At 59.6% G+C, this 57671-nt stretch carries 45 protein-coding genes and 8 pseudogenes (1 of these 53 running past the window's edge); 24 read left to right on the forward strand and 29 right to left on the reverse strand.

What is annotated here, in order from left to right; all coding sequences use genetic code 11:
• From LB547_RS24750 to LB547_RS24810, 12 genes are all read left to right on the forward strand, one after another.
• Positions 1-429 (forward strand): CoA transferase (locus tag LB547_RS24750; RefSeq protein WP_140763619.1); only part of this gene is annotated, 429 nt, incomplete at its 5' end.
• A 118-nt stretch (positions 430-547) separates the two neighbouring features.
• A complete protein-coding gene (locus LB547_RS24755) occupies positions 548-1462 on the forward strand; it encodes an HpcH/HpaI aldolase/citrate lyase family protein (RefSeq protein ID WP_086081362.1) in 915 nt (304 codons plus the stop codon).
• Positions 1463-1578: 116 nt separating this feature from the next.
• Positions 1579-2505: a LysR family transcriptional regulator gene (locus tag LB547_RS24760; protein WP_064994229.1), complete on the forward strand. Its 927-nt coding sequence runs from the start codon at positions 1579-1581 to the stop codon at positions 2503-2505.
• A gap of 200 nt (positions 2506-2705) precedes the next feature.
• Positions 2706-4139 (forward strand): NAD-dependent succinate-semialdehyde dehydrogenase, encoded by a 1434-nt coding sequence (locus LB547_RS24765; RefSeq protein WP_064994228.1) that lies wholly within the window; start codon positions 2706-2708, stop codon positions 4137-4139.
• Positions 4136-5689, forward strand: coding sequence for a fumarate hydratase (locus tag LB547_RS24770; RefSeq protein ID WP_064994210.1), 1554 nt, complete (start codon positions 4136-4138; stop codon positions 5687-5689). Before LB547_RS24765 ends, LB547_RS24770 begins: the two co-directional genes overlap by 4 nt.
• 70 nt (positions 5690-5759) lie before the next feature.
• Positions 5760-6257 (forward strand): Lrp/AsnC family transcriptional regulator, encoded by a 498-nt coding sequence (locus tag LB547_RS24775; RefSeq protein ID WP_064994209.1) that lies wholly within the window; start codon positions 5760-5762, stop codon positions 6255-6257.
• Positions 6258-6452: 195 nt separating this feature from the next.
• A complete protein-coding gene (locus LB547_RS24780) occupies positions 6453-6698 on the forward strand; it encodes a multiubiquitin domain-containing protein (protein ID WP_064994208.1) in 246 nt (81 codons plus the stop codon).
• The gene (locus LB547_RS24785; RefSeq protein WP_064994207.1) at positions 6698-7120 is read left to right on the forward strand and encodes an E2/UBC family protein; all 423 of its coding nucleotides are present in this window, start codon (positions 6698-6700) and stop codon (positions 7118-7120) included. Before LB547_RS24780 ends, LB547_RS24785 begins: the two co-directional genes overlap by 1 nt.
• Positions 7117-8571, forward strand: coding sequence for a HesA/MoeB/ThiF family protein (locus LB547_RS24790; protein ID WP_064994206.1), 1455 nt, complete (start codon positions 7117-7119; stop codon positions 8569-8571). Before LB547_RS24785 ends, LB547_RS24790 begins: the two co-directional genes overlap by 4 nt.
• Positions 8572-8576: 5 nt before the next feature.
• Positions 8577-9032: a DUF6527 family protein gene (locus LB547_RS32720; RefSeq protein WP_224655967.1), complete on the forward strand. Its 456-nt coding sequence runs from the start codon at positions 8577-8579 to the stop codon at positions 9030-9032.
• Positions 9033-9603: 571 nt separating this feature from the next.
• Entirely contained in the window at positions 9604-11010 is a 1407-nt protein-coding gene (locus LB547_RS24805; protein WP_064994227.1) for an aminotransferase, read from the forward strand.
• A 668-nt stretch (positions 11011-11678) separates the two neighbouring features.
• Positions 11679-12404: a LuxR family transcriptional regulator gene (locus tag LB547_RS24810; protein WP_411908933.1), complete on the forward strand. Its 726-nt coding sequence runs from the start codon at positions 11679-11681 to the stop codon at positions 12402-12404.
• A gap of 503 nt (positions 12405-12907) precedes the next feature.
• Here LB547_RS24810 and LB547_RS24815 read toward each other — a convergent pair.
• Positions 12908-13174: a DNA -binding domain-containing protein gene (locus LB547_RS24815; protein WP_064994205.1), complete on the reverse strand. Its 267-nt coding sequence runs from the start codon at positions 13172-13174 to the stop codon at positions 12908-12910.
• Positions 13175-13283: 109 nt separating this feature from the next.
• On the opposite strand from LB547_RS24815, the gene LB547_RS24820 reads away from it, so the two are divergent.
• Positions 13284-13502, forward strand: a complete 219-nt coding sequence (locus LB547_RS24820; protein WP_013533400.1) for a helix-turn-helix transcriptional regulator — start codon at positions 13284-13286, stop codon at positions 13500-13502.
• A 359-nt stretch (positions 13503-13861) separates the two neighbouring features.
• Here LB547_RS24820 and LB547_RS24825 read toward each other — a convergent pair.
• The 3 genes and pseudogenes from LB547_RS24825 to LB547_RS24835 form a co-directional block, all read right to left on the reverse strand.
• Positions 13862-14477 (reverse strand): annotated as a pseudogene (locus LB547_RS24825) (OmpW/AlkL family protein).
• 727 nt (positions 14478-15204) lie between these two features.
• On the reverse strand, positions 15205-17334 hold the full coding sequence (locus tag LB547_RS24830; RefSeq protein WP_064994204.1) for a prolyl oligopeptidase family serine peptidase: 2130 nt from the start codon (positions 17332-17334) through the stop codon (positions 15205-15207).
• 1165 nt (positions 17335-18499) lie between these two features.
• Positions 18500-19171, reverse strand: a complete 672-nt coding sequence (locus LB547_RS24835) for a GNAT family N-acetyltransferase (protein ID WP_084015908.1) — start codon at positions 19169-19171, stop codon at positions 18500-18502.
• Between the two features lie 975 nt (positions 19172-20146).
• Here LB547_RS24835 and LB547_RS32725 point away from each other — a divergent pair.
• Both LB547_RS32725 and LB547_RS32730 read left to right on the forward strand, forming a co-directional pair.
• Positions 20147-20674: a transcriptional regulator domain-containing protein gene (locus LB547_RS32725; protein ID WP_224655966.1), complete on the forward strand. Its 528-nt coding sequence runs from the start codon at positions 20147-20149 to the stop codon at positions 20672-20674.
• Between the two features lie 28 nt (positions 20675-20702).
• Positions 20703-20954, forward strand: coding sequence for a DUF2285 domain-containing protein (locus LB547_RS32730; RefSeq protein ID WP_411908926.1), 252 nt, complete (start codon positions 20703-20705; stop codon positions 20952-20954).
• A 401-nt stretch (positions 20955-21355) separates the two neighbouring features.
• On the opposite strand, the gene LB547_RS24850 is transcribed toward LB547_RS32730, so the two are convergent.
• Complete coding sequence (locus LB547_RS24850) at positions 21356-22120, reverse strand: HAD-IIA family hydrolase (protein WP_064994202.1); 765 nt, start codon at positions 22118-22120, stop codon at positions 21356-21358.
• 501 nt (positions 22121-22621) lie between these two features.
• Positions 22622-24097: an NAD-dependent succinate-semialdehyde dehydrogenase gene (locus LB547_RS24855; protein ID WP_064994201.1), complete on the reverse strand. Its 1476-nt coding sequence runs from the start codon at positions 24095-24097 to the stop codon at positions 22622-22624.
• A gap of 392 nt (positions 24098-24489) precedes the next feature.
• Here LB547_RS24855 and LB547_RS24860 point away from each other — a divergent pair, with 392 nt between their 5' ends.
• Complete coding sequence (locus LB547_RS24860) at positions 24490-24774, forward strand: hypothetical protein (RefSeq protein WP_064994200.1); 285 nt, start codon at positions 24490-24492, stop codon at positions 24772-24774.
• 171 nt (positions 24775-24945) lie between these two features.
• On the opposite strand, the gene LB547_RS24865 is transcribed toward LB547_RS24860, so the two are convergent.
• Complete coding sequence (locus LB547_RS24865; RefSeq protein WP_064994199.1) at positions 24946-25164, reverse strand: hypothetical protein; 219 nt, start codon at positions 25162-25164, stop codon at positions 24946-24948.
• 1915 nt (positions 25165-27079) lie between these two features.
• Positions 27080-27256: a hypothetical protein gene (locus LB547_RS24870; protein ID WP_224655962.1), complete on the reverse strand. Its 177-nt coding sequence runs from the start codon at positions 27254-27256 to the stop codon at positions 27080-27082.
• A gap of 781 nt (positions 27257-28037) precedes the next feature.
• On the opposite strand from LB547_RS24870, the gene LB547_RS24875 reads away from it, so the two are divergent.
• Both LB547_RS24875 and LB547_RS24880 read left to right on the forward strand, forming a co-directional pair.
• Positions 28038-28742: a DsbA family protein gene (locus LB547_RS24875; RefSeq protein ID WP_064994196.1), complete on the forward strand. Its 705-nt coding sequence runs from the start codon at positions 28038-28040 to the stop codon at positions 28740-28742.
• Positions 28743-29084: 342 nt separating this feature from the next.
• Positions 29085-29330, forward strand: a complete 246-nt coding sequence (locus tag LB547_RS24880) for a hypothetical protein (protein ID WP_064994195.1) — start codon at positions 29085-29087, stop codon at positions 29328-29330.
• Positions 29331-29557: 227 nt separating this feature from the next.
• On the opposite strand, the gene LB547_RS32545 is transcribed toward LB547_RS24880, so the two are convergent.
• A complete protein-coding gene (locus LB547_RS32545; protein ID WP_064994194.1) occupies positions 29558-30673 on the reverse strand; it encodes a response regulator in 1116 nt (371 codons plus the stop codon).
• 155 nt (positions 30674-30828) lie between these two features.
• Between LB547_RS32545 and LB547_RS24890 the strand changes: the two genes are divergently transcribed.
• Positions 30829-31137 (forward strand): hypothetical protein, encoded by a 309-nt coding sequence (locus LB547_RS24890; RefSeq protein WP_064994193.1) that lies wholly within the window; start codon positions 30829-30831, stop codon positions 31135-31137.
• A 936-nt stretch (positions 31138-32073) separates the two neighbouring features.
• Here LB547_RS24890 and LB547_RS24895 read toward each other — a convergent pair.
• The 9 genes and pseudogenes from LB547_RS24895 to LB547_RS24930 form a co-directional block, all read right to left on the reverse strand.
• A pseudogene (locus tag LB547_RS24895) lies at positions 32074-32688 on the reverse strand (alpha-hydroxy-acid oxidizing protein); the annotation flags it as partial.
• Positions 32682-32891, reverse strand: a pseudogene (locus LB547_RS24900) (hypothetical protein); the annotation flags it as partial. The pseudogenes LB547_RS24900 and LB547_RS24895, both read right to left, overlap by 7 nt.
• The gene (locus tag LB547_RS24905) at positions 32888-34438 is read right to left on the reverse strand and encodes a hypothetical protein (protein ID WP_064994192.1); all 1551 of its coding nucleotides are present in this window, start codon (positions 34436-34438) and stop codon (positions 32888-32890) included. The pseudogene LB547_RS24900 and the gene LB547_RS24905, both read right to left, overlap by 4 nt.
• Positions 34439-34735: 297 nt before the next feature.
• Positions 34736-35734 carry a polyprenyl synthetase family protein gene (locus tag LB547_RS24910; protein ID WP_064994191.1) on the reverse strand — a complete coding sequence of 333 codons (999 nt, stop codon included), beginning with the start codon at positions 35732-35734 and terminating at the stop codon, positions 34736-34738.
• A 151-nt stretch (positions 35735-35885) separates the two neighbouring features.
• Positions 35886-37229 (reverse strand): cytochrome P450, encoded by a 1344-nt coding sequence (locus LB547_RS24915; RefSeq protein ID WP_064994225.1) that lies wholly within the window; start codon positions 37227-37229, stop codon positions 35886-35888.
• 8 nt (positions 37230-37237) lie between these two features.
• The gene (locus tag LB547_RS32410; RefSeq protein WP_263483495.1) at positions 37238-37363 is read right to left on the reverse strand and encodes a hypothetical protein; all 126 of its coding nucleotides are present in this window, start codon (positions 37361-37363) and stop codon (positions 37238-37240) included.
• Positions 37360-37749, reverse strand: a complete 390-nt coding sequence (locus tag LB547_RS24920) for an SDR family NAD(P)-dependent oxidoreductase (RefSeq protein ID WP_176479560.1) — start codon at positions 37747-37749, stop codon at positions 37360-37362. Before LB547_RS24920 ends, LB547_RS32410 begins: the two co-directional genes overlap by 4 nt.
• A gap of 87 nt (positions 37750-37836) precedes the next feature.
• Positions 37837-38142, reverse strand: a complete 306-nt coding sequence (locus tag LB547_RS24925; protein ID WP_411908925.1) for a ferredoxin — start codon at positions 38140-38142, stop codon at positions 37837-37839.
• 1 nt (position 38143) lies between these two features.
• A pseudogene (locus tag LB547_RS24930) lies at positions 38144-39436 on the reverse strand (cytochrome P450).
• A gap of 80 nt (positions 39437-39516) precedes the next feature.
• On the opposite strand from LB547_RS24930, the gene LB547_RS24935 reads away from it, so the two are divergent.
• The 3 genes from LB547_RS24935 (at position 39517) to LB547_RS24945 (ending at position 41341) form a co-directional block, all read left to right on the forward strand.
• Positions 39517-39705 carry a hypothetical protein gene (locus tag LB547_RS24935; protein WP_176479561.1) on the forward strand — a complete coding sequence of 63 codons (189 nt, stop codon included), beginning with the start codon at positions 39517-39519 and terminating at the stop codon, positions 39703-39705.
• Between the two features lie 708 nt (positions 39706-40413).
• A complete protein-coding gene (locus LB547_RS24940; protein ID WP_008874821.1) occupies positions 40414-40626 on the forward strand; it encodes a cold-shock protein in 213 nt (70 codons plus the stop codon).
• Positions 40627-40891: 265 nt separating this feature from the next.
• A complete protein-coding gene (locus tag LB547_RS24945) occupies positions 40892-41341 on the forward strand; it encodes a prephenate dehydratase domain-containing protein (RefSeq protein WP_140698304.1) in 450 nt (149 codons plus the stop codon).
• An 831-nt stretch (positions 41342-42172) separates the two neighbouring features.
• On the opposite strand, the gene hemN is transcribed toward LB547_RS24945, so the two are convergent.
• Positions 42173-43528 carry an oxygen-independent coproporphyrinogen III oxidase gene (hemN, locus tag LB547_RS24950; protein ID WP_064994188.1) on the reverse strand — a complete coding sequence of 452 codons (1356 nt, stop codon included), beginning with the start codon at positions 43526-43528 and terminating at the stop codon, positions 42173-42175.
• Between the two features lie 200 nt (positions 43529-43728).
• Positions 43729-44196 carry a MucR family transcriptional regulator gene (locus tag LB547_RS24955; protein WP_064994187.1) on the reverse strand — a complete coding sequence of 156 codons (468 nt, stop codon included), beginning with the start codon at positions 44194-44196 and terminating at the stop codon, positions 43729-43731.
• 529 nt (positions 44197-44725) lie between these two features.
• On the opposite strand from LB547_RS24955, the pseudogene LB547_RS24960 reads away from it, so the two are divergent.
• Positions 44726-45435, forward strand: a pseudogene (locus LB547_RS24960) (cytochrome-c peroxidase).
• A gap of 538 nt (positions 45436-45973) precedes the next feature.
• Here the strand turns inward: LB547_RS24960 and tdh are convergent.
• The 6 genes and pseudogenes from tdh to LB547_RS24990 form a co-directional block, all read right to left on the reverse strand.
• Complete coding sequence (tdh, locus tag LB547_RS24965) at positions 45974-47008, reverse strand: L-threonine 3-dehydrogenase (RefSeq protein ID WP_086081359.1); 1035 nt, start codon at positions 47006-47008, stop codon at positions 45974-45976.
• A gap of 651 nt (positions 47009-47659) precedes the next feature.
• Positions 47660-48175, reverse strand: a pseudogene (locus LB547_RS24970) (hypothetical protein).
• Positions 48176-48180: 5 nt separating this feature from the next.
• Positions 48181-49173 carry an adenosine kinase gene (locus LB547_RS24975; RefSeq protein WP_086081358.1) on the reverse strand — a complete coding sequence of 331 codons (993 nt, stop codon included), beginning with the start codon at positions 49171-49173 and terminating at the stop codon, positions 48181-48183.
• Between the two features lie 109 nt (positions 49174-49282).
• Positions 49283-50459, reverse strand: a pseudogene (gene metK, locus LB547_RS24980) (methionine adenosyltransferase).
• Between the two features lie 54 nt (positions 50460-50513).
• Positions 50514-51176, reverse strand: a pseudogene (gene glyA / locus LB547_RS24985) (serine hydroxymethyltransferase); the annotation flags it as partial.
• Positions 51177-51260: 84 nt separating this feature from the next.
• Positions 51261-52091 (reverse strand): hypothetical protein, encoded by an 831-nt coding sequence (locus LB547_RS24990; RefSeq protein WP_198327536.1) that lies wholly within the window; start codon positions 52089-52091, stop codon positions 51261-51263.
• Between the two features lie 117 nt (positions 52092-52208).
• Here LB547_RS24990 and LB547_RS24995 point away from each other — a divergent pair, with 117 nt between their 5' ends.
• The gene (locus LB547_RS24995) at positions 52209-54038 is read left to right on the forward strand and encodes a phospholipase D-like domain-containing protein (protein WP_176479562.1); all 1830 of its coding nucleotides are present in this window, start codon (positions 52209-52211) and stop codon (positions 54036-54038) included.
• A 123-nt stretch (positions 54039-54161) separates the two neighbouring features.
• Here LB547_RS24995 and LB547_RS25000 read toward each other — a convergent pair whose 3' ends face one another.
• From LB547_RS25000 to LB547_RS25010, 3 genes are all read right to left on the reverse strand, one after another.
• Positions 54162-54620, reverse strand: coding sequence for a MucR family transcriptional regulator (locus tag LB547_RS25000; RefSeq protein WP_064993350.1), 459 nt, complete (start codon positions 54618-54620; stop codon positions 54162-54164).
• A gap of 731 nt (positions 54621-55351) precedes the next feature.
• The gene (locus LB547_RS25005) at positions 55352-56398 is read right to left on the reverse strand and encodes a hypothetical protein (RefSeq protein ID WP_064993349.1); all 1047 of its coding nucleotides are present in this window, start codon (positions 56396-56398) and stop codon (positions 55352-55354) included.
• Positions 56399-56513: 115 nt separating this feature from the next.
• Positions 56514-57671 carry the 3' portion of a caspase family protein gene (locus LB547_RS25010; RefSeq protein ID WP_140698301.1) on the reverse strand. Its footprint extends 1617 nt past the window's final position, so 1158 of the gene's 2775 nt are visible here — the last part of the coding sequence; the start codon falls outside the window, past its right edge — the gene reads right to left on this strand; it ends in the stop codon at positions 56514-56516.

Genomic DNA, 57671 nt, shown 5'->3' on the forward strand with positions numbered 1-57671 from the left:
GAAGTCATTTTTTCGGTTCAGAACGACCGCGAGTGGGTGAATTTCTGCGAGAAATTCCTGAAGCAGCCGTCGCTTACACGCGCACCTACTTTTGCAGACAATATGGAGCGGCTCGGACACCGTGCCCAACTTGACGAGATTATTGAAAGGCGGTTTTCCGAATTGTCCTGCCACGAAGCGATGCAGGAGCTTGAAGCGGCCGGTTTGGCATATGGGCGACTGAATGAAGTCGCGGATATTTCAAAACATCCCCATGTTCGCAGGGTTGGAATTGGCACACCTGAAGGAACTGTGGAGACGATAGCGCCGGCCGCAATCTTCAACTCTGAGCACCCGTCGCTGCGTCCAGTTCCAGCTCTTGGCGCCCACACGGAGAGCGTCCGCAAGGAGGTTTCAGCGCGTTTGCACGAAAGAGCTGTGTCAGCATGACCGCGCCGCTTGTCGGGAGCGACGCACTCGGGAGTCCGTGCTTGCTCCGGGCAAAGCACCGGCAGCCGGCCGGCAACCTCACTGGCATCGCTCTCGCTAATATCCGCGAGGCGAGTCCATGATCAAGGACAACCGTCCAGCCGCCGAAAGCTCGCTTCCCGTACCGCGCTGGAGATCCCTACTCTTTGTTCCCGCTCACGTTGCGCGTTTTGTGGCAACGGCCCATCAGCGGGGTGCTGATGGCCTCATTCTCGATCTCGAGGATTCCGTTCCGCAGGAGCAAAAAGGCGAGGCACGGCGGCAGCTTCCTGAATCTGTGGCAAAGGTGGGCAGTAAGGGCGCATCGGTTTTGGTCCGCGTGAACCGAGGTTTGCGCGTCTTGGCGGCCGATCTCGATGCAGCTGTGGTGGCCGGTGTCGATGCATTGGTTCTCCCCAAGACGGATTCGGCAGAGTGGGTTTTAGAGATCGCCAATGCGGTTTCGGAACTTGAACGGGAAAGAAATCTTCCCGTGGGACGCATACGTTTCCTCGCCCAGATCGAGACGCCTGGCGCTTTGCGAAAGCTCGCGACCATTGCGTCGGCGCATCCAAGGATGGTCGCAATGGCGCTTGGTCCTGAAGACTTCAGTGCCGCTGTTGGCGGCGTCCCGGGATTTGATCTGCTCCTGGCCCCGAGCCTTGCCGTGCTGTTCGCTGCCCGTGCGGCCGGATTGCTCCCTTTGGGCTTTATTGGAAGCATGGGCGAGTTCTCGGACACCTATAAACTTCGTGAAGCCGCGGCGCATGCGCGGCGGCTTGGCTTTGCCGGAGCTTTGGCGATCCATCCGGCACAAGTGGCCATTTTCAATGAGGCCTTTTCGCCGAGCGCACAGGAGCTCGAGTGGGCCCGTCGTGTTCTCGCGGCGCAAAAAGATGCGGCAGGGCAGGGTCGAGGCGCTTTCGCCTTCGAGGGAAAGATGGTCGATCCGCCGGTGATTCGAAGGGCCCAAGAAATTGCCGCCGCGGGTCCGGACACCGACTTGGACGTTTGAGTCTTGTGCGGCTGATTTAGAGCCGACTGGGTGCGCCGTGGCACAATTATTGCTGTCGCGCCATCGCATTTCGAGATAGATTGCCGAAATTGGAGTTCGCCCTCGGAAGAGTACCCGTGGAAATCAGACAATTAAGATACTTCGTCGGCGTGGTCGAAGCAGGCAGTTTCACGAAAGCCGCGGGCTTCCTTAATGTCGCCCAAAGCGCGCTAAGCCTGCATGTGCGTCAACTGGAGGAAGGCTTCGGGACTCAGCTGCTGATACGTGACAGGACTGGCGTGAGCGTCACAGCGTCAGGAGCCAAATTGCTCGAGCGGGCACGGGCGATCCTCAAAGAAATTCGACTTACTGAGGTGGAATTGACCAACACAGCTTCTTCCCCTGCCGGGGAGGTAACTATGGGCATTCCATCTGGAGCGGCTCGCGTTCTGAGCGGGCCGCTGCTTGAGGCAGTGAGGAACGAATTGCCCAAGGTGTCCCTCAAAATGGTGGAGGGTATGACTGGACCGCTAGAGGAGTGGATGGCTGCTGGACGCTTCAATCTGGCGGTTCTCTACCGCACCGCGGACAGTGTAGGGCGGATGACGGTGCTAGCGCGCGAAAACCTTTGTCTGGTGGTTCCGTCCGGTGAGCCACCCTTCGAAGATGCTATATCTCTTGCTGACCTGCATGCATTCCCGCTCGCGGTCCCCATGCGCAGCAATAACGTCAGACGTTCAGTCGCTGACGTCGTCGCACAACACGGTTGCGCGCTGGACGTCAAGTTTGAAGTGGACTCGCTCTCAACGATCATCAACATGGTTATAGACGGAAAGGCTTATTCTATTCTCGCTCCGTCCGCGGTTCAGAAAGAAGCCTCTCAAGGGCTGGTCCGGACCGTCAAGATCGTTGATCCGGCGATTACCCGATCCGTCGTGCTTGCTGTGAATCCGAAAGATGAGCGTTCTGCATCCGTTTGCGCGGTACGTAAGCTCATCACCAATGTGGCCAGAGAACTGATTGAGAGCCGCGGCTGGGCTGCAGTGGCTGCTGAGCCGACCTGATAACCGTTCAACTACGAAGCTGGGACATGACCGCTTCCCGCCATCAACATCAGATCGATCTGGATTCCAGATGGATTTCGGCACTAATCGATATTTGACCCTCCGCGACCATCGCGATGAAACTGGCTCAAGCGAGTTCAGTGTTTTTGACATCGAACGGCGCTTGTATGGCATGAATATTTCACTAAGTGGAGCGCGCGATGTCCGACGCTAGGAGCCACCACCTCTTTATCAACGGCAAATGGCGAGCCGGCGGTAGCAGAGCCACATTGCCGGTGGTTAATCCGGCGACGGAGAAGGTATTTGCTTCGGTGGCCTCGGCGACCGTGTCGGATTTGGATGAGGCTCTCGCTTCGACAGAACGGAGCCGCAAGGCGTGGTCCTCGCGGCCAGCCAAACATCGTGGCGAGATCCTCGTAGCAGCCGCCAGGATTCTAGCAGAGAGGGCTGGAGCCGCGGCCAGGGACCTGTCGGCCGAACAGGGAAAGACGATTGCCGAAGCGACAGGTGAGTATGTGCGCGCTGTCGAAACGCTGGAATGGAACGGCAGACATGCCGAGGAGCTGTCGACCCCGATTCCGATGGGTCCGAACCGGATGGTCGTCCCGGAGCCCCTTGGCGTCGTTGCTGCCTTTACCCCTTGGAACTATCCGGCCGTTCTCATCGCCCGCAAGCTCGCCCCTGCGCTTGCGGCAGGCTGCCCGGTGATCCTCAAAGGGGCTGAAGAGACACCGAGCGTGGCAGTCCATATTGTTGAATCGTTGCGCCAAGCAGGCGTTCCGGACGGCGTGGTCAATCTGGTCTTCGGTGTGCCGGTGCATATATCGCGGCATTTGCTCAGTTCGCCAATCGTGAAGGTTTTAACTTTCACCGGTTCAACCGCTGTTGGAAAACAGCTGGCCATGCTCGCGGCGAATAATTTGCAGCGCTGCATCCTCGAACTCGGTGGGCACTCCCCGGTTATTGTGTGCGAGGATGCCGACCTGGCAAAGGCCGTACCGGCTATTTCGGAATACAAGTTCGAGTGCGCGGGCCAGAGCTGCAATGCGCCCAGCAGGATTCTTGTCGCGCGGTCCCTCTATGAGGAATTTCTGTCCCGGATGACGGAGGCGGTCCGCAAGATCAGGATCGGCCTACCAGACGACGCTGCAACGGACATGGGTCCGATGGCGAACGCCCGGCGAATAGAAGCAATGCAGCGCCTGACCAAGGATGCGGTCGAACGAGGCGCCCGCATCCAAACCGGTGGCGCCCGCCTTGACCGACCGGGCTTTTACTGGCCGCCAACCATCCTGACGGCCGTACCGAAGGAAGCGAGAGTGCTTCATGAAGAGCCGTTCGGACCGATCCTCACTGTGGCGCCGTTCGATGCGCTCGAGGAGGCGATTGAGGAGGCCAACGCCACCGATTATGGCTTGGCCGCTTATTTCTTCACGGACGCTGCCAATACGCAGCGAAAGCTGATTAATGGCCTTTCGGCAGGCGCTGTCAGTGTGAATTACCTGAAAGGGGTCTCGGCAGACGCGCCCTATGGGGGAGTCAAGCAGAGTGGCTACGGATATGAAGGCGGCGAACAGGGGGTGCGAAGCTTCCAAATCCTCAAAATGGTCAACGGTCTCAGCTCATTTGGATGAAATCGGTGGGAAGTAGAACACGGACCATCGCCGGCAAGGATATCACAAGGAGCGTTGCCGACGCCCTTCAGTACATCTCGTATTACCATCCTCCAGATTACATCCGGTCTCTTTCGCAGGCCTACGTGAGTGAACAGAGTCGAGCGGCGAAGAATGCCATCGGACAGATCCTGGCTAATTCCCGCATGGCGGCCTTCGGACGGCGGCCGATGTGCCAGGACACCGGTCTTGTGGTGTGCTTCGCCAAGGTCGGTATGGACGTCCGCATCAACTCAGCAGCCAGTTTCGCAGACCTCGTGAATGACGGTGTCCGTCAGGCATATCTCGACCCGGACAATCCGCTTCGGGCATCAATTGTTGCCGATCCGCTTGCCCGACGGATGAACACCCGTGACAACACGCCGGCAGTCGTCCACGTTGACCTTGTGCAAGGTAACAAGATTGAGATCACCATTGCGGCAAAAGGCGGCGGTTCGGAGAACAAGGCCCGTTTCACCACTCTGAACCCAAGCGCATCCGTTGCCGATTGGGTGGTCGACACGGTGGCGACCCTCGGCAGCGGATGGTGCCCCCCCGGCCTGATCTCTGTTGGCGTCGGTGGTAGCGCTGAAAAGGCGATGCTGCTGGCCAAAGAGGCCATGAACGAGCCCATCGATATGGTGGAACTGATTGCCAGGGGAGCGTCCAGCCCAGAGGAGGGGCTGCGGATTGAGCTTTATGAGCGGATCAACGCGCTTGGTATTGGGGCCCAAGGCCTTGGTGGTCTGACGACAGTCGTTGACGTCAAGGTTGCGACCTATCCTACTCATGCGGCGTCCAAGCCCGTTGCCCTCATCCCGCAATGTGCCGCCAACCGGCACCTGAAGTTTACTTTGGACGGCTATGGACCCATCCGACTCCAGCCGCCCGATCTGAGCGAATGGCCCGAAATTGGAACGGACGAATTGAGGCCAGCCGGCGTACGCAGGATCAATCTTGATACGCTGGCGAAGGAAGAGACAGCATCGTGGCGCTGCGGGGAAACCCTCCTTTTATCCGGAACGATGCTGACGGGCCGTGACGCAGCCCACAAGCGGATCGTCGAGTTGATCGACGCCGGCAAGCCGCTTCCGTTCGATCTGCAGGGACGCGTTATCTACTACGTTGGACCCGTCCGCGCGGTGGGAGATGAAGTCGTCGGACCGGCTGGGCCAACGACCTCCAGCCGAATGGACGATTTTACGGAAAAGGTACTAGCCGAAACCGGGCTTTTCGCGATGGTGGGCAAAGCGGAGAGAGGGCGGGCGGCAATACAGTCGATTGCAAGATACAAAACGCCGTATCTCATCGCGGTGGGAGGGGCTGCCTACCTGATCTCAAAATCAATTAAGTCAGCGCGGCTTGTGGCCTTCGAAGACCTTGGCATGGAAGCTGTCTATGAATTCGAGGTGAAGGACATGCCTGTCATCGCAGCTGTCGATGTCGAGGGAAACTCCATTCATGATTCCGGACCTCTTGAGTGGCGAAAGCGCATGGCTGCGGACAGCATCGCACGCAACATCGGCGTTTGAACCCTTCGTGACCAAGAGCCGGTCGTTCCAACCCAATTCCAGTGTCGGCAACGGCATAAGAGCTGAAGTCATGAAGGCAAAACCCAATCCTCTGCGCCTGGACGCCTGGGATATCCGCATTCTTTCAGCGATTCAGTCAGACGGTAGGATTTCAAAAAGCGAGCTTGCGAAGCGCGTCCATCTTTCGGCGTCGGCTTGCTCGGAACGTCTCCGTGCACTCGAGGCCGAAGGAATTATTGAGGGATTCTACGCACGGCTCAGTCCAGCCCTCATTGGCGGCATGGTCTTTGTAATGGTGGAGGTCGTGCTGGACCGTCATCGCCTTGAGGACCAAAGACACTTCGAGGTCGCGATCCAAGATTTTCCCGAAATCTTGGATTGCTGGGCAATTGGGGGAAGGATCGATTATCTGATGCGCGTCGCAACACTTTCCATGGCTACCTATCAAGATTTTATGGAGGGGCTGCTGCAGGCAGGGCTGGGGATTGATCAATATTACAGCCTTGTGGTGACCAAACCTGTGAAATCGAATGCACCGATCCCCTTGTCCTCACTAAGACAGCGGTAGACGCCCAGGCCTGATTCCGCGGGTTTGGACCTCCATTCCGCGAATTCCGTGGCGAAACACGCGCATTCCCGTGAAACCCGAAGGAGCGCTTCCCGTATAAGAGGCAACTGGTCGAGCCTGCCCGTAATCAACGGGAGAAGAGGGATGTGCGCGCCTGAGATATCTTGAAACCAAGCAACTGCGAGAGACGGATCCATGGCTGCCAAAGAGAAGTTCAAGTTCAAAATCGAAAACGAAAATTACGATTGGGACAACCGGTTCATAACCGGCGCCGAGGTGCGAGGCGTAGGCCCTGGCATACCGGATAGCATGGACCTTTATGTGAAAAGGCCAGGCCAGCCTGGCCAGTTAGTTGGGCACGAGGACCCGATCGACTTGCTGCCACCGGGGATCGAAAAGTTCTACGCGCAGGATGCAAGTTCCGAAGCCGGAATTGAATAATGCCCCTGTTGTTCGATTCTGATTACGAGACACTCCACAAAGCCGGCGTCAATTTTGAAGAAGAGGAGGGCGCCCGTTTCCTAATATTCAAAAGATTTCCGCTGCCGAAAGGGGTTTACCTGGCAGATGCAAAATCTGCAAACGCTGTCGATGTGTTGTATGAGATTCCGCAGAATTACAATAGCTCGGGTGGGGACATGTTCTGGGTTCACCCACGACTTCACCGGGCTGACGGCAAGCCAATACCAAATACTGGCGGACCTGGTTCCAATGAGGATTCGCGTACGCACAAGGCGACAGTGTTTTGCCGGTGGTCCAGACACTGGCATAAAAATGCCTGGAAGCCAAAGGTCGACGACGTCCAGACAATTATGGACCGGATCTCATGGGCGTTTAAGTACCCGGACGCGAGGCGTTCATGAACGGATATCGGATTTCGATTATCGGTTCCCTCGACGATAGGCTCAAGAGCTGGTTGACCGGGCACCCCGACCGTGACGAGCGGGGCGCGCTCGTCCTCTTCCGCAAAATTGAGAGAACCGTACTGGGTCTGCCGCCGTCAACGCGTTTTGTGGCCGTTGACGCGATTGAGATGGATGGCGACTGGGTGCTGGACAGCTCCCCGGTGCACTTGCGCATCAATCTCCGCAAGTTCCAAGATATCTACTTTCGCTGCGAGCAGGAGCGGCTTGAGCTGGGGTTTGTCCACAGTCACCCAAGGGGCGCTCTGGATTTCTCGACGAAGGATGATCAGAACGAACAAAGCATTCTGAGGGGATACGCTGGCTGCAATGGCCCTGAGGTATCACTTGTCGCGATGATTTTGGCCGACGGACATTGGCGTGCCAGAGTTCGGACGGGTGCGGCCCCTCACGGAGTGGCTGACGTCCGGCATGTGTGTGTGCTCGGGACGCAGCTGTCAGTTCACATCGGCAAGAAGGTCGATGCTGCACCATCGGAAGTGCTAAAGCGACAAGAAGCTGCATTTGGCGAACCATTCAACGAGAAGCTCAGATCGTTGCGCGTAGCAATCGTCGGAGGAGGGGGAACAGGGTCTTCAGTCGCCACACTTATCGCTCGCGCGGGTGTAGGCGAACTCATCATTGTAGACGGCGATTTGCTCGAAGCTAGCAATCTCAACCGCGTTCGCGGATATCGCCGCTGCGATGTAGGCGAGAGCAAAGCTGCTACGTTAGCCCGATATGTTCGGGATCTGGGCCTGAGAGTGACTGTCGTTGCCATTGAGGGGTATGTGAACGAGTCTCCAGAAGCGGTCGATGCCATTTCCAGCGCCGACTTGGTGTTCGGTTGTACTGATGATGTCGCTGGGAGAGAAATTCTCAATCAGGCGGTTTACTATTACTGCCAAGGACTCATCGACTGCGGGCTCACAGGCAATATTGGTCTTGACCAGGACCGTCAGCCGTACCTACGTGATCATAGAGGGCGGGTTAGCACAGTTCTTCCCGAATCTGGTGGGTGCTTAAGATGCCAAGGCGTCGTCACCGAGGAAAAGCTCGATTACGAGAGTGCACTGAAGGCGCGTCCGGAGCTGGCGGAGCTGGATCCAGAGACGCTCCGGGAAGAGTATTATCTGATCGGGGGCGGGGAGCGGGCGCCCGGAGTAGGTCCCTTCACCAGTGCGACCGCCGACATGGCCGTAGCGACCTTGTTTGATCTGGTGCGCCCCTATCGGCGGCTTGCGAGCGACATTCGCCGCGACAATATATGGTACGATTTCGTGCACATGGTAATTTACAGCAATATGCCAAAAGACAACGCTGGTTGTTTTTGCTGCGGTCCAGACGGTTTATTGCTCGCACGCGAGAATGGCTACCGGCTCGGTATGCCGTCACTCGGCAAGCTGTGTTGATTCGCATGTGGTCTTGGTTGTTAAGTTTCCTACGGTGGGCAGAGGAAATCATTCTCGGTCCACGTGGTCCAAAAACACCGGCGGACCGAGTTCCTTCTGAGGCATCGCTCGCGGACGTATCTTTCGCTCGCAATGATGTGGTTGAAAAAACGCCGCCGAATGACGCGGTTCGGCCGGGACAGTTCATAAGCGTCGTGCATAAAGGCCGACCATACTGGGCACTCTTTAGGTGTCCCTGTGGGTGTGGCGATGTGGTTTCATTGCCAACCCACGCGCCACATAACCCCAGGTGGCGCATTGAGGTGAGCGTGGAGGGCCGGCCAACGTTGCATCCCTCCGTTTGGAGAACCAAAGGATGCCTAAGCCATTTCTGGCTCAGCGACGGGAAAGTCTATTGGTGTGAAGACACCGGTGTCGAGCCTTGGCGAGCCCGACCAGACATATACGCAAGAAATCTCTAGAGTGGGTCCTGGAGCCGCGGACGCGTTTGCGGTAAGGCCCGCGCGGCTTCACCGGGCGACGCACCCTTGTCATGGAGATGGGCCGCGCCACCGCGGGTCTCGGCAACGGCCTTCATCGGGAACTGTCCCTCGGCTGCAACAAGCGCCGCAAGTCGGTTTATTTTGAGTCCGACCCGGCCAGCGCGTCCTTGAGGATCTCCACTTGCATGGTCTTGCGGCCGGGAAGCCGCTCGAGGTCGCGAACGTGCTCTTCAAGCCCCGCACTTCTGAACTCCAAAGATTCGTCAGATCCCACCGCAGCCGCTGCAATTCAATCCGTCGATATTCGTCAGCCGCCTGTGCTTGAGTATATCTAAGCCTCCCACATTAGCCGACTGTCCGGTCCAAACGGGCCCAGTCCAGGCAAAGGTACACCAGCTCAGTTGATTTCCACGGCATCTGATCCCGATTCCGCGAATTCGTCTGCAAAAAACATCCATTCCCGCGAAATTCCAGCGGTGTTTCCGGTATACTGCTTGCCAATGAGCTGGCCGGCCAAATGCCCCCGCCATTGTATCGCGAGGAGAGGGACATGCGCTTGAGCAATCTGGGAACCGAGCAACTCCGGGAGAAGGATAGAAGCTTCGTCTTTCATCCTTCTACGCATCTGGCCAAGCACAGCCGAGGCGAAACGCCAAATAGGATCATGGCCGGTGCGGAAGGCGTTTATATCTGGGACACCGAAGGCCGAAGGAGCCTCGACGGTTTCGGAGGCCTCTACTGCGTGAATATGGGTTATGGATGCACGGAGATCGCCGAGGCTATTGCCAGGCAAGCGCACGAATTGCCGTTCGCACACGTCTATGCCAGCCAAGGTACGGAGCCGGTCGCCCTTTTGGCAGAGGCCGTGGTCGAGTATTTCGGTCAGAACATGCGAAGGGTCTATTTTGGCCTCTCTGGTTCCGACGCTAACGAAACCAACATCAAGCTGGTCTGGTACTATAATAATATCCTCGCCCGGCCCGAAAAGAAAAAGATCATCTCGCGAAATCGCGGCTATCACGGATCTGGGCTGGTCACCGGTAGCCTGACCGGCCTTCCGTTTTTTCACAATTTCTTCGACCTGCCTCTGGATTTGGTGCGCCATACCACCACGCCACACTACTACCGCCAGGCGCGCATCGAGGAGAGCGAGGAAGCTTTCTCCCGGCGCTGTGCCGATGAGCTTGAAGCCTTGATCCTGGCTGAAGGACCAGAAACGGTTGCAGCCTTTATCGGAGAGCCGGTACTTGGGACAGGAGGTATTGTGCCGCCCCCCACAGGGTACTGGACGGCCATTCAAGCGGTGCTCGATAAGTACGATATCCTTCTGATCGCTGATGAAGTGGTCTGCGGCTTCGGGCGGACCGGCGAGAAGTTCGGTTCTCACCTGTATAACATGCGTCCGGATTTCGTGACCATCGCCAAGGGGCTGAGTTCCGCCTACCTCCCCATCTCCGGGTCGATCATTGGCGACCGAGTCTGGTCGGTTTTGGAACAAGGAACTGAGAAGCACGGCGCACTTGGCCATGGATGGACATATTCCGGTCACACGCTTTGTGCTGCGGCCGCGCTTGCCAATATTCGACTGCTAAAAGAAAGAAACATCCTGGAACATGTGAAGGATGTCGGACCGTACTGGCAGGCCCGCATGAAAGCCGAACTGGCGGGACATCCCATCGTCGGCGAAGTTCGCGGAGTGGGTATCCTATCCGCGGTAGAGATGATGCGGGACCCGAAACAAAGGATACCATTCGATCCTGACCTTCAGGTCGGGGTGCGCACTGCAGCTGCTCTGTTTGAAAATGGTGTGATCGGACGGGCCATGCCGCATGGCGACATCCTCGGCTATGCGCCACCTCTGATCATTACCCGAAAAGAGATCGACATCATCGTCGGTGCGACCGCGAAATCAGTCGATGCCACATATCGCGCGCTGAAGGCTGAGGGTGCCGTATGATCTTCCAAAGGCGACGGGATTGAGCACTGGCGTGACCATGTGCCAGAATGCTGTCATATCATCCCATGAAAACTCTGCACGGACCAGTCGTAAAGATCCGGCTGCGTCAGGGGCCGTCCTTGGGTGATGCTGGCTTGACTGCATTCTGTTGCGCCGAGCAAACCAAATAGTTGAATTCAAGACATCTGATCCTGAGCATGCTCCGGACCACTTTACTCGCAAGTTGTAACCGACCAGTTCTGCCGCCACTGTCCTGTCCCCCAACAACCAGGGCCTTTGTGCGGCGCGCCCTGCCGGTGTACCTCCCCGCCGGCAGGGCGCCCTTTTTGATTCACCCCATCACCATCATTAAGGGCGGCCGGAAATCAGGCGTTCAAAGATGATTTGCGTATTAGGATGCAGATCGAAACTTAGACGCGACTTTACACCATTGCAGCGCGCCATCCCCACCATTCAACGGAGCGGCCACGCCGAAGATATCGTCCTCAATCATCGATTGCAGCAGAACAATCGCGGCGGTGAATTCTCACACCTCAAACCCAGTGTGGCCATATCTGCTGATCAGCTCCGAGACGCCTGCGAAGTCAATGACAGTTGTCCGGCCATGCACGCGGCGGCCGGGAGGCGTGCAGAAAGAGGAAGAAGCGAGCGCGACTATGACGAGGGACATGCCACTTGTTTTCGAGACATTCCTTGAAAGACTGTCACAGAGTGTCGATGAAGCAGATTTCCGGGAAGCCTTGGCTGAGGCGGCGGCAAGATTTGACCTACTCTCTTTTGCGTACCTGTCTTTGCCATCACTGCCTTCCGGCAAGCCAAGGCTAATTTCGAATTACCCACCTCGCTGGGCCATGCAGTATCTGGAAAATCAGTATGAGAAGCTCGATCCTGTCATCTTGCGTGCTCGAAATGGCGGCCGCCCGTTTCAATGGGGATCGGATTTGTGGGGCGGTAAGATGTCGCCGGCTCAACAGCAGCTATTTGATGAGGCGGCCCGATTCAGCATCCGCTGCGGATTGACGATCCCAATCGTCGATCTACGAGGCCGCACTGCCGCGGTTACGTTCGCCGCCGATGAGCCTCGTCCAGTATTTCTTCGGGTCATCGAGCGGTACGAACAAGCTCTTCAGCTGATGGCCACCTGCTTTCATCGCTGCGTTCGCCGCAAACTGCCGGGCGATCGAACCGTGGATGGGATCTTGCTGACATCGCGCGAATATATGTGCCTGCGGTCGGCAGCGCGCGGCAATTCGGCCTGGGTAACCGGCCGCATCTTGGGCATTAAGCCGCGCACCATCGCATTCCATTTGGAGAATGCCAAGAAGAAGCTGGGCGTGCGCACGCAAAATCAAGCCATAGCCCTTTTGGGGTCCCAAGGGAGCTCGATCCTCTGAGTAGCTCTTTGGTCCGCTGTGCTCGGGTCATCGGTCGCAGCATTTTAACAGCGGCGAAGGGATGCTGAGTCCCTTTGCCGCCCGGCGCAGTCAGGCGCGATGCAGTCGTATATTCCCGTCACACTTTGCACTCAAAGGGCTCAGTCGGCGTCTCGTTCCGACGCTAGTCCGCGTTGCATGGCTATGAGAATAGCTCGCCCCATACTGCTGACGTCAAGCGTCAACCGTGGCGGGCGCCCGGTATTTGAACATCCAGCTTCGCCGAAAACCTACACAGTTGTTACTCGTGGGAGGAGCGGCACTCGATGACGTGCTGCTGTGGCTACTGCCCATCCAAACGGAACGCGATTCCTTTTGTCGCATCAGACCCCCAACCGGCCAAAACCGATGCCCATGAACCGAATTGAGGCTGCCGTTGGCCGTTCCTGGATGCCTCATCAGGCGCCGAGGAGGGGGCTGTAGCCGAAGCAGTGGCGGCCACTGGGCGAGCACTGCGCAATTTCTCAGCTGTCGAACAATTCCTTGTACCCGCTTGTCATCACCCAGTTTGCACGGTCGAGATGACTGCGAACAGCCTTCCTCGCACGCTCCGGTTCTCGTCTCGGATCAATGCCGAGGATCAGATGTGCCATTTCCTCTTCGCTAGCATCGTCGCCGGATGCATCGAGGAGCCTCATGTAGGTTGTAAAGTGCTCCTTGTCGTAGGCTGTGATGCCGTCTGACCAGGGCACTTCGTCGGTAATCGCCATGTCCGATTTAGGCTGTAACATTGCTGATCCTAGCTCCAGATGATCGCCTCGGCGACTTCTCTCCCGGCAAAATGTGAATTACATATTATAGTTGATAAACTCAAGTCGCCTGATCCGGTGGCTTGCGTGCATGGATATGCGCAAGTTGATCGGACGGAATGTGCAGCGGATCAGGCAAAGGAAGCGTCTGACCCAGGAGCAGCTTGCCGACATTTCCGGCTTCAGCCAGCAGTACATCAGCGGTTTGGAGAAGGGCCGAAGAAATCCGACGATCATCACGATCTATGAACTGGCGTTGGCGCTCGGCGTCAGCCACATGGATCTGGTACGGCCCGACAAACAGGCCTGAAGTGGCGGTTCATGTAATTACTAGGAGCCAGCGCCTGACGGCGCTCACTGGCTCTCACTGGAGGTCCGATCTCCCCCGGGGCGACCAGCTATCGCCGCCAGCCCTTTGCCGATGAGTGTTCGGCGGGGCTCGCGGGCAAGGTGACTGAGAGAACCAGCGCTACGACGTTACAGTCGAGGTTACGACGTTCTGATCAAAGGTGGGCGCGACGCATGCTGATCGCGTACCTCGACAGGCGTCCTTGTGCTGGGCGTTCTGCAGAAGTCGTCACGGGAAACTGAAACTAACCCGAGGAAGGGGGAACGCTAACGGGCGCCTGAGGGGGCCCGTTGGCTCAAAGCGCTCACGAGGCCGCGGTATCATCGGTACGTGACACCTGCGCCGATCAGCCAGGGATCGAGCTCCGCCTTGCCCGTCTGGCTGTTACCGGCCACGGTGACTTCGAAGTCCGGCTTCAGGAAAAGCTTCTTCACGTCGAAGTTGACGCCCCAGTGCTGGTCGAGCTTGTAGTCGAACCCGACCTGCAGCGCGGTGCCGAAGGTGTTCTTGACCTTGAGATCATCGGCGCTGCCGGCCTTGATAAAGGATCGTATAGTTCACGCCGGCGCCGACATAGGGCTTGAAGGCGCCGAAATCGGTAAAATGATACTGGAATGTGAGCGTGGGCGGCAGCAGCCAAACCTTACCAACCTTGCCTAGCCCCATCGAGCCTTGGCCATTGATGTTGGCAAAGGTGGCGCCGAGTATGGGTTCGGCGGCGACGTTGTCCGAGAATATCGAGTTCAGGCGTCACCGTGTTCGAATAGGAAAGACCGGAGCCAGACACCCCATTGACGTAGCCCGAATCCCCAGTGATGACCCCCAAAGCGCGCAGGCGGATCTGCCAGGGCTTGGCCATTCCGCGACCGAAGGACCCTCGTCGGGGCCGCACGGTTCTGGAAGGTCTGACGCGACCGCCTGCTGTCCGATCAGCATCAGGACGACAGCCGCTGTTGCTGCCCGCGCAGGTTCATTCGCTTTGTTGACTGATATCTCTTGCTCTTCAGAACTAACGAATTATCATGCAACTAGTCTATTTGATTAAGATAGATGGAGCTGTGCGCGCATTCTGACCAACTGTGATCGCGTTATTGCTTTTGTCGCAGTCCTCGACCTGTGCTCCTTCGTTCGTGCTTGCTTTCGTCGTGCTCCCGGTCGTCCATACACGTTACCGGCGTGCCAGCCGATCGCGCCGCCAAGCAAAATGTCGCCTAAGCCAATGAACGCGCCCGGGTCGGATTCCTGCCGTAGCTGTGCCCGCCCGGGCTGGTCCCGCAGAAGCAACCGGATAGGCACCGTATTAACCTAGCCGAATGTGGTCCCCCGAGGAGCGCAGGCGGATATGCCAAGAGCTTGACTCCTAGATTGGTGTCGTAGACGGGCACGGGTAAGCGCAACGGGACGGGGGAGGCGGGGAGGCGCAGGTACTTGTGGATGACTCGTCGCGACAACCTGCTGTGCCAGCAGCATCAGGACAACGGCCGTTACTACTCCCTGCGCCAGTTTCATTTATTTGATCCCATGATATTGCTCCTTGCTCTTCAGAAAATGGTAGACTGCGATAGTCCTGCAGTATTGATTGAGGTCGACAGCGTACGGGGGCGCATTTGCGCAAACCGTGCTCGCATTATTTTGCACCTTTGCCGCACCCCTCGACCTGTACTCAGTCATCCGAAGTTCGCTCTCCCCGAGCTCCCGATCCTTTGTGAAAGCTATCGGCGTGCCAGCCGATCGCGCTGCGAAGGAAATTGATGCCAAGACTAATGAATCCAGCGCGCTCCCGATTGTCTTTACCGTGCCCGTGCCCGCCTGCGACGGGCTCGTAGAAATAAGCCGGATAGCCGAGGGCCTGCAGCTTTGCGGCCATCTTGCGCGCGTGGCCCGGGTGAACGCGGTCGTCACGCTTCGTGGTGGCGAGCAGGATCGGCGGATAGGGCTGTCCCGGCGTGGCGGCGTGATAGGCGGAGATTTCCTTCAGGAAAGCCCAATCCTCAGCCTTGTCCGGATCGCCATATTCGTCGATCCAGCTCGCGCCGGCCAGGAGCTTGGTGTAGCGGCGCATGTCGATAAGCGGAACCGTGCAGAACAGCGCGCCGAAATGCTCGGGATAGCGAGTAAGCATGTTGGCGATCAGCAGGCCGCCATTCGAGCCGCCCTCAGCGGCAATCCGCCTCGGTAGTGTGATGCCCCTTCGTACGAGGTCGGCTGCTACGGCAGCGAAATCGTCATGGGCGAGACGCTTGCCCTCCCTCCGTCCGGCATCGTGCCAGCGGGTGCCGAACTCGCCGCCCCCGCGGATATTTGCCACCACACACGTGCCGCCGCGTTCGAGCCACAGCTTGCCGAGCGAGGAGTTGTAGTGGGGCAGGAGCGATATGCCGAACCCGCCATACGCGGAAAGGTGAACCGGGGCATCTCCGTTCCCGTTCGCCGGACCGACCTGCATATAGGGAATCAATTCATCATCGATCGAGACTGCCTCGTGGCGCGTGACCACCAGTCCGGATGCGTCGAAATTCTCCGGGCTGCGCTTCAGGACCACTGGAGCGCCAAGAGGCGGCGCATCATTGAGATCGAGTAGGAGCAGTTGCGACGGTGTGATCGGGTCCTGAGCCGAAACGAGGACCTCTCCATTGGTCTCGTGATCTGCCGCATCGAGGGACCAGAGGTGGACGGTCCCTTGCGCGGGCACCGTGTCCAGGGCTCGGCGCGTCCATTCCTGGCGACCCGGGGTGAACACCTCGAAACGCGGAGCGAGGTTCTCGAGGTAGGCGACAATGAGCTTCCCGTCATTCCAGAAGAATGACTGCAGACAGCGCCTCTCGCCCGGTTCAAACAGGGTGCTGAAACGGCGTTCGCCACCGATGAAAGAAGAAAGCGAGATGCCGATCAGCGCGTCCGCGGGATGGGTGGTCCCTCTCACTGTCCAGGGCTTGCGCGGCTTTACCGCCAGCCAATCACCGAAGCTGGCCCACCAGGCATCCCGAGGAAGGTTGATCTCAAGCTTCGGCCCGCTCCTGTCGCCGATTTGGACTATCTGCTTGAAGAAGCCAGTATTCTCGATGAACCAAAGGCGCTCGTTCTCGACCGTGCGGTCCAGATGACCAGACACGCTTAGGGATTCGGAACCCGTCTTGAAGATTACCGGCGCGGTGAGGGGATCGGCGCCACGCTTCCACAACCGCACGGCCCGCGCGAAGCCGGAACGGGTGGCCATGTCATGACCAAGCGCACTGAAAAGCAGAAGCGTGTCAGGGTCGAGCCAATTTATCCCGCCCTTGGCCTCTGGGAGATTGAACCCGTCGGCGACAATGCTCAAAGAGCTAAGGTCGAATTCGCGATGCACGACCGCGTCGCTGCCCCCGCGCGACAGGCGCAAGACGGCTCTTTCGCGCGTCTCAGGCTCGATCGACGCGCCGCCCCAGACCCAGTCTTCTCCGTCGCTAGCGGCCAGGGCGTCCAGATCGACCAGTAGCTCCCACTGGGGATCCGCATTCATGTAAGCGGCAAGGGTGGTCCGGCGCCACAACCCGCGCGGGTTTCCGGCATCTTGCCAGAAATTATAGAGGTACTGACCGCGGCGCGTGACGAGCGGAATCCTGTCGAAACGGTCGAACATCACTCTAAGCGCCGCCCGGTCGCGCTCGAACTGCGTTCCCGCGAAGTGCTTCAGGGTCTTTGCCGACTGGCTGGCGGTCCACGCAAGTGCCCGTTCGCCTTCTACATCTTCGAGCCAAAGATGGGGGTCATCGTCGGGCGCATTCAGCGTTGGGCGAAAATCGAATTCGCTCATGACCGAAAGACCTGAGAAATGAAAGCGGAAGGGCTCTCGTCCGCTCGAGACGGCCCAATGTTTGCGGCGGTGTCCGCATGTTCGAAAAGCGTGATCATGGATGAGTTCTTCCCAACCGGTGGCGTCGCAGTGCTCCTGCACATAGGACCGCAGCTCTCGTGCCAACTCGGAAGCCCTTACGGAACAATGCGATCGCTCTGACAGCGCCGTGTCAGATGTCAGACATCGTCGCGAATGCGACAACGAGTGCACCGCGTAATCACCGGATCAACTCAGGCCCGATAGCTGACACCGTGCAGCTCACAAGGAATTTGGTTGGCCGCCGACATCTTCGCTCCGGAAGGCTTCGCGTATGCGAGTCAATGGCGGCCACCATGATGCGATGGACGAGTGAGCGACGAAGACCGGCTGCCACCTGTGGGTTTAGACCCCGCCGGCGGCAAAAACCGGAGCCAGGCAAGGAATTGGACGCCGCTTGGGCGATCTGAGGGTTGCCCAAGCTCTACCGCAATCTCGGCCTGCACCGTCCCCTTGATTGGATTCTTGAAGTCTGTCGATCAAGCCAGCAAGCTGTTCGGGCGAATGCAGTGGACTGGTCGCCAAGGCAGGTTGGGGTGATGTCGGGCCGCCGTCCGATATGCGATACGCGGGTTCAGGAGGGGCGGTAGAGTCCATGAGAGAAAATTCCCCCAGGAGACCTCCCGATCACTGACCTTATAGCGCTAGCGCTATGACAACTTGCCCATAACCAGCGTGCAATCCACCGCGGCGCCCACTGCCCCTCAAGGAAAATCTGGCACGGGTCTCACGAGCCGATCACGGACTTGAAATCAATTGCGTTGGCCTGCACAGGCCGGGGTGGCTGCCGCTATGCGGATGCGACGGCCTGGATGCGTGGTGCGCGCGCCTTCTACTCTCGACAGTGCCGATGGCACACGGTTCGACGAAATGCCTCTATCGAGGTCTGGTGCGCTCAGCGCCGGCATTGGCTGAAAAGGTCCAGAGGCCGGCCCAGGCTGCACGGGAGCACTCAATCCCATTCAACCCGTTCTTCGCAACGGCTTGCCCGCGGACACGTCGGTATGAAGCACGTTCCCAAGTCCTTCGAGGTTAAGCGAACACCGAAATGCCGACTCGGTCGCAGCGCTACTGTTCGGCATAAAGTCTATTTTGCGTCATCGAAAAAAAGTAATTGATCAGCTTTTACGGCTGTTTCTGGGTAAACCTCTAAATATCTCATTGTATTGTTGTCATGTATACGGTCGCGAACATAGAAAAATCCTATCTTAATGTTCTTACGAAGCGAACGTATGTTCGTTGGTCGAACGAATGAAGTCACTTTCTCCAGTTTTAAATATTCAAAAGCAAATTGGACAACCGCCCTGCCGGCCTCGACTGCTATCCCCTTTCCCGAAGCCGCAAGGTTGAGACAAGTTACTATTTCAACATTATTCGGATCTTCTGGAAGGTACAGGCCGCTGCGAGCCAACCCACAGTAGCCAGCGAATTTGTTGCCTTGGTCTGGATCTTTGACGAACAGCATCCATAAGCCGAAACGATTGTTCTGCCAATGATTAATGAACTCAAATAGTGCAGCTTTCGACTGCTCAATCGTCGGAGCGAGTCCACCCCTGGCGTTAACCACGAACGGATCGCTACGAAGGCCATGCAAAAGAAGCTCGTCGCTATGCGACGGCGGCCTCAGGAATAGGTGTGGCGTTTCTAAGATGTGCATAAGCAGATGCCTTGTTTCTAAAAACTTAAAGTTAGGGGCACCTAAAGAAGGTGCAGTATGGTTCCTAGATGGAACGTGCAGCTTGATTCCAAGAATACTCATTACTTGGATAAAATTCTGGTAAATCTCTGCAAAAATATTGTTTCAGAAATGCAGAAGGCTGATAAAACCCGCCGAGAGGCGCATCCATTTTCACGAAGATTTATCTTAAGTCACACAATGAGGTTGCGTACTTGCGCAGAAATGGAGAACGACGCCCTTGGCATAGGCCCACCTCCGACCGCTCGGTGGGCGCGCAGCTGTGTTTCGCGATTGCGTGACAGCAAACGCCTTGCTCGCCCGCTTCGGTGATCACCATCCGCGGTCACAGCTCCCGACGTCGCGAAAAGCGTCACTCCGGCCTTGCGACGGCCTCGAGACCACGAAACCGCAAGCAGATGAGATCAGTCTTCGTTTCGCCCAAGGAGCCGAATCCTTACTTCGCTTGACAGTACACCCGGACCAAGGGCAGTGGGGACAAGTCTGCCTCGGAAATCAGCGGCATCCAGGGGCAAGCGAAGCTCAGCCGCTGCATTCCACAGCGCTCTGAAAACCCCGGCGTGAGCACCACCCAAGAAGCGATTGCGGGCCTCGCCGGTCTGTTTTTCGGTCCTCTGAGCAGTCGCCTTCACCTGTACAACTATACAGGATGCCCTAGCGTGAATCTTGGTCTCCAATGGCGGGGAACTTCCCCCAGGAGACCTCCATGGCCAAGCTTATATCGCTGGCGCTACGACGACCTGCGCACAATCAACTAGAAACCCACCGCTGCGGCACGCGGTCTTCAAGGAACGTCAGGAATGCGGCGCAGGAACCGGCCACTGGCGGCGAGCCAACTCACTTGGCCAGCTCGGGCCGTGCTGGCTGCGCTGGTTCGGTCATGTCGCCGCTATTTGCCGGCGTGTTCGGCCCTGAACGGTGCCGACCGCAACAGCTTCGACGAAACGCATTCGTCGAGGTCTGGTGGCCCCTGCGCCGGTGCTTTGCCAACCGGCATGATGTTTCGACCTGCCTGGGGGCTGGCAGGGGAGCAAAATGATGCCTGCAGTTCTCGTGAATGGCGCCGATGGGGCTGATTGGCGCGATGAAAGATCATACGATTACACCTCAGCTCTGACGCCGCGCGAATGGGCCTGGGAGTTCTTACGCCGGAATCCAGCATTCCAGCCTGATGTGACCACAGCAAGCCGGCAGGCCAATACTTTGTCGTACCGACCTTTTCTCAATGTGGTCACCGTGGCCTGCGAACTGTCACGCTGGGGTGTTCTGTTTCGCCGAGTCTCATGGGCGCAATTCGGTCGTATTCTGGTCTCCGCTATGGTGCGCTCATGTGCTGCCGGTCATTGCAGAACAGCTGTCCGCGTGGTCGGGCACAGCGCCGTTCGAGCTCTCGGCATTGCCGTGCCGTTCGACGGTTCTGCTAGCCCCCGACAAGGGCCAGCATGTTCTTCTTCGGGATACCAAGCACACGCTCCAACTCGCCGTCTCTGGCGCGGATATCTTGCACCCCGTTTGCCTCCGTACCGAGGCCATCTGGCCCGAGACCCTTTCGAAGCACCGTCTTAGGGCGATCGAGTCCCTCAATCGTCTAAATGTGGGTCAACAGCTTCCTGCCCGCTTATTCCCGCCAGAAAAGCGGGGTCCTCGTTTGACCTTCGTTCTTCGTGCGCTCGACGGCTCACTTGCTGGGGCGTCACATCGCGAGCTCGCCGAAGCGCTGATTGGTCAACAGCGCGTCCATGCCGACTGGAGGGATCCTCGCGATCATCTGCGCGACCGCATTCGCCGCGCTGTCTCTCGTGGCCGCGCCCTCATGCATGGAGGGTACAGGGATTTCCTTTTTTGAAAAGTGACGGTCCGCCCCGTACATCAGCCGGCGAACAGTTCGGATCCAGAACGTCAGTTCGCCCGGTCCCACTTGGCGGGGAAAGACCTTACAGGTGCGCTCTGGTTCAACCCGTCAGTCGATGCCGAGAGGCACGTTCGAATGTTCCACAGGTGACAATGTCGAGTACGCAACGGAGAAAAAAGCTGCCGCGTCGGGTATACGCTATACGCAGCGGCCGAGCCAGTTCTTCCCAGCAACGGCAGACCGCCGGCATGGCTACGTGGGTGTAGTTCGACTAACTTGTCATGCTTATCACTTCTTTTGCGGCCAGCTTTCCACCAGATTGCGCTGGGTTGACGGCCCGGAACGTAGAGGGAGCACGTTCAGGCTTGGTGTCGGGGTGCCTTCGGCTTGTTGGTTCAGATGATCTGGCCCAGATCCGCAAGGCAATCGACCACGTAATCCGGTCTGAATGGAAACCGCTCTATGTCAGCCAGTTTGGTCACTCCAGTAAGCACAAGGGCTGTTTTCAGGCCCGATTCCAGCCCTGCGAGCACGTCGGTATCCATGCGGTCCCCGACCATGATGGTATCGACAGCTCGCACTCCCAGCCGGTCGAGCGCATTGCGCATCATGAACGGGTTCGGCTTCCCGACGAAATAGGGCTGACGGCCGGTGGCCTTCTCTATTAGTGCTGCGACTGCCCCGCACGCCGGATGGGAGCCTCGTTCGGTCGGGCCAGTCGCATCTGGATTGGTGGCGAGAAAACGCGCTCCCTTCGCCACAAGCTCGGCGCCAGTTGCGATCTGCTCATAGTGGTACGAAATTGTATCCCCGAGGACCACGAACTCGGGCGAAAACTCCGTTATCCGGCAGCCTGCCTGCCGCAGAGCCTCAACCAGACCGTGGTCGCCGATGACATAGGCAGATGATCCGGGCTTTTGCAGTTCCATGAACCGCGCAGTGGCGAGCGCCGATGTGTAGATGTGCTCTGGCTGCACGGCGAAGCCAACCGCTCTTAGACGCTCGGCATGATCTTCGGGTGTGAAGCGCGAGTTGTTGGTGAAGATCTGAAACGGCTCACCCGTGGCGATTAGCCCGGCCACATAGCCGACCGAGCCAGCAATCGGTTGGCCGCCGCGGACCAGGACTCCGTCCATGTCGAGCAGATGCGCTGTGATCATTGGATATCAACCCTCGATGTCTTTCGTGCATGCACGGCCTGAGCACGGCTTGTGTCACTGATCTTCTCCAGGCGAGAATGCCGGCGACTGTACCGATTGAGAGCGATGCGCGAAGGGCGCCCAGTTGGCCGTGCGGCAATAAGGAGGTTGCGGCGTAAACGTGTCGGGCGCACCGCTCGCCGTGCCGACGCCCTGCGCCGTCGGCTGCCGACTTCGCTGCGTCAACGCAGCTGATGGACAATGCGTCTCTAGTTCCCAGCGAACCACAAGCCTGGCGAGACGTGCCGCGCTTGGATCAGGATGCGCAACCTGCCGTCCGCTTGTGGCACCTTGCCTCGTCGCTGTAGAGGCGGTTCACGTAGCACGGCGTCTAGATCTCACTTAAGGCGCGCAGGCCAGGGGCGCGGTGAACGACCCGAAACCAGCCGGAAGAAGGTTCGCCAAAGCGTTCGATCATCCCTTTGGTTCATTCTGCGCCTGAGGCGGCCCATCCCATAGAGATCAGATGCCGCCCATGCAGAGGTATTTCATTTCGAGGTAGTCTTCGAGCCCGTGGCGGGAACCCTCTCGCCCAATGCCGGACTGCTTGATGCCACCAAAGGGCGCCGCTTCCGAAGACATACGCCCCGTGTTGATGCCAACCATGCCGTATTCCAACGCCTCGGCAACGCGCCAGACACGCTTCAGATTGGAGGCATAGAAATAGGCGGCGAGGCCGTAGATCGTGTCGTTGGCCTCACGCACTACCTGATCCGCATCGGTGAATTGAATGATCGGAGCCAGTGGCCCGAAAGTCTCCTCTTGCGCAACCGCCATGCTGCTGGAAATTTCAGTGAGGACTGTCGGTTTGAAGAAGGTCCCATCCTTGCCAATACGTTCGCCCCCGCATCGAATTGTCCCACCCTTGGCAACGGCATCTGCGATGTGGGACTCGATCTTGGCCAAAGCATGCAAGTCGATGAGCGGTCCGACGTCCACTGCCGGAGCGAAGCCGTCGCCGACCGACAAGGACCGGGCTTTCTCCACGAACTTTTCGACGAATTCATCGTGAACGCTCGATTGGACGTAAAGCCGGTTCGCTGAAACGCAAGTCTGGCCGGCGTTGCGGAACTTCGCCTGGATCGCGCCGTCAACCGCAGCGTCGATGTCGGCGTCGTCGAAGACGATGAAAGGGGCATTGCCGCCGAGCTCGAGACTGACCTTCTTGATCTGGTCCGAGCACTGGCGCATGAGCAGCCGGCCAACCTCGGTCGAGCCTGTGAAGCTGATCTTTCGAACCTTGGGATTAGAGCAAAGTTCGCGTCCGACGTCATCACCTTCAGATGCATAAACTAGGTTGACGACGCCTTCGGGAAAGCCGGCCTGGTGCGCGAGGGCGAACATTGCACCTGCCACAAGCGGCGTCTGTTCAGCAGGCTTAAGCACGATCGCGCAGCCCGCCGCCAGGGCTGGCGAGATCTTGCGCGCCACCATCGACGCCGGGAAATTCCAAGGCGTAATCGTGCCGACCACACCGATCGGCTGCTTGATCACCAGCATGCGACGGTCTGTCGACGGCGCGGGGATCGTCTCGCCATAGATGCGATTGGCCTCTTCGGCGTACCATTGCAGATACGCGGCCGCGTGCGAAACCTCCGACTTGGCTTCGGCAACGGGCTTGCCCATCTCTGCAGTGAGTATCGCGGCAAGATCGTCGGTGTGGTCAATGATCAGCTGATGCCAACGCCACAAAGCGTCACTGCGTTCTCGGGCGGCCAGCCCCGCCCATCCTGGCTGCGCCAGGTAAGCCTTCTCGATCGCAGCGCGCGTTTCTTCCACACCCATGTCGGGAAGCACCGCCAGCACTTCGCCGCTCGATGGATTGATGACTTCGAATGTGCGCTCGCTAGCCGGCGCGCCAAGCGCCGGCAAGCGATCGATGGCGCCAAACAGGTCCGGGGATTTCAGGTGGCGGATCATCGGTAGGCATAGGGGCATACCGGGTTCCTCTTAAACGCGGCGGATGAGTTGTCGGGCGGGTGTCGGTCTATTCCGCACCTGCGGGTTCCTTATAGGGCCTCCGCCAGACAGCTAGTAGACCATCCCCGAATTTGAAAGGTCGAATTGCTCAAGGCTTTAGTCTGGTTGGTGGTCTCATTAGGAGACAAACCGAACAGTGGATATGGGCTTGCCCAAGCGCAGGTATTACGTGGCGCTCTTCCGCTCTGCGTCTACGCCGCAGGGGCCCACAGTGAAGGTCACATCTTGGATGCCGAAGCCATCAGCAGTCTCGGCATCCCTCAGTGGCCTGACGGATAACCTGCGCTACTTGGCGCAACCGGCTCCCTCGGCGGTCTGGCAGAGGTTCGGACGGAGGCGGAGTCCATCACATGCAACTCGCTTATATTGGCGTTGGCGAGCTCACCTTGTCACCTTTCGACGTGCGAGACGGCAAGCGGGCGCCGGACATATCCGATGTCGTGCCGTCCATCCGCCGGCGCAGCATCCTCCAGTCGCTGTTGGTCCCAAAAACGGCAGTCCAGACACTTTCGACATCGTCGCCGGACGGCGGCGTCACCACGCCGCAAAGACAAATCGCCGATGAGCGCAAGCCGGGAAGACCTGCGCGCCATCATGAACCGGCGACGATGTGGCCGCTCTCTCACCCTCGCTAATCGAGAACATCGGGTGAAGTCGCGCAACGGGTTCGCCCAGTTGCCCAAGGCAGGCGGCGCCGTGGCGCAATCGGCAATACCTGCCGCCGCGAGCTCGAGGCCGAGAGAGCGCATAGTTGACGCTAGCGACCAAGGAACGGGTAGAAGGAATGGCTGTCGCTGTTCAACAACCTACGCGCCGCGCCGCGGGCCGAATGGAGGCATGGCTGCACGGGACAGTTGATGCCACCGAAGTTCGCGCTGTTTGCGATCTATCCCCGCCAGATCCTCCTCGATCTCTTTGGCGAGGAGAGCTATTTCACCGCCGACGTCGATACGGCGATTGCGAGGCGCCAGGCAGGCTATCTCGACGCCGGACGGTCCGATGTTGTTGTTATGGAAGCCAATCACTGTTCCATTTCTGGGAGTACAAGACGGACGATGCCAAAGACGAAGGGCGGCACAGCCCGCCTACAATTGGGTTCATACCATCTGCCAAGTCATTTGCGGTTTCTCGGCTTCTTTCAGTGGAAAGGCGCACCAAGAGCGGGGCATACCTCAATACAAGCGTCCGCAGCCTTCAACATACGTTCACTTGGGTTAAATCCTGGCAGCATTTGCCCCAGGATCATAGCGTTGAGGAACAGCGAACCGCCCAGACGCGGATGAGTCGTGTGCCCTATCGCCAAACTGTAGTTTGAAGGCCTACCACCATAGCGGAATGCAATATTCCGCGCATTTGAGAGGCCAGATACACCGCGTCTCTTTTTACCTTCAGCACTCATTGTTTTCTCTTCTGTTTATGCTCTCATCGAGAGATGGGTAACCAAAAGACAAGAAAAATTGTGCAGTAAATTACGCCAACGTAATCAACCGCGTATGCTACCGTGCTCGTTCTCTTCATCCTTGCCGGCAGAGAGAACGCAATTATCCTTTGAGTTCCTTCCCGCTGAAACCTTCCGAAGCTTTGACTTCGCTGTCCGGCAACAAGGCGAAACACCTCGCTCGATGTTGCCACCTCCAATTTGCAAAGGCCGTGCCAACACCTCAGCGCCCAATAAGCGCCGTTTGCTTTGAAAACCTCGACGGTGCTCAGATATAGGTTGTAGTGAACCTGACATTTTGCCTGCCGCAGAGTCGCGCTCGTTGACGCTCATTCCGGAGAGAAGCTGGCCCGGGCTGCGATCGACCGGCTCTGTCATTGGTGACCGCCAGAACCGAAGCGGTGGTCGCGAAGGTCAGCGCCGTCGCAAAATGTGGCCTTGTGCACCCAGCCAGACCGAAGTTCCACGTTACCGGCGATGGGCAAAGTTCGAGGCGAAGTGTGAGTTGCCCCTCATTTCGCCGATGCTGCGTCCTCGACGCACTTGCGGGACAAAATGGATGCGTGGGCAGCGCAGGGCCAGCTGAGCCATCAGTATTTTGCGAGACCTGACGCGAGCGTCATCTTGAGTGAATCAATGTGAGCGCATTCTTTGGTGGGTGATCATCGGATGACTTCTCTTTAGTCTGTGAGGCGTTTGCGGGATCGCACATGCCGTGCCAAACAGGAAACTCGTCTCGGCAACGTGAGTAATCGGACTCTGCTATGTTGCCGATCCAACATTGTCCGACATCGAACGCCAGTTTAAGGGAAGCGCTTGCCGCTTAAGGTGATATCGTCGTACCGGGGCATAGCGGCGCTCGCCGGCAGCATGAGTAAAATTCACGACAGAAGGATCGCCGACCGCGTGGCTAGCGCTGGGCCCGCAACACCGCGCTTCGGACAGGACCTTGGCCAATCGACCGCGTCGCCACCATCGTAAGTTCGCGTACAGCCGCGAGGTTTTTGGCCTCGGTCGGATAATATCGCCGACAGGGTCAAGACCCAGAAGAGTTGCCGCACGCCGTCGCGATGGGAGCAGCCTACATGCCGGCATAGACTAGAGGTGCCGCTGAGCGGTTTGAGGGAGTGGCATACCTTGCGCGTCTGGTGCAGAAATTGCTTGCGTCACGCCGAAGTAAGGTCGGCCACGCTAATCCGCCGGCATGGCAAAGGCGCGCTAATCGGCACGGTCGAGGGCAGTTGACTGCCCGGGAATTGGGCCGGCTCCTCGCCAGCGACAATGCCAGCGAGTTCATCTCGAATGCCATCCTTTCCCGAGCGGGTCAGAACCGGTCGAATGTCATTACATTGCGCACGGCCCGTCGCCATCGCCATGTGGCGCGCCGAGCTGCAACACCGCGCGGCGGTACAGGCGTGAGAGCTGGAAGCATGCAGCGATCCGCCGATATCGACCGCCGGGCGGTCCAACTCGCCGGCGGCATGATTGATCGCCGCCGCCAATCAGATGCTCGAGGAAATGCCCGTTCGCCGAATTTCCCGGGCGGGCTCGTCGGCGCTGCCGATCTTGTACCGCACCATATGGGTGATAGTTGGCGCGCGGTGATCGGGGACTAGGACCACTTCCATGCCTTTGTCGAGCAGAAAATTCGTCGCCTTGATGTCATCGCTGGCCGCCATAACCGAAGCGCCAGACCGAAGGTTCATCGACCGCCTAGCTTGTAGTTGCCGGGCGATGCGCAAAGTTCGAGGCAAAGGAGTTGCCCCTCATTTTGCCGATGCTGCGTCCTCGACGCCCTTGCGGGACAAACTGGATCGGTGGGCAGCGCAGGGCCAACTGAGCCATCAGTATTTTGCGAGGCCAGACGCGAGCGTCATCTTGAGTGAATCAATGTGAGGGCATTCTTTGGTGGGTGATCATCGGATGACTTCTCTTTAGTCTGTGAGGCGTTTGCGGGATCGCGCACATGCCGTGCCAAACAAGAAACTCGTCTCGGCAACGTGAGTAATCGGATTCTGCTATGTTGCCGATCCGACATTGTCCGACATCGAACGCCAGTTTACGGGAAGCGCTTGCCGCTTAAGGTGATATCGTCGGCGTCACCGGGGCATGGCGGCGCTCGCCGGCAGCATGAGTAAAATTCACGACAGAAGGATCGCCGACCGCGTGGCTAGCGCTGGGCCCGCGAAACCGCGCTTTGGACAGGACCTTGGCCCAATCGACCGCGTGGCCACCATCGTAAGTTCGCGTACAGCCGCGGCCAAGATCCTTGCCGTCTTCGACGAGCGTAGTGGCATCAGGGGGGCCGGGCGACAGTTCGAGGGCGGAGTCTTTCTGAACGTGACTCTACGCTCAACGCCGCGTGACGCAAATGTCCTGAGGTTGTCAGGCTGCTGTCAGGTCCGGGTGTCACAAGCCGGCTGTTACTGCCCTGCCATTCACCGTTAATTGGAACTCCCCATGATTAATCTAAAAGCCGGCCGGATCGCCCTTTCAGCCCTACTGCTGCTGGTTTCCCTGCTGGCGAAATATGGTCCAACTGTCACACACTTAGTGCTCCAGCACGAATACAATAGCCAGCTCCGCAAGGATAGGGAGAAGGTCATTTCAGACCGGCACGACGCACTCTTCAACGACCCAGCTGCGCCAACTGCTGGCAACCCAAATGGCGACCACCATATCGCCGTATTTTTGGACTCCAACGACCCGCAGCGCCGCGCGGTAGACCGTACGATCCAGCAAGCCCTCAAGCATGATCCCGAGCTGAAGGTTTACTACATACCTTATTCGAGCACGAGACCGGGTTCCAAATTTGCTGCACGGGCGGTGCTCGCCGCCAGCAAACAGGGAAAATTTGAGGCGTTCCATCACCGCCTAATGGCTACTAGCCTCCGGCTCAGCGGATCCGACATTTTGGATATCGCACGAGACGAGGGCCTCGACGTTGAGCGACTCAAGCGGGACATCAAGGACCCCGGAATCGTAAACACCGTCAAGCACAATTCCGCGCTCGCCAAGAAGCTGTCCATCCACGGCGGGCCGGCGGTCGTTGTCGGCAAACGAGTGGTTTCAGGTGCGGCTAACATGCACTATTTGGACCGCTACCTCGCCAACGAGCGGGAAAAGCATAGGCGTCCTGCCGGATCACCAACTTCGGCATTTTGACAGGGCTGGCCGCCGGTGCAACCTCTCTGGCCACGAGTGCCGCCTCTCGTGCCGGGCCAAATCTCAATATGGCCCGGCAACGCGGTAGTGGGCGGCCCGCGCGGTGCTATGCAACGCACCGGGCAAAGGGCAATGACTAAGCCGTCCTGAACATCGCATCGGAGTTCAACGTCTTTGCACCAATGCCCAGGAATGGTCGCCGCGACAAACAACGTCTGCGAACGGTCGCTGAGAGCCGCCGTCGTTCAACGAGAGATCACCAACGGCTATCCTGAGGAGGCGGCCCCATGAATCGCTGCACATCATCATTTGCTATTCTTGCTTTCGGCACGTTCTGCACAAATGGCGGCGCATTCGACCATCTATTCAGTGCCCGACAGGAGCGTCGTGTTTCTTGGTGGCGTTGGCTACACCTGGCCGAAGGGCAACGAGTTTGTCTATGACGAAGGGGGCAATCGTGTCAGCAAATTGATCTGGGAAACCGGCGCGCCGGTGCTGACTAGGGCTAAAGGCCGAGGTCTGGAACAACTGGATCATTTCAGCAAGCCGTCTTCGGTTCTCCGGCAACAGCCATATGGAAGACTATGATTAGCTCAAGGAAGCGCCGAGCTCTGCCGAACGGGTTGGCTTGGGGCGGGGCCGTGGCATGCTTGTCTCACGCCAGTGGATTGGGATGTGGTGTGCCCCGCCAAAGCTGCCTTCCTCTGGCGAGCCGGCCCACCGCGGGTTTGGTTACCGCCCCTGTTTGACATTCCCGTTGCCCAGCAGCGTACAATGCTTCCTACGCCCAACCTGGTCGCTGCAGCAAACCAGGGTCATCGAGGGATTCGAATAATCGCCTCAAAACCATCCCCGCGACCCGTGGCAGGCGAGGCAAGTTCAAGGCTGCCACCGACCTTCTTGATAACATAATTAGCGACGGGTAGACCCTGGCCTGGGACAGTTGCCCGAGTCGCCAGACGCACAAAACGCTCTGTTATCTCGTCAAGGTCTGGGAGGGGCACCACCGGTCCTGCGTTTACAATGGCGATGGTTCCATCAGCTCTGACGGAAACTGTCGTCGGGATATCGGGCAGTCCATGTGTGAGTGCGTTGTCGATGAGGCATCGAAGCACGACGGGAATTCTAACGGCGTGGTCTGCTTTGCACTCCCAGGCGGGGCAGCCGTCGACGTCAAGGATTAGCCGTCCGGCAAACCACGGCTTTTTCAAGAAGTCATCAACGACTGACCGAACCTTTTGGACAAGATCGACAGGGTCTCCGAGGCCGTTCCGTGATTCTTCCACGAAACTGTACCCCAAGCCACGCAGTGTCGCTATTCGGTCCCTGCCGATCTTCTTGCGGAGCCGGCTAACATAAACCTCCACGGTATTGCTCTCACTTTCCGAACCTAAGGAAAGGAGTTCTTCCTCGATCTTCCTCTTCAAAACTACCGCTCCGGGTCGGGATAGAACGCAGTCGAGAATCGCCCATTCGCGTGCAGTCAGGTTGACCGGCTGCCCGTCGAGGGCGACGCGCCGCTCAGCCGCGTTTATGGACAGCGCCCCGACAGAATATGGCTTCGGGAAGTTCCCGTGACTACGCGCCACGGCATGAATGCGCGCGGAAAGTTCGCGGGGATCGAACGGCTTGACCAAGTAGTCGGCGGCACCAGCATTGAGCCCCTCGATGCGGTCCTCGACCGTATGGCGAGCTGTCACGATGATGACGGGTGTCGAATCACGCCCCTTCCTCATCTCCCGCAAGTAGTCCAGGCCGTTACCGTCTGGCAGGTTAATATCGAGCAGAACAAGCCCGTAGGGAATCCCACTTGCGTGATACCGCGCTTCGGACAGGTCCTTGGCCCATTCAACCGCGTGGCCATCAGCTATCATATGTTCTCGTACAGCGCTGCCAAAGTCCTCGCTGTCTTCAATGAGCAAAATTCGCATGCCGAGCTCCAATAATTGGGCAGGGTTCGTGCCCTATTGACGGAACCTGACAATAGGCTGAACGCCGTAGCGCAAATGTTCCGGCGGCTTTCAGGCTGCCGTCAGGTGCGCGTGCCAGAAGGGCGGTGATTATAACAACCGATTAGAGGCAAGTTATGAACGTCATCTTGATCACGGCACTTTCTCTTTATGCGACCATCGTCGGTGCTGCACCGGCCGCCGGGAACTTAGAGGTTGGGATCGCCGAATGGCAACCGCGCCAAGCCGTACTGACCAAGCCTGAAGCGGAGCAAAGGCACCTCCGTTTGATTAGAGGGAAGACGGCGGGTCAGATGGCGTCGAGTCGATGGGCAACCGTCGAAACGCACTTCGACCGCGTAGCTTCGCGCGTGTGGGTGGTGCCGGCGCAGGGGGCTAAGGATAAAGCGATGCGTCACCTACAATGTCTGGAAGCCCTGTCTTAGGATTGTTCCACTGTAGCCTCGAGATTGGCCTAGTGGTGTTATTCTTCGTGGATGAAATATGATCAGCACGAGCGAACTGCCAATGCCCGCTGCGGCCCTCATCATCGAAATCCCGCCTTATTCATGCGCCCGCGATGCCAAGGATGCACTGTCATATCCTGAGTGCAGGATCTTCAAGTCCTGAGTGCATGACCAAGCGTAAATCGCGCTACCTGGCCACAATCCGTCGGGAGCATGGAAGAGGATCTTGCTAACCTAGACAGCACTCGTGGCCATCACCGGCTGGCAGCATCCGAAGGGGGCGAGGGGGCCCGTGTCTGCTTGCAAATCCGTCGGCTCAGATCGCGCTTTTTTATCGGCGGCGGGCTCGGAAGGGTCAGTACAACGAGAACTTCGTTCGAGCCATCACCATTCAATGTCTGAATGCGCCGCCCACGCGTGCGTCGCTTGACAGGAAACCGTCGTCAGAATGCGGCCAAAGCAAACGTCCAAAATTCGCAATTGCATTGGAAGGAGCGTTGTTCCGGCCTGCCTTCTCTTGGGTCCCATCGCGTTGGCCCTAGGACTGCTGCTGCTGCTAACTGCCTAGGAAAGGGACAATGAATGCTCGCCCGCTGCTTCAGGATTTTCGTCGCCGAGTGTTCGCGTTCCCAATCATGCTTCCGCGTCGCTCGCCACTTCGCAGCGGAAAAAGCTCTTGCCGGAGCCAATCTCCGTTCGGGCAGGTGGCAGTGTGCGCCGCCACCGCTGAATGAACCGACAGGGCAGGGCGGCGAAGATTACCCGGCTCCTTCCTGCGACGCGGCGGCTTCCTGCCGTCTCTTAAGTTGGATGTGCACGTATTCGCGCTTCATTGACCATAAGCCGGATCGGGCTGGCGTAGGTATTTCAGCGGCCTTCTAGGTGCCCCGCCGCCACGTGCGGACGACGCCCGCATCAACCGGCGGGCAGATGCGCCGAGGGCAACAAGCGCGCCTGACGTAATGCCGCCAGATCGGCCGAGCCGGTGCAGAAACAGGCGACGGCCAACTGGCGGATGACGATCTCGAAATGCGCGACAACCGCCTCGGTGGACACCGTCGCCGCGCGCAGCACGCCGGCCGCCTGCCCAGCGATGTCCGCGCCCAGGCGAATGGCCTTGGCCACGTCGACGCCGTCGCGGATTCCGCCCGACGCGATCAGCTTCACCGCCGGCAGCGCCCGACGTACCGCCTGCACGCTGGCCGGGGTCGGAATCCCCCAATCGGCGAAGGCCAGCGCCACTGCACGGTCGGCGGCATCGCGGGCGCGCTCGCCCTCCACCGCGGCCCAACAGGTGCCGCCGGCGCCGGCGACATCGATCACCGCCACGCCCGCCTCGACGAGCACACAGGCCACCGAGGCGGACAGGCCCGACCCCACTTCCTTGGCCACGATCGGCACGCCCACGCAACGCGCGGCGCGAGCGATCTGCGCCAGGACGCCGCGCCAGTCGCTGTCGCCCTCCGGCTGTACCGCTTCCTGCAGCGGATTGAGATGGACGATGAGTCCATCGGCCTCCAGCGCAGCGCCAGTTCGCGATAGAACGTCACGATCAGCATTTCGTCCTGCGGATCGCGGCCGGTGCGGGCGCTGGTCTCACGCAGGCTCGGGTGGATGCGCTGCAGGATGTACTGGCCGCCCCTGACCGCTTCCATCGCATGCTCGTCGGCGAACCCGGTCAGGGAACGCCCCCACTCCAGCACCTGCTGCAACGCCCGTTCGGTCTGGATCATGGCGACGCTCCTGCTCCCCCGGCCAGGACGCGCCGCCCCCAATGAAGCGCCAGCCACAACCCGGCGAGTTCGGCCACGCGCACGACCCGGATGGGGCAATACAGTTCCTTGCCGATCCACAGCGGCGTCTGCGGTAAGGCATGCGCCGCATGGCGGGCGAGCATCCACTCCAGCGCACGCCCCACCGCCTGCGCGATGCGCCGGCGCTCTGTCGGCTCTTCGCTCCCGTCCATCACGTGCAACGCGAACAGCGCATAGGCGGTTTCCTCGAATGTGGACGCGCGACCGGCGCCCCAGCCGCCGTCGTCACGCTGCGCCTGCAGCAGCGCCGCTAGCGCGCGCTCGTCGCGCCACTGGGGCTTGCCTTGCGCCAGCGCAGCGACCGCATGCGCGGTGGGATACAGCCACGAAACGTGCCATTTTTCGTTGTCCCATAGACCGTGTGGGTTGCGATTGGCCTCGACGTAGGCGCCGGTGCCGGCGTCGGGCTTTCCCAATAGTCGCAATGCATGCAGGGCATGTATGTTGGTCGACACTGAGGCATTGCGCTCGCCGGGAAAGGTGACGAACAGCTCGCCGATTTCGAAATGGCGCAACGCATCGACCGCCGGGTCGCGGCCTGCAAGGCGCAGGACGCACAACGCAACGGCGGTGTCGTCCGCATCGGCCGCGAAGTGCAAGGCCGGGCCCAGACCGCGCACGCCCAGGCGGGCGTCGAGCTGCGCGACGATCACGCGCATCGCCTCGGCGAGCGCGGGATGCGCGAACAGCCCGGCCAGATGCAGGGTGTACAGCGACCAGCATGGCTCAAACACATTGATCGGCCAGACGCTGGGAACGACACCTTCGATGCAGCTGCGCGTCGCCCGCGATGCCGCCTGCAGATACGCGTCGGCGCACCCGACCTGCGGCCTGCTCCCTTGTGTCACGGCGTGCGCACGCCACGCGGCGGTGGCCGCCGGACTGATGCCGATGCTGCCGTCTTCATCCGGGCATGCGGTGGTCGGCGACGTCCCCCAGGCTTCCCAGGAGTGCAGCAATGGATGGCCGCTCGGCAACGTCGCCACCGCCCCCAGCTTGACCAGGCAGGCTTGCCGCAACGGCAACAGCGCCGGGTGGCGCGGAAACGCCATGCTGCCCAGCAAGGATGCGGCCTCGCCGCACAACTGCGGCAGGATCAGCTCCGCGCCGATCGGCGCGTCTTCCGGCACCGCATGCGCGTAGGGATCGGGTTGGCGTTCGAGGAACCGGGTTGCAGCCTGGACTGCGTCGGCAGCGCCGGGAAGAGGGTCAGCGCGCTGCAATGCCAGCAACGCCGCCCACGTGGGCGCATGGCGAAACAGCGGGAAGTCCGCGCTTCCCCATCCGCCATCGGCCTGTTGCTGCGCGATCAGCCAGGCGTATGCGTCCTGCCGACCGGTGACGTTGCCGTGGAACTGCAGCGCTCGCGCCGTGTCGTAGACGGACGGACCGACGCTGCCGCCGTCGCTCATCTCGCTCAGCAAGTGGCGCAATTCGGAAAGGATCTGTTCGGACAGCGCGTTCACGCGGGATGTTCCTTCTGCAGAAGGTTGACGAGAACCAAGATCGGGCAGACGCCGCGCACGTCGCCGCAGGCCCGTCGCGGCCAGGCGCGTGGGCAGCGCCGGACGGCCGCCCTGCTCCGGCGCGGCGACGCGCGGCTGGCGTCGGTTCGCCCAATAGGCTAGCGCCGCGCGCCGCGTGACACGGCCGTGCTGGGCAACCGCTGCGATCGGCGCCGCGGACTCGGACAGAGTGCAGCATCCACCGCTGTCGCCGGCCGATCGCGCGGCACAGGGGCGACTCCATGCGGACGGGGCGCCTCATGCGCATGGCGCGTGCTTTAACAGATACGCGGTGGCCCGCTGCAGCATCTGCGCCAACGGTTCCGCACGCGGCCCCAGCGGGGCGATGGCCTCCCCGGCGTCGCGCAACAGATCCAGCGCAAACTGGCGCGCTGCTTGCAGCCCCATGATCGACGCGCAGGTCGGCTTCTGCGCCGCAGCGTCCTTGCCGGGTGTCTTGCCCAGCGTCGCGGCATCCGCTGTCGCGTCGAGAATGTCGTCAACCACCTGCAGCGCCAGGCCGAAACAGGCGCTGTAGCGATCGAGCGCACTGTACAGCGCGGCGTGCGCGGCATCCTCCGTGATGGCGCATAGCGCGCCCATGCGAACGGACGCGCGCACCAGCGCTCCGCTCTTCATCCGGTGCATCGCCACGATCCTGTCCAGCTCGACATGCTTTCCGACCAGCGACAGATCCTTGGCCTGCCCGCCTGCGGCACCCTCGGCGGACACCGCCTGTGCCAGTTCGTGCACGAGCGCGATACGGTTGTCGCCCGGCGCATCCAGGCTCGCCAGGGTGAGGAAGGCGTGCGCCTGCAGCGCATCGCCGACCAGGATCGCAGTGGCTTCGCCGAACTTGACGTGCACAGTCGGAAGGCCGCGGCGAAGCACGTCGTTGTCCATCGCGGGCAGGTCGTCGTGGACCAGGGTACAGGCGTGGATCATCTCGATGGCGGCGCCGACGTCCTCGAGCACGTGCGCCGGCGTATCGGCCAGTGCGCCGGCAGCCAGACAGAGCAAGGCGCGCGTGCGCTTCCCGCCATGCAAGGTGGCGTAGCGCATCGCCGCCATCAGCTCGGTCTCGCCATCGTCTTCGGCGCACAGAAGACGCGCCAGCGCCTGTTCGACCCCCTTTGCGCCGTCCTGCATCCAGATCTCCGGCAGCAGCCTGCCGGATGCGCCGCGCGCCTGCGCGCCCAATCCCCCGATCGCGGAAACGCCAGTTCGGTCGTCATGTGGCTTGGAACCGGCTTGCATGTTGTTCATGTCCTTGTGCCTGACAGGAGACGGCCTCGGAGAGCGGCGACCGCCGCGCTGTTGCCGGCGTCGCACCGAGCGCGCGCGCCGAGTGCAGCAATGCTGCGCGTCGCTCGCCGCTGCCTCGCCACACGGGGCATGCGATGCCAGCTCATGAGAATCCGATGCGGATTTTCATGGACGGATTTGCGGTCGGGTAATAGCGCCGGCCTTTTTCGACGTCGCTCAGCAACCGCGGCCGCACCCCGGCCTTGTGCATGGTCAGGGCCAAGGCGATGCAGAACTGCACTAGTTCCAGCCATACCAGGTGGTAGCCGATGCAGACGTGTGGGCCGGTACCGAACTGCAGCATGTCCACCGGCCGGATCGGGTCCGTGCGTTGCAGCCATCGCGCCAGGCGGAACTGATCAGGCGCCTCGTGCAGCAGCGCCGAGGTCGAGAAATGCAGCAGCGGGATGCACAGATGGGTACCCGCGGGAATGCGCCATTGGCCGAGTTGCAATTCCTGCAGCGCTTGACGCGGCAGGAGCGTGACCGCCGGATGCAGGCGCAGCGTCTCGCGGAACAGCGCCTCGGCGACCGGACACTGCGCTAGGTCCGCGTGCCGGGTCGGCACCGCGCCCACGCGTTGCGCCTCTTCGACCAGGGCGTCCCACAGCACAGGCTGCCGCGCCAGCTCGATCACCATCCAGGCCATCGTCGAGGCGGTGGTCTCGTGACCGCCAAGCAGCAGCAAGCGGATATTGGCGACCAGGACGTCATCGGAGAGCGCATCGTCGCTGCGATCGAAGGCGCTCACCATGTCCTTGATCAACCCGGTGCGCGCGGCATGCGCGCGCGCGTCGCGGATGAACTGGCGCAACTGCGCGTCGATCCAGTCGCGGGCGGCGCGGCCGCGCCGCAAGGGCAGTCCGGGCAGGTCGATCGGGGGCGCGACGATCAACTGCACCAGGTGCCGGTACTTGCGATGCCATCCCGGCAGGTCCTGCGCGGGGACTCCCATGAGGCGGAAGATGAGCTTTAGCATCAGGTCGCCGGTTTCACGCAGGATGGCTACGTCGCCGCGGTCGCGCCACGCCTGCACACGCGCCCGGATGACGGGCTCGAACAGGTCGCCGATGCCGGCCTGGGTCAGCCCCTTGGGCAGGAACGCCGGCTTGATCGCATCGCGCGCCTGCCGGTGCGCGCCGCCGTCCTGGGCGACCATCGTTCCACCAAGCAATTCGGGCGCGATCCCTTCGATCAGCGCCGAGGACACGTCCTTGTGCCGAAGCAGTGCGAACGCGTCCGGATCCATGCAGGTCATCAGGTGTCCGGCAGGGCCGAAATCCAGCCAGAAGTAGCTGCCCAGCGTCCGTTCCGCGCGCCGCAGCAGGCGCGGCAGGTCGCAGATGATGGCGGGAAGATGCCCGACCAGGGGGAAAGCGCCGGGCACGACCGGGATGTCGTGCCGCAGCCGGTGGCGACGGTTCAGCGGGTTGAGCAGCATGTTCATCAGCTCCATCAGCAGCGCGGCGCCGCGGCCGCTTCGACGGTGTCGCCGGCAGGCCGCGCGGCGCGGCTGTTGCCACCGTCGGCGTACGTCCGCACATGCGCCAGCATGGCGTGCGAGGCCGACAGCATGTTCATCGCCGCCTTCGACGCGGGGTAGGACGTCTGGGCGGTGTCACCGCTGAGCCCTGGCACGACGACATGTTGACGATCGCGCCACCGCCGCGGGCGATCAGCCGTCGGATGGCCTGCCGGCAGCAGAGCAGCGTGCCGCGCAGATTGGTCGCCATGGTCTGATCCAGACCGCCAGATCCAGGTCGAGCATCGCGCGCTCGCGCGGGGTCAGATGCATAGCTCGCGTTGTTCACGCAGCCGACCTCACCGAAATGCCGCTCCGCCGTCTGGAACAGCGCTGCCACCGCCTGCGCATCGGCGATGTCCATGGCCAGGGCCAGCGCGTGGCCCGCTTCGGCCGTGATCTGCGCGGTGCAGGCGATGGTCGCCGAGCCATCAATGTCGGCCACCACCACTCTGCCGCCCTCGGCGCGATGGCGAGGGCGCATGCCTTGCCGATGCCGGCGCTGGCGCCGGTCACCACGGCCACCTTGCCTTCAAACCGTCCCATCGTGTCCTTCTGGATTGTTGGTCTTTCGCGGCATGCCGCTCGGGTTCCGCCGAGAAGGCGCAGCGTCGGCGCTGGCGCGCTCGTCATCGCCAGCGTCGCTTTCGATGACCCGAATGGCGGCGACCGGGCACTGGCTGGCCGCGAGCCGCACGGCGACGTGCAACGCCTGCGGGACCGTCGCCACGCACACTTCAGCCACGCCGTCCGGTTCGCGCTGGCGAAAGGTGCCCGGCAGCGTAAGCACGCACTGCCCGGTGGTTCCGCACAGATCCTGGTCGACCACGACGCGCATCTCAGCCCCCTGCCTGCGCATTCAGCCGCACCGGCAGCGCGAGGAACGTCCTAAGGAACGCGGAGGGCTCCCGGGTCGGCTGCTCGGCCAATGCCAGCGTGGGGAAGCGCGCCTGGATCCGCGGCAGGCTCTCGGCCAACTGCATCCGGGCCAGTTGCGCACCGGGGCAGAAGTGGATGCCGTGGCCGAAGCTGAGCATGATCTTCCCGTCGGTCGACATGCCCGGATTGGTGCCGTAGAACCGCACGGCATCGAAGCGGTCGGGATCGGCGAAGGCGTCCGGGTCGCGATTGCCGGCCGCGATCAGCACGCGAACGTCCGCGTTCTTCGGGATCACCACGCCGCCCAGTTCGATGTCGCGCTGGGCGATACGCGGAGTGGCGCTGAACAGGACGGGCGCGTCGCGGCGCAGGACTTCTTCGACGAATGCCTTCACCTCCACGGCGTCTCCCTGCAGCCAATGCCGCTGTTCGGGATAAGCCAGCATCGCCAGGACCGCGTGGTCGATGGCCGCAGCAGTGGTGGTGAAGCCGCCCAGCAGCATGCCCCACAGCATGCTGATCAACTCTGCATCCGATAGCGTGTCGGCATCGTCGTCGTGTGCGCCGACCAGCATCGACACGATGTCATGGCGGGGATCGGTGCGCTTGCGCTGTATGAGGTCGCCGAAGTAGGCCTGCACCCTGGCGCTGCCTGCGTCCGCCGCGGCGAGCTGGGGATCGCTGGCGTGCGGGCTCAGGCCTTCCACAATGGCGCCGATGCCGGCGGCGAGCCCGAACATGTCGTCCTGGGGCAGGCCGAACAGTTCGGCGAAGACCAGCATGGGCAAGGCCAGCGCGAATTCCCGATGCAGATCCACCGCCTCCCCGCGCTCCAGCGCGGGCGCCATGCCGTCCAGGCGCGCTGCGACGATGCGCGCGATGCTCGGCCGCAGGTTGTCGATCTGGCGCATGGTGAAATCGCGAGAGATCAGCCGGCGCAGACGCGTATGCGTCGGTGGGTCCTTCATCGCTATCGTGGACGCCATTAGATTGAGGGACAGGCTGGTCGCCGCACGCGGGAAATAGCGCGCCAGTTCGCCAGGCGCCGGTCCCCGAAATGCATCGCCCGTGGCCGTGAGCGCCCAGTAAATGTCGGCGTGGCGGCTCAACAGAAAGAGGCCCGAGGCCGCGCGATGCACCGGATCGTGCTCGCGCTACCACCGCATAAACGGATACGGGTCGTGGATGCACGCTGGCGACGCCAGTTCGGCGAAGGCGTCCCGGCATGCTGTCTTGGTTTCTTGCACGTCCATCTTAGTTACCTCTTGGCTGGCTGATCTGACCGGCGCGCGCCAGGGTGGTAGGCAGTATAGTCATAGGAGGTGAAGGCGTCGTGCGAGCCACCGATCTCGGCCACCGCGCGGTCAAACTCGCCGGCGACGTGATTGGCCGTCGCCTTGATGTCATCGGTAGCCGCCAGAACCGGAGCGGTGCTCACGAAGGCCAGCGCGGTCGCAAAAAGAGCCAGACTGAAGGTTTGCTGACGGCGTCTCTTGGTGACCGGCCGATGGGCAAGTTTTGAGGCAAAGTGAGTTGTCCCTTATGTTGAGGGTGCTGCGTGCTCGTCCCTTTAGTGGGAGATAGTGGAGCGGTGGGTAGCCCCGAGCCAGATGAGGCATCAACATGTTTCGAGGCCTGACACGAGCGTCATCTTTGAGCTAATCTGGGAAACGTGAGACGGTATTTTTTTGGGGATCATTGGATGACTCTCCTCGGCTCGTGACGTGTTTGCGATGACTGCGCACGAACCGTGCCAAATGAGAAAACCCCGTTTCGGCGATGTGATTGTCGGACTCAGCTATGTGACGTATCCGACATTGTCGGACATCTTACACCGCCCGAAATGGGAAGCCCTCGCCGCTTAAAAAGGTGGCTAGGTGAGCTACCCTTCGGAGATGTCCAATATCGTGGCGTTAGCGCGCGCCTGTAGTTGCTGGTCGTCCGCGTACTCCTGCCCACATCGGCCGATCGCTGGTCCCCTAACACGACTCCAAACAGCGATAGACGCGGTCTGGAATTTACCGGAGCGTTGCAGGACTTGTTTTGCCATTCGGAACGCCAGCGCGGGGAGACGCTTCCGCGAGAGGCGGTCATGATGGAGCTTGCGAGCCGATTTGCGATTTGACCGGGGCTTTTGCTATTTTCGCTTTTGCTGCCCCTAAAATCTCAGATATGAAGCGGACCTGGCCTATGGCCTGCCTACATTGAATGGTTACAAAGGAATACGACTATGGCGACTGGAACGGTGAAGTGGTTCAACAGCACCAAGGGATTCGGTTTTATCCAGCCTGACAACGGAGGTCAGGACGTTTTCGTTCACATTTCCGCTGTCGAACGAGCGGGCCTTTCGACCCTTAATGAGGGCCAGAAGATCAACTACGAGGTCGAACAGGACCGCCGTACCGGCAAGTCCTCCGCAGGCAGTCTCAGCAAAGCTGGCTGATCTTTTTCTGCCTCTGCCCGGCAAGAGCCGGGCAGAAGTGCCACTGACCGCGCCATAGGAGCGGGCAAGAAACGGATCTCCCGCTGACCGGGCGGCGGTTTGCGGGAAGCTGCCAAGTTCTACTGAAATAAGATGTTTGCAAGTGAGGAGGGGCGGGTCCCAGCCCTCTTATTTTTTCTGCTGTAGATTCTCACGTAGCAGATGCCGACGGCGACCGCGCGCATCAGAACGAATCTGGACAACGAGACCAAGCTGCGAGCTTCTTGTGGGTCCGCTCGCTTCCACCGATCAATGCTATATTTTCGGTCATGAACCCGTGCGTGTGATTTTCATGAATGAGGGCTCTGACGCATTATCGATCGAGCGTGCCGAGGAAATGAACCAGCAATTCAGCCAGCCTCCAGCGGTCGACACCTCCGCGATCAAGCGGGTAGGGTACATTGGCCCTGAGGGGACCTGGACACATCAAGCCTCGCTAGACCTCTTTGGCGACCAAGTTGAACTCGTTCCGTTCAACGACGGATTGTTCGAAGCATATGAGAATGGCTGCGTCGACGTTGCATGCGTTCCAGCTACGACCTCTCTGGTCGGAACCACTCTCTACCTCGACCAAGTCCTGCGCTTGAGGTCTCCCAGGGTCATCGCCGAGTACCCGAAGGTCTTGAGCTATAGCCTGATGGCCAGCAAGGATGCGAGTTTCTCGATGAGTCACTAAGGTGCTTGGCCACGCCGTAGCCTTGCAGGAGGTGGCCGGGTCGCTCGACGAGAACATGCCCAATGTCGAGCGAGAGAGCCGTAAGGGAGCGACATCTTTAGTCGCTAAGCCTCGCCCTCGACAGCGGCATTTGGTCCTGCGCTTGGTGCCAAGCTGTACAATCTGCAGATATTGCGAACAGGAATTGAAGAAGGGCTGCATAACGTTAAGCGGTGGTGGGTGCTCGGGGGCAGGACCCCTGCGCCGACAGGATTTGACCGGACGACACTTCACCTCCGCGTTTCAGAGCAATCTCAGTTGTGTCCTGAACATGTTCTCGAAGGATAATTTAGCCGTTCTCAATGTCTATGAGCGTCCGACATGCGAGCGGCTGGACACCCATAAATATGTCATCGATGTCGCTGGCCATGTTTTGACGCACCCGGCGCTGGCTGCGTTGGCGGATATTGATGGCTTTAGAATTCTCGGGTCCTCCCACGTTGCTATTAGCTAAGGCTAGGGTAGTTTCTGCCCATAACTCCAAAACTGTTGATCCTCATCACTGATGAGAAGACACGACCGTGCCGCGCGTCCACGAGATCATCGCGCCGACGATCTTGTCGTTTTCGCTCAGTTTTCTTGCCTGCGAAAGTAGTATTCATAAGCACAAGACGTCGACCGGCCGGGCATCTCGCAAAACAAGTCACCATCGATGACTGTGTCGCGTTATCGGCGACACGCTCGTCCATTCGGGACCGTCAAACACTTCAATCCGCGCAGGGGGCGCCGTGACCGGGGCCTGCGGCGGTTTTAGGAGCTTGCCGTTCGGCACGAGCTTATCGCTTTGGCACCTCACGCTGATTGGCTGTGCTGTGGAACAACCCGGTCGAGAAAAGCATCGAATGCGGCAGCAACAGCGCGAACTACGAAACGATGCTCCTGCCGCACCCGGATGAAACCGTTTTCAATGTCCACTATCCCATCCTCAGCCAGCTTCGCCAAGCGTTCAGCAGCCGAATCGAGAAGGCGAGTTGGATCGAATCCAAAGGCCGCACAAATTGCCGGCACATCGGCCCGCAAATCGCACATCAGCCGCTCTATGATCACGGCTCGCACGCGGTCGTCGTCTGTGAGCCGGTAGCCTTTTGACGTCGCCAAACGGCCAGCTGCTATGTGCCGGCTGTAGGACTCACGTGTTACCTCGTTCTGGACGTAACCCTCGCCGACCCGCCCGATAGCCGACGCGCCGAAACCGATCAGGGTTTTGCAGGTGTCGGCCGAGTAACCCAGCGAGTTACGCCGTAGCCGACCACTGGTCTGCGCCAGCGTAAGTTCGTCGTCCGGCAAGGCGAAATGGTCGAGGCCGATCTCTTGGTAGCCGGCGGCGACCAGCGTCTCGGCCACGGCCGCAGCCTGTTCGGCGCGGGCGACGCTGTCCGGCAGCGCAGTCGTCTCGATCAGGCGCTGATTCTTTATCACCGATGGAATGTGCGCGTAGCCGAACACCGCAAGCCGGTTGGGGCGCATGGCGACAGTTGCCGCCGCAGTCTGGACGCAGGACTCTACTGTCTGATTCGGAAGACCGAAAATGAGATCGACGTTGATGCCGCTTACCCCATGCCGGCGCAGCTCTTCGACGGCAGCGGCCGTCTGCGCCTCGCTCTGGACGCGGTTTATCGCTTTTTGAACAATCGGATCAAAGCTCTGCACTCCGAGACTCGCGCGGCTCACATTGGCTGCTCCCATTGCTTCGGCAATCTCGGCCGTGAAGGTGCGCGGGTCAATTTCGACGGCGATTGTCGCGGACTCCCTGAACGCGAAGCGGCGGCGCAGGAGTTGGATCATGGCCAAGAACTCCGCTGCTCCGATCAGGGTCGGGGTTCCACCGCCGAAATGCACGTCGTTCACGACGAGCCCCTGCTGCACTTGCTGCCAGACCAAACGGATCTCGTCACGCAGAACGGCCAGATAATCGAGGATCGGACCCTGATTGCGGGCAATCGTGGTTGGGAAGCCGCAATACCAGCAAATCGATCGGCAGAACGGAATGTGGAGATAGAGAGACACCGGATCGTCAGCCGGCAGACCTCTTAGCCATTCCTGATAGCTTTCGGGCCTGACGGTGGCGGTGAACTCCGGCACAGTCGGATAGATGGTGTACCAAGGCAGGAGAGCCTCGCGATATTCTTTCAGGATAGAGGTCTGCAACAGTTTCCGTCCCAAGCTGAAAAGTTGGTCCTTTTACCGCCGCGGTCTCCTGTGTCCCTGCGCTATGTCAATTCCATTCCGCTTCGCGCGTGTAATCACGCCCTGCAAGGAAAAGGCGGGATTTGATCCCGCCTTTCTATGTTTCGCTCGCATCATGCCGATCGAGCTGCCAGCCCCTCAACGGGTCTGGATTGAGGAAGTCACGCTGGTACCTTCTTTCTAGACCGCTTCTCGGGCGCCGAGACTTCAGGCTCTTTCGGTTTGCGCCCAAGTCCCATTGTCTTGGCCAGGGCAGAGCGCGCAGCCGCATAGTTCGGCGCGACCATGGGATAGTCCGCCGGCAGACCCCATTTGGCGCGATATTCATCGGGTGTCAGCCCGTAATGGGTCGACAGATGGCGCTTTAGCGATTTGAATTTCTTGCCGTCCTCAAGGGAAATAATGTAGTCCGGCGTCACCGATTTTCTGATCGGGACGGCCGGCGTCAACGCCGTCGGCTCTTGTGCGGAGACGCGACCGGCCGCCGTGCGTTTCAAAGCTTCGTGCACTTGGCCGATCAGGGCAGGCAACTCCCCCACCGGGACGGGATTGTTGGAAACATAGGCTGAGACAACATCCGCGGTAAGGTCGATGAGGTTGTTGGCGTTTTCGAAGTCTTCTTCTGGCATGAAACTCTCCAGTGGATTGGTCTGCGGAGCGTGGCCTTCTAGTGATGATTTCCGACGAACGCAACAAATCTCGCGACAGGATTGTTCGGTGCTCGTCCAACATCGAGGTCTATAGCGCCAGTTACAAGCTGTCGCGACGCTGATCTCCTCGGAAATCGCCGTCCATAAGCGCCCGGTATCCGCCGTTCAGTCGCGATCTTGTCGGTTGAGTTGCGAGAGGACGACGCAGAAAAATTGTAAGCACCAAGAGCCGTGCACCTGGAAGACCTTGCGCGTACGAAACAGGTCGGCGTTGCGCCAGCGTGGGGCGACAGGCAACAGAACCGACCAAGCCCTCAGCGAACAAATAGCGATTGCGCGCCCGCCACTGTTGGTATCGGGGGCCGTCGGGGATAAATCGCAGTCACTATTTTCGCCGCTCGATCATCTTGGTCGACAGGCACCATTCCCTTGATCCACGGATCTAGCGCAGGGCGTTCGCAGGCCGCATGTGGAGAATGGTTTCCGTGCACATAGTCGGACTCTATCTATGAAAATTCTATTGCCTGGCGGTGGCTGTTGCGCTTGTGGCGGCCACAGCTTTGCTGAGCAGTCCCTTCCGCCAGACCTCAGGGAAACGGCACTGGCCATCTTCAAGCCCTTGCCATCCATACTGGCAGTCACCAACAACCCAAGCACACCGGAGAAGGTTGCCCTCGGCAAGGCGCTGTACTTCGATCCACGCCTCTCGTCCCCAGGCGTTTTCTCCTGCACTTCGTGCCACAACCTGGCCACCGGGGCGACGACAATCGTGAAACTTCGATTGGCCATGGTTGGCAGAAGGGGCAGCGCGACGCGCCGACGGTGTTTAACTCTGTCTTCAACAAATCACATTTTTGGGACGGTCGCGCCGAAGACCTGAAAGCTCAGGCCAAAGGGCCGATACAGGCCGGTGTCGAAATGGCCAACACACCGCATCGAGTGGTCGAGACGTTCAAATCGATGCCGCAATATGTGGAGTTGTTCCAATCTGCTTTCCCGGAGCAAGCCGATCCCATCACCCTCGAAAACGTGGCCATTGCACTCGCAGCCTACGAGGCGACACTGGTCGCGCCGGCCCCCTTCGACGCCTACCTCAATGGCGATGACACCCCCATTGATCCCGAAGCGAAACAGGGCTTGGCCCTTTTTATGGAAAAGGACTGCTCCTCCTGCCATTCCGGTGGGGAAGGCTATTATCCATTCGGCCTCGTAGAGTAGCCTGGCGCCGACATCCTGCCGGAGAACGACAAGGGACGATTTGCCGTCACCAATGTACCAGATGATCCTATGTTTTCCGCGTGCCATCGCTGCGCAACGTAGCAATCACCGCGGTATACTTTCATTCGGACAAGGTCTGGGACCTGAGCGAGGCGGTCGCCATCATGGGCACCACCCAGCTTGGCCAAGAGCTAGCGCAAATCGAAATCGATCGGATCGGTGCCTACCTTCATTCGGTGACCGGAAAGCGACCGGAGATCACAAATCCCGTCTTGCCAACTGAAACGCCCACAACACCTCGACCTCGATCCTAGGCATTGCGAAACAGGTGATCGCGTCGGAGCCAGTGAGCGTTCCTTGACCCATCTGGCGAATTGCCACAGGCGCTGCCGTCCGATTGGGCCGTGATAGGTCGCGGCGCGATTGAGCGTCGCACGTTGATGGCAGGAGCCATGGTTTTGCACCAGCCATGCTCCCGCTCTTGGAGATCTTCGGCAGGCCAGGGCGCTGTCCGTCAGCATTAGGCCGGCCAATCGCCTCACCAGTCCATCACCACCTTGCCCGAACTACCGCTGCGCATCGCATCGAAGCCGGCCTGAAAATCGTCGATTCCGATGCGGTGGGTGATCAGGCCGGAAACATCCAGCGGGCCCTGCACAAGCGCGATCATCTTGTACCAGGTCTCGAACATCTCGCGGCCGTAGATGCCCTTGAGATGCAGCATCTTGAAGATGACCTTGTTCCAGTCGATCTCGAAGCCGGTCGGCGCGATGCCCAGAATGGCGATCTTGCCACCATTGTTCATGGTGTCGATCATGTCGCGGAAGGCGGGGGCTGCGCCCGACATTTCGAGGCCGACATCAAAACCCTCGGTCATGCCGAGTGCCGGCATGACATCGCGCAGCTTTTCCTTCGAAGCATCCACGACATGCTGGACGCCGAGTTTTTTGGCAAGCGCCAGCCGCACCGGATTGATGTCGGTGATGACCACTTTTCGCGCGCCGACGCATTGGGCGACGAGCGCGCCCATGATGCCGATCGGCCCGGCGCCGGTGACCAGCACGTCCTCGCCGACCAGATCGAATGACAAAGCGGTGTGAACGGCATTGCCCAGCGGATCGAAGATCGCGGCGATCTCGTAGGGCACATCATCGGGGATCGGCACGACATTGTGCTGCGGGATCGCCAGATACTCGCCGAAGGCACCCGGCCGGTTGACGCCGACGCCGAGCGTATTGCGGCAGAGATGCCCTCGCCCGGCACGGCAGTTGCGACAATGACCGCAGACGGTGTGGCCTTCGCCCGACACGCGCTGGCCGAGCTTGTATTCGGTGACCGCCGCGCCGAAATCGGCGACGGTGCCGACGAATTCATGGCCGGTAACCATCGGCACCGGCACCGTCTTTTGCGCCCACTGGTCCCAATTGTAGATATGCACGTCTGTGCCGCAGATCGCCGTCTTTTTGATCTTGATCAGCACGTCGTTGGGGCCGATCTCCGGCACCGGCACCTCTTCCATCCAGATGCCCGGTTCGGCCTTGGCTTTCACCAGCGCCTTCATCATGTTCGACATCAGATGCTCCTTACACCTTGGTTTGATTCCACTCTCGCCTCTCCTCTGGTAGCCGCACAACGGAAAGGTGGGGTTCGGAGAGCACAGCTGAGATTTCTGGACCGATGGGTATGTCGAGGCTGCCATGGTGTCGAAGCAACACTCCACCGCGAGCGGCGCGTGAAGATCCAGTTCCAGCGAACCTCAGCGGAAACCGAGCAAGCGCCGCGCCAGATGCAGCGAAGTTTCAATTCAAACGATGAGGAATGAGAGTAGCTTGCGGCTCGGGCTATGTTGTCGATGTCCGCCACATGCGGCGCAATCACTCTACACGATGCTCTCGATGGTCGATCTCACCGCGATATCTCAATAGTGCGGACGCACAGGCGGCATCCGCAAACGTGCCCCTCGGTGAAGTGTCTGCTGACCGCTGGCTGTGTCAGAGCCAGAAGCTCATGGACGAAGCCGCCTTCTCCCACCTCGTGCTCTAGATCATCCGTCCTCTGACCAGAAGCGGCTTCCCAGATAGCCCCGCCGCTCAGTCGTCCAGCGGGCCTTCGGCTGGACGACAATGCCGAGCCCCCCTCGTGTCTACCGACCTGCGCGCGGCTTCTCGATGGCGTCCTTTCTGCCTCAAATTATCCGCGAAGCCCGCTGGTCACATATTTGCCGTCACAGGGACCCAGCGGCCTGCGCCTGGGCCTTCTCCCGCAGCGCCCCTGCTGCAGCGACCATGTTGATGAGGGCAGGGCGGATCTCCTCCCATTTCCTTGTTTTGAGACCACAGTCCGGATTGACCCACAGTTGGCTATCCGACAGTCGCTCGCGGGCAAGTTGGGCGAGATGCAAAATCTCGCCGACTTCTGGGACACGTGGTGAGTGAATGTCGTAGACGCCAGGACCGATTTCGTTCGGATATTAGGACTTCGTGAAGGCGTCTAGCAGTTCCATTTTGGAGCGCGACGTCTCGATCGAGATGACGTCCGCGTCCAGTTCAGCGATAGAATCGATGATCATTGAACTCCGAGTAGCACATATGCTGTGAATTTGGGTCGCGTCCTCCACGCCGGTAGAAGCGAGGCCGAAGCATTCGACAGCCCAGCCGAGATAATGTTTCCATAGGTACAGCCGATCTCCCCCCTTGAGGGTCCCTTGAGGGGGAGATGCCCGGCAGCACCTTGCCGATATGCCCCCTACAACAACCCCGCCTGCTCAGCCTCGCGGCACAGATTCTGCCGAGGCCTGGGGCCGATCTGCTGGATCACCAAGCCGGCCGCCAGTGAGCCAAGGTCGCCGCAGGTCTGCAGGTCGCGGCCTTGCGTGTAGCCATGCAGGAAGCCGGCGGCATAGAGATCGCCGGCGCCCGTCGTGTCGACCAGTTCCTTGATGGCGGTCGCCTTGATCACCACCGTCTCGTCGCCGCGCACGATCACGGAGCCTTTTTCCGAGCGGGTCACGGCGGCGATCTGGCAATCCTTGCGGATCTGCGCCAGCGCCTCGTCGAACGAGGATGTCTGGTAGAGCGATTTGATCTCGTGGCTGTTGGCAAAGACGATGTCGACCGTGCCCGAACGCATCAGCTCGAGGAATTCGTCGCGGTAGCGGTCGACGCAGAACGAATCCGACAGCGTCATCGACACTTCGCGGCCTGCCGCGTGCGCCAGCTTCGCCGTCTGGCGGATCGCTTCCTTGGCGCGCGGCGGGTCCCACAGATAGCCTTCGAAATAGGTGACCTTGGCGCCAGAAGCCTTATCGGCCTCGACATCCTCCGGCCCAAGCTCGACGCAGGCGCCGAGATAGGTGTTCATCGAACGCTCGCCGTCAGGGGTGACGAAGATCATCGACCGCGCCGTCGGCGGCTCGCCCTTGAGCGGCGTGGTGTCGAAGGCGACGCCCTGTGCATGGATGTCGTGCGCGTAGATTTCGCCCAGCGCATCGTTGGAGACCTTGCCGAAGAAGGCGGCGCGGCCGCCAAAGCTGGCGACGCCGGCCGCCGTGTTGCCGGCGCTGCCGCCGGAGGCTTCGATCGCCGGGCCCATGCGGCTGTAGAGCAGTTCGGCGCGGTGGGTGTCGATGAGGTTCATCGCGCCCTTGATGATGCCGTTGGTCTCCAGGAATTCCTCGTCGCACTGGGCAATGATGTCGACAATGGCATTGCCGATGCAAAGCACGTCATAATCCGGCATCAAAATCTCCGCCAAAAACCCGAGCCGGCTTCTTGCCACGCCGGCCCGGGGTGTTTCTTTCGAGTGTGGAATGGGTCGTCCTTTGCCGAAAGGATCCAATACCGACGCATCAAGCAGCTGCGGGTCCTGCCTCACGCGACAGGTCGTCAGCTCTGTCCGTCTTTTCCCAGGTGAACTCCGGCTCTTCGCGGCCGAAGTGTCCGTATGTCGCGGTCTTGCGGTAAATCGGCCGTAAGAGATCCAGCGCCTTGATGATGCCTTTCGGCCGGAGATCGAAAAGCTCAAGGACGGCGCGTTCGATCCGTTTTTCATCAATCTTTGCGATTCCGAATGTATTGATGAGGACTGAGACCGGTGCGGCCACACCGATCGCGTAAGCAAGCTGAACCTCGCACACCTCCGCAAGTCCGCTGGCAACGACGTTTTTTGCGACGTACCGCGCGGCATAGGCGGCCGACCGATCAACCTTGGACGGGTCCTTGCCCGAAAAGGCACCGCCGCCGTGACGCCCCATGCCGCCGTAGGAATCGACGATGATCTTGCGGCCGGTAAGCCCGCAATCGCCTCGCGGCCCGCCGACCACGAACCGGCCGGTTGGATTGACCAGGAACCTTATTCCCGTCGTATCCAGGTCATGGGGCAAGACCGGCCTTATGATCTCCTCAATGACGCCTTCGCGGACGGTGGCCTGTGAGACCTCATCATCATGCTGCGTCGACAGGACTATGGTATCGAGCGCTACCGGTCGCAAACCTTCATAGCGGACGGACACCTGAGATTTAACGTCCGGGCGGAGCCAGCCAAGGCGTCCAGTTTGGCGCACCTCTGCCTGTTTTTTCGTCAAATCGTGAGCAAGTTGGATTGGCAAAGGCATTAATGTTTCGGTCTCGTTGCATGCGTACCCGAACATGAGGCCCTGATCTCCCGCTCCCTGCTCGAGATCCTGCCCTCGTCCCTCGTCGACCCCCTGGCTGATGTCAGGCGACTGCTCGGTCAGGGCCAAGATCACCGCGCAACGACGGCCCGTCAAAGCCGATCGCATCGTCGTCATATCCAATGTCCAAAATGATATCGCGGGCAACTTGGCTGTAGTCGATCTGCGCGTGGCTGGTGATCTCGCCAGCCAGAACGACCATCCCTGACTTCACCAACGCTTCACAAGCAACGCGAGCCTGAGGATCCTTGCGAAGAATCGCATCGAGGACGCCATCTGAGATATTGTCGGCCATCTTGTCGGGATGTCCCGCGCCGACGGATTCGGAGGAGAACACGAATTGTCTGGTCATGGAATATCCTCGCTTCAAACGTTGGAATTAAATGTGACAGCTGATCCGGCCATCTTATCTGTCGGAGATGCCAGGTACGTCGAACGCAGCGCAGAAGTCGGCCGTCACTGCTGGCGTGCCTAACCGAATGCCGCTGGTGAGCGCGGGATGCCGCCGGTCGCCCGGCACCATGTTGAAATTCGTGATGATACCTGCTTGCGACAAGCGCTCGGCATAGGCTTTCCCGGACAGCGGCCGGTCCCGTAGATCAAGGATCAGCATGTGATTGTCAGTGCCCCCCGTGACGAGTTCATAACCTCGCTCCAGAAGCGCCTGGGCCAGAGCCTTGGCGTTGTTGACGATCTGCTGACCGTACACTCGGAACGACGGATTCCCTGCTTCGTGCAGAGCGACAGCTAGCGCTGCAATCGTATTCATGTGCGGTCCGCCCTGCAGGAGAGGGAACACGGCACGGTCTATGCGTTTGGCCAGATTGTGTTTGCTCTTGGAATGATAGAGTGCCTGATAGCGGTCTTCATTCCTTGACAGTATGAAGCCACCGCGGGGACCGCGTATCGATTTGTGAGAGGTGCTGGTGACCACATCGCAATGGCCTACAGGATTGGGGTGCACTCCTGCGACAACGAGGCCGCTGATGTGGGCGATGTCGGCCACCAGGTAGGAGTTCACCTCCGAAGCAATTTTGGCCATTGCCTCGTAGTCAAAGATACGCGGATAGGTGCGGTACTTTTCCGAATGTCATGATTTTGAGCGCCTTCTTGAAATCCGCCCCAGGCGTCATTGGCGTCGAGCCGATCGCTCTCAGTCCAACTGGCCCGGAAAATTCACTTTTCGCCCAGCTTCGAGATTGCGCACGATATTTTCGACTGCGATCTGGTAGAACTCACCGACATGGAAGGCCATGGCACCATCAAGGTTTCGTTGGTGATATGAAATGATGCCGATCACGCAATTCACCAGAGCGACTACAGCGGACTCGTCCAAGGGGTAGTCGGCGTAGATGGCATTCGGATCACTGAAATAGCGCTTATCGAGATGCGCGAAGAACTTGTCCCGCCGGCCCATGATCATCGCAATCGTCGTCCTGTGGGCTTCCAGCTCATTGAGCTGTTCCTTGATCAGGCTTGGAGATGGTGTCCCCGATTTCCAGGCGATGTGCATCTGGTTGTCGAGGCAAAACTCGAGGAACCTGAATAAGCTGCGGTCGCTGCGCCTTGGACTTTCAAGCAGCTTGGCAGTGGCAAGATGGAGATCGACTTCGATCGAGCGCATGATCTGGTAAAGTAGTGGTTCTATTCGCCAGAGCCTGTCCCCGTGCTCTTCGCATTGTTTCAATAGGGACGAATACGTTGCCAGCTTGATCACCAGACCCGGTGGGTTGTTCCCATGGACAAGCGCGGCATAGCGCCCGAGGCGCTCTTCATAGTTGGCCTGAATCTGTGCCTTCATCGATCGTCGTTCCTTCCGGAAAGAACCGGCAATCGCACGCACAAACCTGTTTCGGCGCAACCGCAATGAAAATTTGCCCGCCACCACCCATGCCGAGCGGCGGCAATTATTGCTGACGTTGAAGTGTGAGCCCGCTGTAGTGTCGCCATATTCTGCGCCATCAAGTATCTGGCTAACTAACATGTGGTCACATGCCACAAATTTTTGCCATAAGCATGATTGATTCCATTCAGAACTTGAAATTCAATGTCATGGTTTGGGAGAGATAATCCCGTTCAGCATTGCCATGAGGAGGGAAGAATGCGGAAAATGGGGGCATCCGATAACGGCAAGTTGAAAGTGCACGCCATTGCGGGGACACGCGTCGTGTTGCTGGCGCTGGATCTGTCCAAGGCGGATGCGCGGGGGTTGAGAGGCTTCGCGTTTCGACGCCGCGTCAATGGTGGTGAATGGTCGTGGCTGACAGGACTGAAGATATTCGAGAAGCTGTTCCCGCAGGGCGTCAAGGCTGCGGAGGATGGCAAGATACCGCGGTTCTTCACGAACGAGCATCCGATTCAAAGCTTTATGTGGAGCGACTATCAGGCCAATCCGCAGACCAGATATGAATTTGAAGTCTCGGCCATGTTCGGCGAGCCGGGTGCGCTTGAAGCCCGCCATACCGCAAGTATCGACATTACCACCGAGGCAGAAGACGACGGCAGACATGGTATCTGGTTCAATCGTGGTGCCATCGCCAGCCAGGCCTTCGCCGAAAAGTTCGGCAACAAGGCGCTCGGCGACGACGAGTATAACGATCCGGAAAACAAGGAGGTCGCGTGGTTGTCGCGCGGCCTGCTTGAAGCGTGTATCGCCCATATTCGGGAGACACCCGCGGGCGATGGGCTGCGCGTGGCGGCCTATGAGTTCACATATTTGCGCTTCGCGAAGGAGTTGAAGGCTGCTATCGACCGTGGCGTCGACGTACGCATAGTGTTCCACGACACAAAGGTCAACAACGCGAACGCAGAACTGGCTGGGCTAGCGGAGAAGGTTGGCAACCGCACGATACTGTTTCGGCGCACGAAAACCAAAATCCCCCACAACAAGTTCATCGTGCGTCTTGCTGGCGGGACCGACCCTGTCTCGGTCTGGACAGGCTCGACCAACTTCACGCCCTCCGGCTTTCTGGGGCAGACGAACGTCGGACATAAGGTGACCGATGCCGGGGTTGCAAAAACCTATTTTAAATTCTGGACCGGTCTCACCAGCGATCCCGATGACGACCACGCAACGGTTGCAGCTGTCGGTCTGACCCCCAACCCAGCCAATCTTGTCGGTCCTGGCGTCACGCTTGTGTTTTCACCGCGCACCAGCACGCGAATGCTCGATTGGTACGGCGCGCGTATCGCGGACGCAAAAACGTCCTCCATGTTTACGGGTGCCTTTTCCGTCGATCCCAAGATTCTGGCGCCCATGGCCGCGAAAGGGCCGTCGATGCGGTTCATTTTGCTCGAGCGGCCTCCGACCGAGGCAATCGAAAAGGCACAGCAGGAGAATCCAGCCGATCTGCAATTCTCGTACGGCGCCATCCTTGGCAAAGAGAAGATGGAAGTTGAAGAGCGGACTGGGCGTAGCGCCACGGGAAAAAAAGTCACCAAGATCGTGCCGATACCTCATTTCAAGATCGAAAGTTGGTTTCTCGATGAGGAACTGGAACGCCAGAGCGGCGATGGATTCGTCTTTTTCATCCACACCAAATTCCTGCTGATCGATCCTCTATCTCAGGATCCGCTGATCTGCACAGGATCGGCGAATTTTTCCGGAGGCTCCCTTACCGCAAATGACGAGAACATGCTGTTGATCCGCGGCGACACCCGGGTCGCTGATATCTACCTGACAGAGTTTGACCGGATATTTCGCCACTTCTACTCTCGCGACATCATCAACAAGATCGAAAAGTTGGGTGGCGAAGCCAAGGTTGGGATACTTGATCCATCGGGCAAATGGCTCATCGCCTACTATGCCGACGACAATGCCAAGTGTCACAAGCGACAAATGTTCTTCGCCGATCCGGACGCAAGTTGGAGCCAGGCGGCACCGGACGATCACGACATATTCAAGGGCGAAAAGAAGCTGCCTGTGATTTGACCTGAAATGGGCCCAAGCGTTCACCAGGCGAGCGCCACCTGCACGTCTGCGCACCTTCTGAAGCGATTGGTCCCGCGGGCCGCAAAATTTTCGTTGCGGCCTATCAAGACCGTTCGCGTAGCGCTAACGGCGCGGTGATGTTCGCTTGGTCGTTGCCTTTTGCGTCGCCTTGGCCCCCGGCTTCCGCCCAAGCCCGCTGGACTTTGCCAATGCAGAGCGTTGGGCCGCGTAATTCGGCGCGACCATCGGGTACTCTCGCGCCAGCCCCCACTTTTCACGGTATTGCTCAGGCGTCAGCCCGTAATGAACACTGAGGTGGCGCTTCAGCGACTTGAACTTTTTCCCATCCTCCAAGCAAATGATGAAGTCAGGCGTCACCGATCTCTTTGGATTGACCGCAGGCTGCGCGATCGGCTCTTGGGCTGCCGTTGGATGACCGATGCCCGACAGTGTCGAATGAACTAGACTGATGAGATCTGGGAGACCGGTCACTGGCAGGGCATTTTTGGCAACGTATGCCGAGACGATATCCGCGGTCAGTCCGACCAGATCGGCTTGCTCAGCTTCTTTTTCCTCGCTCAAAATATATTCTCCTGATGATACGCAATTGCCCAAGGGTGAATATGTAGTGCAAGTTTGAGCGCGCGCCAATCGCGGCAGCCAGAACCTCCTAAAGGTGCGGTCTATCCCCTAAGGCCGACCTAGTCGGCCTCTGCCGTACTTGTGCGCGCAGGCTGTGTGATGGTTGGTGAAAGCAGCGCGGTCATTTGCAGAAGCCAATGGGAGCGATGCGCACATGTAGAATTGCTCGGTCGAACCAAAGATGGGTCGGCGAGTCGGCATTGGCGGCGTTTCATTTGGCGCCCCTCGCCGGGGGCTGTCGGTCCCGCATCCCGCCTTGCGTCGGCGCTATGCTGATGCTCCTTCGGCCGCCCTGTTAAACCGTCTCAGGGTCACGAACTTTCTCCAGCACCGCACTGCCTTTGGTCGCTATCGCGGTCATTTCGGTGCTTCCGTCTTGTACGCCATTGTCCCTCGACGAAAGCGCGGTTCCGTTGATGACCCCGCGCTGACGTCGGCGCTTTGGCAGGCGCTTGGGATTGCTTGCCCAGAGATGACAACCGCTTTGGCGCCAAGATGGCATCCATGAGTTTGGCATAAGCAGCGTGTCTGGCCTCTTTCTGGACAAACCCTTCGCATCTTGCCCGATATCGCTTTTGCTGCGTTTGGGGTGATAAACGTGAACCAGCTTGTCGCCGCGCCGGCACACTCCAAAATGCGGCTGGCAGTGTCCCCGGCGTGAACCTTGCTGATTAAATGACAGCCTGCCGACGCTTGGGTGGCCAAGCAAATGCGAAACCGCCATCCTTGATCGGCCACGCTAGGCCGAAACCGTTGTCGAACGCCAGCGCTCGATCATCAGCGTTCGTCACTTCAGTCTCTACAACTATCAACTGTTTGCCGTTCCACCGCTGGTGCTGCCGATAGTCAAGAAGTTGCCCAATGGCTGTTCGAATCGCGAACCTAAGGGTCGACGGTTCGGTTGGTTTGATCTCAACCATGACCTCATCTCGCTTGTCAGCTACGTACCTTAAGTCGTCGCAGAAGGTGGCCGGGAAGGTCACGCCAGGAAACCGATCCTTAAGATAGGCTTCGAACCGTCTTTGCAATCTGTTGTGGCGGGGATGGACCACGGCTTCATATTTTTCCACATAACGCGAATACGCATTGGATGCAGCTTCCCCAGCTCGTCGTTTTCTGCGGGTTGCCGACGACGGGCGCCTAGTTTCACGCTCGCCCTCAAGAAGTTTTCTGACAGACCGGACAAAATCGCGCGCATTGCGGTTTTTCGTATCTTCCGCGTACCACCAACTGACCTGGCCGCTCCAACCGGGACCTCGCTCAAGCTTCATGCGTCGTTCCGATGAAGGCAACAGCCTGACGTCCTTGATCCTGGCCTTGACACGGAAGCTGGTGATTTCATCCTCCACGTGCCGCACCGATGGGAATTGGCCGTTGAATTTTTGTCGATGACGGTAGATGCGCGCGTTTCGGTACCAACCGACCACACAGCGCGGATCGCTCCCCTGTGTCGGAGCCGTCCAGACTATATCGACGCCATCGAGGAAGTCGTCCTCGGGACCGGCCCCAAGGCGCTGGATGTTGACCTGCCGATCCTCTTCGCCCTTGATGGTTTCGAAGTGGCCGTAGACATACCCATCTTCACAGGCAACGAAGTTCAACTCCTCACCGCAAAAGCCTTCCAGAACTGGAAACCCGCCGCCGCCTTTCGGAGGATCGTTCGGATCCCTGCCGGCATAGTGGTTCATCCATGCAATGTTGCAGAAGAGCAATGGCATTCGTTGTTCCTTATGACTGATGCATTATCGCTTTGACTGGGAGAAACCGGGGCGAGCCAGATCCCTATGGGATGAAGCTCCTTCGGCTGGCGCGCGGCCAAAATCGTCGCCGTTGCTACTCGCAATATTGGTCTTCTTCAAATTGGTAGTCGCCAAGTTGGCGGCGCGCGGCAAGAACCGCATCGAGACGCCAGAAGACCGATCCATCCGCGATGCGCGCGTCGGTAAGCAGACTGCGCGGTCTTGTAATTGACAGGGCCCGCAAAAGGACCGCTCTTGCTTGTGCGTCCGGTGCGAAGTCCTGGAGCGAGCGCACAAGGTCGAATCCGCTTGGGTCGCCCGTCGGTCGCAGTTTGTGCGCCAGCGCGCGATAAAGGACATCAAGGCCTGCGTAAGAGAAGTGGTTGGAGGCGTACCTTACGAGGAGGTTGATCGTTGCTGGCGAACTCCCATGATCGCTCCTCAAAGCCGCCGACAGCGCCTGCGCGACTGACACATCCGTCACCTCAACGATTTGGACCCCGGTAAGCGGATCGGCGCTGCGTGGCGGTGCTATCTGAATGTCGTACTCAACGCCTTTTTCCAACCCTGAAACCCATCGATCTGGCATGGGCGTCCAACATGCTAGGTCTACCATCTCGGACGCGTATGCCGCGACATCACGGTCTTGCTTGATGCCGTTGTCCAGTCGAAGGACCAATTGAGCTAACGCCTCGGCACTGAGGAAGCGACCTTGAGCCGCTAGCACGCGCGCAGCAAGGCTGGCATCAATCGGCAAGCAGGACGAATTTTTACCAGACGTGCCAAGTACACAACCCCACAACGGTGTGCTCCACTCCTCGCTTAGCGGAAGCACGCGCGCGAAACGTGGCAACCAGGTCGGGTCCACCCAGAACATGTCGTGGTTGATAACGAGCAAGCCGTATCGCCGAATGATCAGATCGAGATCACGTCCGTTAAGTTCGCCGCGGCGGGCGAGCAGCAATATTGGTGGAAGTGACCAGGAGCTGGTGGCGGAGCCCTCTGCGGCTTGTCTTTCGGAGTCCTTTGCCATCAACCACATCATCATTCCGGCTCCGTTGCCCATGCCCGACGCTTGCGGGCCAGCAGCGAAGTATTCGACGATTTTTGTCGAAAGCTCGCACCAACTCGCCGCGCACCTGGCCAAGCGTGGAAAGACCGCGGCGTTCGGCGCCAAGGTGAGTTTGGGACTTCCCGCCACATCCTCGACGAACCGTAGAAAGGCGAGCCAGTCCGATGGTCTGACAACGTC

Source organism: Mesorhizobium sp. B264B1B (assembly GCF_020165765.1).
Lineage (GTDB): Bacteria > Pseudomonadota > Alphaproteobacteria > Rhizobiales > Rhizobiaceae > Mesorhizobium.

Bases quoted from the DNA above. Each gene is read 5' to 3' on its own strand.
- LB547_RS24755 (WP_086081362.1), top strand. From the start codon at position 548: ATGATCAAGGACAACCGTCCAGCCGCCGAAAGCTCGCTTCCCGTACCG.
- LB547_RS24765 (WP_064994228.1), top strand. From the start codon at position 2,706: ATGTCCGACGCTAGGAGCCACCACCTCTTTATCAACGGCAAATGGCGA.
- LB547_RS24770 (WP_064994210.1), top strand. From the start codon at position 4,136: ATGAAATCGGTGGGAAGTAGAACACGGACCATCGCCGGCAAGGATATC.
- LB547_RS24775 (WP_064994209.1), top strand. From the start codon at position 5,760: ATGAAGGCAAAACCCAATCCTCTGCGCCTGGACGCCTGGGATATCCGC.
- LB547_RS24780 (WP_064994208.1), top strand. From the start codon at position 6,453: ATGGCTGCCAAAGAGAAGTTCAAGTTCAAAATCGAAAACGAAAATTAC.
- LB547_RS24785 (WP_064994207.1), top strand. From the start codon at position 6,698: ATGCCCCTGTTGTTCGATTCTGATTACGAGACACTCCACAAAGCCGGC.
- LB547_RS24790 (WP_064994206.1), top strand. From the start codon at position 7,117: ATGAACGGATATCGGATTTCGATTATCGGTTCCCTCGACGATAGGCTC.
- LB547_RS32720 (WP_224655967.1), top strand. From the start codon at position 8,577: ATGTGGTCTTGGTTGTTAAGTTTCCTACGGTGGGCAGAGGAAATCATT.
- LB547_RS24805 (WP_064994227.1), top strand. From the start codon at position 9,604: ATGCGCTTGAGCAATCTGGGAACCGAGCAACTCCGGGAGAAGGATAGA.
- LB547_RS24810 (WP_411908933.1), top strand. From the start codon at position 11,679: ATGCCACTTGTTTTCGAGACATTCCTTGAAAGACTGTCACAGAGTGTC.
- LB547_RS24815 (WP_064994205.1), bottom strand. From the start codon at position 13,174: ATGTTACAGCCTAAATCGGACATGGCGATTACCGACGAAGTGCCCTGG.
- LB547_RS24820 (WP_013533400.1), top strand. From the start codon at position 13,284: ATGGATATGCGCAAGTTGATCGGACGGAATGTGCAGCGGATCAGGCAA.
- LB547_RS24830 (WP_064994204.1), bottom strand. From the start codon at position 17,334: ATGAGCGAATTCGATTTTCGCCCAACGCTGAATGCGCCCGACGATGAC.
- LB547_RS24835 (WP_084015908.1), bottom strand. From the start codon at position 19,171: ATGAGTATTCTTGGAATCAAGCTGCACGTTCCATCTAGGAACCATACT.
- LB547_RS32725 (WP_224655966.1), top strand. From the start codon at position 20,147: ATGCCTGCAGTTCTCGTGAATGGCGCCGATGGGGCTGATTGGCGCGAT.
- LB547_RS24850 (WP_064994202.1), bottom strand. From the start codon at position 22,120: ATGATCACAGCGCATCTGCTCGACATGGACGGAGTCCTGGTCCGCGGC.
- LB547_RS24855 (WP_064994201.1), bottom strand. From the start codon at position 24,097: ATGCCCCTATGCCTACCGATGATCCGCCACCTGAAATCCCCGGACCTG.
- LB547_RS24860 (WP_064994200.1), top strand. From the start codon at position 24,490: ATGCAACTCGCTTATATTGGCGTTGGCGAGCTCACCTTGTCACCTTTC.
- LB547_RS24870 (WP_224655962.1), bottom strand. From the start codon at position 27,256: ATGGCGGCCAGCGATGACATCAAGGCGACGAATTTTCTGCTCGACAAA.
- LB547_RS24875 (WP_064994196.1), top strand. From the start codon at position 28,038: ATGATTAATCTAAAAGCCGGCCGGATCGCCCTTTCAGCCCTACTGCTG.
- LB547_RS24880 (WP_064994195.1), top strand. From the start codon at position 29,085: ATGGCGGCGCATTCGACCATCTATTCAGTGCCCGACAGGAGCGTCGTG.
- LB547_RS32545 (WP_064994194.1), bottom strand. From the start codon at position 30,673: ATGCGAATTTTGCTCATTGAAGACAGCGAGGACTTTGGCAGCGCTGTA.
- LB547_RS24890 (WP_064994193.1), top strand. From the start codon at position 30,829: ATGAACGTCATCTTGATCACGGCACTTTCTCTTTATGCGACCATCGTC.
- LB547_RS24910 (WP_064994191.1), bottom strand. From the start codon at position 35,734: ATGCAAGCCGGTTCCAAGCCACATGACGACCGAACTGGCGTTTCCGCG.
- LB547_RS24915 (WP_064994225.1), bottom strand. From the start codon at position 37,229: ATGAACATGCTGCTCAACCCGCTGAACCGTCGCCACCGGCTGCGGCAC.
- LB547_RS32410 (WP_263483495.1), bottom strand. From the start codon at position 37,363: ATGAACATGCTGTCGGCCTCGCACGCCATGCTGGCGCATGTGCGGACG.
- LB547_RS24925 (WP_411908925.1), bottom strand. From the start codon at position 38,142: ATGCGCGTCGTGGTCGACCAGGATCTGTGCGGAACCACCGGGCAGTGC.
- LB547_RS24940 (WP_008874821.1), top strand. From the start codon at position 40,414: ATGGCGACTGGAACGGTGAAGTGGTTCAACAGCACCAAGGGATTCGGT.
- LB547_RS24955 (WP_064994187.1), bottom strand. From the start codon at position 44,196: ATGCCAGAAGAAGACTTCGAAAACGCCAACAACCTCATCGACCTTACC.
- tdh (WP_086081359.1), bottom strand. From the start codon at position 47,008: ATGTCGAACATGATGAAGGCGCTGGTGAAAGCCAAGGCCGAACCGGGC.
- LB547_RS24975 (WP_086081358.1), bottom strand. From the start codon at position 49,173: ATGCCGGATTATGACGTGCTTTGCATCGGCAATGCCATTGTCGACATC.
- LB547_RS24990 (WP_198327536.1), bottom strand. From the start codon at position 52,091: ATGTTAGTTAGCCAGATACTTGATGGCGCAGAATATGGCGACACTACA.
- LB547_RS24995 (WP_176479562.1), top strand. From the start codon at position 52,209: ATGCGGAAAATGGGGGCATCCGATAACGGCAAGTTGAAAGTGCACGCC.
- LB547_RS25005 (WP_064993349.1), bottom strand. From the start codon at position 56,398: ATGCCATTGCTCTTCTGCAACATTGCATGGATGAACCACTATGCCGGC.